55 protein-coding genes, 1 tRNA gene and 1 other RNA gene (1 of these 57 running past the window's edge) are annotated in these 57,671 nt (G+C 42.4%); 25 read left to right on the top strand and 32 right to left on the bottom strand.

What is annotated here, in order from left to right; all coding sequences use genetic code 11:
* The 16 genes from hypA to PSF16_RS03200 form a co-directional block, all read right to left on the bottom strand.
* Nucleotides 1-133: the beginning of a hydrogenase maturation nickel metallochaperone HypA gene (gene hypA, locus PSF16_RS03275; RefSeq protein ID WP_006659165.1), read on the bottom strand. It extends 209 nt beyond the left edge of the window; only the first 133 of its 342 coding nucleotides appear in the window; its start codon is at nt 131-133; its stop codon lies off the left edge, out of view.
* Nucleotides 133-618, bottom strand: a complete 486-nt coding sequence (hybE, locus tag PSF16_RS03270; RefSeq protein ID WP_006662938.1) for a hydrogenase-2 assembly chaperone — start codon at nt 616-618, stop codon at nt 133-135. The genes hypA and hybE overlap by 1 nt, the downstream gene beginning before the upstream one ends.
* Nucleotides 619-625: 7 nt before the next feature.
* Entirely contained in the window at nt 626-1,120 is a 495-nt protein-coding gene (locus PSF16_RS03265; protein WP_272688758.1) for a HyaD/HybD family hydrogenase maturation endopeptidase, read from the bottom strand.
* Nucleotides 1,120-2,823 carry a hydrogenase 2 large subunit gene (gene hybC, locus PSF16_RS03260; protein WP_006659162.1) on the bottom strand — a complete coding sequence of 568 codons (1,704 nt, stop codon included), beginning with the start codon at nt 2,821-2,823 and terminating at the stop codon, nt 1,120-1,122. Before hybC ends, PSF16_RS03265 begins: the two co-directional genes overlap by 1 nt.
* Nucleotides 2,820-4,007 (bottom strand): Ni/Fe-hydrogenase cytochrome b subunit, encoded by a 1,188-nt coding sequence (gene hybB, locus PSF16_RS03255; protein ID WP_006659161.1) that lies wholly within the window; start codon nt 4,005-4,007, stop codon nt 2,820-2,822. The genes hybC and hybB overlap by 4 nt, the downstream gene beginning before the upstream one ends.
* Entirely contained in the window at nt 3,994-5,058 is a 1,065-nt protein-coding gene (gene hybA / locus PSF16_RS03250) for a hydrogenase 2 operon protein HybA (RefSeq protein WP_006659160.1), read from the bottom strand. Before hybA ends, hybB begins: the two co-directional genes overlap by 14 nt.
* A 2-nt stretch (nt 5,059-5,060) precedes the next feature.
* The gene (hybO, locus tag PSF16_RS03245) at nt 5,061-6,179 is read right to left on the bottom strand and encodes a hydrogenase 2 small subunit (RefSeq protein WP_006659159.1); all 1,119 of its coding nucleotides are present in this window, start codon (nt 6,177-6,179) and stop codon (nt 5,061-5,063) included.
* Between the two features lie 609 nt (nt 6,180-6,788).
* Nucleotides 6,789-9,071 (bottom strand): carbamoyltransferase HypF, encoded by a 2,283-nt coding sequence (gene hypF / locus PSF16_RS03240; protein WP_272688757.1) that lies wholly within the window; start codon nt 9,069-9,071, stop codon nt 6,789-6,791.
* A gap of 136 nt (nt 9,072-9,207) precedes the next feature.
* The gene (locus PSF16_RS03235) at nt 9,208-10,062 is read right to left on the bottom strand and encodes an MrpH family fimbial adhesin (protein WP_272688756.1); all 855 of its coding nucleotides are present in this window, start codon (nt 10,060-10,062) and stop codon (nt 9,208-9,210) included.
* A 19-nt stretch (nt 10,063-10,081) separates the two neighbouring features.
* The gene (locus PSF16_RS03230; protein ID WP_006659155.1) at nt 10,082-10,594 is read right to left on the bottom strand and encodes a fimbrial protein; all 513 of its coding nucleotides are present in this window, start codon (nt 10,592-10,594) and stop codon (nt 10,082-10,084) included.
* Nucleotides 10,591-11,094: a fimbrial protein gene (locus tag PSF16_RS03225; protein WP_006659154.1), complete on the bottom strand. Its 504-nt coding sequence runs from the start codon at nt 11,092-11,094 to the stop codon at nt 10,591-10,593. The genes PSF16_RS03230 and PSF16_RS03225 overlap by 4 nt, the downstream gene beginning before the upstream one ends.
* 11 nt (nt 11,095-11,105) lie before the next feature.
* The gene (locus PSF16_RS03220) at nt 11,106-11,588 is read right to left on the bottom strand and encodes a fimbrial protein (RefSeq protein ID WP_272688755.1); all 483 of its coding nucleotides are present in this window, start codon (nt 11,586-11,588) and stop codon (nt 11,106-11,108) included.
* 34 nt (nt 11,589-11,622) lie between these two features.
* A complete protein-coding gene (locus PSF16_RS03215) occupies nt 11,623-12,363 on the bottom strand; it encodes a fimbria/pilus periplasmic chaperone (RefSeq protein WP_006662931.1) in 741 nt (246 codons plus the stop codon).
* A gap of 22 nt (nt 12,364-12,385) precedes the next feature.
* Nucleotides 12,386-14,857 carry a fimbria/pilus outer membrane usher protein gene (locus PSF16_RS03210; protein WP_272688754.1) on the bottom strand — a complete coding sequence of 824 codons (2,472 nt, stop codon included), beginning with the start codon at nt 14,855-14,857 and terminating at the stop codon, nt 12,386-12,388.
* Nucleotides 14,858-15,009: 152 nt separating this feature from the next.
* Nucleotides 15,010-15,576, bottom strand: coding sequence for a fimbrial protein (locus tag PSF16_RS03205; RefSeq protein WP_272688753.1), 567 nt, complete (start codon nt 15,574-15,576; stop codon nt 15,010-15,012).
* Between the two features lie 1,171 nt (nt 15,577-16,747).
* Nucleotides 16,748-16,824 (bottom strand) — tRNA-Ile (locus PSF16_RS03200).
* Nucleotides 16,825-17,178: 354 nt separating this feature from the next.
* Between PSF16_RS03200 and PSF16_RS03195 the strand changes: the two genes are divergently transcribed.
* Nucleotides 17,179-18,252, top strand: coding sequence for an NAD(P)H-dependent amine dehydrogenase family protein (locus PSF16_RS03195; RefSeq protein ID WP_006659149.1), 1,074 nt, complete (start codon nt 17,179-17,181; stop codon nt 18,250-18,252).
* Between the two features lie 59 nt (nt 18,253-18,311).
* Here PSF16_RS03195 and PSF16_RS03190 read toward each other — a convergent pair whose 3' ends face one another.
* On the bottom strand, nt 18,312-18,908 hold the full coding sequence (locus PSF16_RS03190; protein ID WP_006662929.1) for a GNAT family N-acetyltransferase: 597 nt from the start codon (nt 18,906-18,908) through the stop codon (nt 18,312-18,314).
* Nucleotides 18,909-19,160: 252 nt separating this feature from the next.
* Between PSF16_RS03190 and PSF16_RS03185 the strand changes: the two genes are divergently transcribed.
* Nucleotides 19,161-21,182, top strand: coding sequence for an NADPH-dependent 2,4-dienoyl-CoA reductase (locus PSF16_RS03185; RefSeq protein WP_272688752.1), 2,022 nt, complete (start codon nt 19,161-19,163; stop codon nt 21,180-21,182).
* Nucleotides 21,183-21,243: 61 nt separating this feature from the next.
* Here PSF16_RS03185 and sstT read toward each other — a convergent pair whose 3' ends face one another.
* The 3 genes from sstT to PSF16_RS03170 all read right to left on the bottom strand — a co-directional run bounded on the left by sstT (nt 21,244) and on the right by PSF16_RS03170 (nt 24,726).
* Nucleotides 21,244-22,500, bottom strand: coding sequence for a serine/threonine transporter SstT (gene sstT / locus PSF16_RS03180; protein ID WP_036959973.1), 1,257 nt, complete (start codon nt 22,498-22,500; stop codon nt 21,244-21,246).
* A 282-nt stretch (nt 22,501-22,782) separates the two neighbouring features.
* A complete protein-coding gene (locus tag PSF16_RS03175; RefSeq protein WP_230489292.1) occupies nt 22,783-23,652 on the bottom strand; it encodes a hypothetical protein in 870 nt (289 codons plus the stop codon).
* A 102-nt stretch (nt 23,653-23,754) separates the two neighbouring features.
* Entirely contained in the window at nt 23,755-24,726 is a 972-nt protein-coding gene (locus tag PSF16_RS03170) for a TerC family protein (RefSeq protein ID WP_272688751.1), read from the bottom strand.
* A gap of 608 nt (nt 24,727-25,334) precedes the next feature.
* On the opposite strand from PSF16_RS03170, the gene PSF16_RS03165 reads away from it, so the two are divergent.
* The 5 genes from PSF16_RS03165 to PSF16_RS03145 all read left to right on the top strand — a co-directional run bounded on the left by PSF16_RS03165 (nt 25,335) and on the right by PSF16_RS03145 (nt 27,827).
* Nucleotides 25,335-25,994, top strand: coding sequence for a DedA family protein (locus tag PSF16_RS03165; protein WP_006659142.1), 660 nt, complete (start codon nt 25,335-25,337; stop codon nt 25,992-25,994).
* Between the two features lie 162 nt (nt 25,995-26,156).
* Nucleotides 26,157-26,462 carry a DUF883 family protein gene (locus PSF16_RS03160; RefSeq protein ID WP_006659141.1) on the top strand — a complete coding sequence of 102 codons (306 nt, stop codon included), beginning with the start codon at nt 26,157-26,159 and terminating at the stop codon, nt 26,460-26,462.
* 9 nt (nt 26,463-26,471) lie between these two features.
* Nucleotides 26,472-26,879: a phage holin family protein gene (locus PSF16_RS03155; RefSeq protein ID WP_006659140.1), complete on the top strand. Its 408-nt coding sequence runs from the start codon at nt 26,472-26,474 to the stop codon at nt 26,877-26,879.
* Nucleotides 26,863-27,168 carry a YqjK-like family protein gene (locus tag PSF16_RS03150; RefSeq protein WP_272688750.1) on the top strand — a complete coding sequence of 102 codons (306 nt, stop codon included), beginning with the start codon at nt 26,863-26,865 and terminating at the stop codon, nt 27,166-27,168. The genes PSF16_RS03155 and PSF16_RS03150 overlap by 17 nt, the downstream gene beginning before the upstream one ends.
* Before the next feature lie 263 nt (nt 27,169-27,431).
* A complete protein-coding gene (locus tag PSF16_RS03145) occupies nt 27,432-27,827 on the top strand; it encodes a DoxX family protein (RefSeq protein ID WP_006659138.1) in 396 nt (131 codons plus the stop codon).
* Nucleotides 27,828-28,165: 338 nt separating this feature from the next.
* Here PSF16_RS03145 and PSF16_RS03140 read toward each other — a convergent pair whose 3' ends face one another.
* The gene (locus PSF16_RS03140; protein WP_006659137.1) at nt 28,166-29,059 is read right to left on the bottom strand and encodes a LysR family transcriptional regulator; all 894 of its coding nucleotides are present in this window, start codon (nt 29,057-29,059) and stop codon (nt 28,166-28,168) included.
* Nucleotides 29,060-29,181: 122 nt separating this feature from the next.
* Here PSF16_RS03140 and PSF16_RS03135 point away from each other — a divergent pair, with 122 nt between their 5' ends.
* The 10 genes from PSF16_RS03135 (at nt 29,182) to dagF (ending at nt 38,192) form a co-directional block, all read left to right on the top strand.
* Nucleotides 29,182-29,889: a pirin family protein gene (locus tag PSF16_RS03135; RefSeq protein WP_006659136.1), complete on the top strand. Its 708-nt coding sequence runs from the start codon at nt 29,182-29,184 to the stop codon at nt 29,887-29,889.
* Between the two features lie 188 nt (nt 29,890-30,077).
* Complete coding sequence (locus tag PSF16_RS03130) at nt 30,078-32,015, top strand: BglG family transcription antiterminator (RefSeq protein ID WP_006659135.1); 1,938 nt, start codon at nt 30,078-30,080, stop codon at nt 32,013-32,015.
* Between the two features lie 497 nt (nt 32,016-32,512).
* Entirely contained in the window at nt 32,513-32,851 is a 339-nt protein-coding gene (locus PSF16_RS03125) for a transcriptional antiterminator (protein WP_272688749.1), read from the top strand.
* Nucleotides 32,852-32,883: 32 nt separating this feature from the next.
* Complete coding sequence (locus tag PSF16_RS03120) at nt 32,884-33,249, top strand: SFCGS family glycine-rich protein (RefSeq protein ID WP_006659133.1); 366 nt, start codon at nt 32,884-32,886, stop codon at nt 33,247-33,249.
* Entirely contained in the window at nt 33,249-33,545 is a 297-nt protein-coding gene (locus PSF16_RS03115; protein ID WP_006659132.1) for a DUF4312 family protein, read from the top strand. The genes PSF16_RS03120 and PSF16_RS03115 overlap by 1 nt, the downstream gene beginning before the upstream one ends.
* A gap of 26 nt (nt 33,546-33,571) precedes the next feature.
* Nucleotides 33,572-34,363 carry a DUF4311 domain-containing protein gene (locus tag PSF16_RS03110; RefSeq protein WP_006659131.1) on the top strand — a complete coding sequence of 264 codons (792 nt, stop codon included), beginning with the start codon at nt 33,572-33,574 and terminating at the stop codon, nt 34,361-34,363.
* A gap of 2 nt (nt 34,364-34,365) precedes the next feature.
* The gene (locus tag PSF16_RS03105; protein ID WP_006659130.1) at nt 34,366-35,016 is read left to right on the top strand and encodes a DUF4310 family protein; all 651 of its coding nucleotides are present in this window, start codon (nt 34,366-34,368) and stop codon (nt 35,014-35,016) included.
* Nucleotides 35,017-35,214: 198 nt separating this feature from the next.
* Entirely contained in the window at nt 35,215-36,354 is a 1,140-nt protein-coding gene (locus PSF16_RS03100) for an amidohydrolase/deacetylase family metallohydrolase (RefSeq protein WP_036959968.1), read from the top strand.
* Entirely contained in the window at nt 36,338-37,450 is a 1,113-nt protein-coding gene (locus PSF16_RS03095; RefSeq protein WP_036959967.1) for a DgaE family pyridoxal phosphate-dependent ammonia lyase, read from the top strand. Before PSF16_RS03100 ends, PSF16_RS03095 begins: the two co-directional genes overlap by 17 nt.
* A gap of 1 nt (nt 37,451) precedes the next feature.
* On the top strand, nt 37,452-38,192 hold the full coding sequence (gene dagF, locus PSF16_RS03090) for a 2-dehydro-3-deoxy-phosphogluconate aldolase (RefSeq protein ID WP_006659127.1): 741 nt from the start codon (nt 37,452-37,454) through the stop codon (nt 38,190-38,192).
* A gap of 126 nt (nt 38,193-38,318) precedes the next feature.
* Here dagF and PSF16_RS03085 read toward each other — a convergent pair whose 3' ends face one another.
* The 3 genes from PSF16_RS03085 to rsmI all read right to left on the bottom strand — a co-directional run bounded on the left by PSF16_RS03085 (nt 38,319) and on the right by rsmI (nt 41,140).
* A complete protein-coding gene (locus PSF16_RS03085) occupies nt 38,319-39,389 on the bottom strand; it encodes a 4Fe-4S binding protein (RefSeq protein WP_006662919.1) in 1,071 nt (356 codons plus the stop codon).
* Between the two features lie 421 nt (nt 39,390-39,810).
* An RNA gene (gene rnpB, locus PSF16_RS03080) (RNase P RNA component class A) lies at nt 39,811-40,184 on the bottom strand.
* A gap of 83 nt (nt 40,185-40,267) precedes the next feature.
* On the bottom strand, nt 40,268-41,140 hold the full coding sequence (rsmI, locus tag PSF16_RS03075) for a 16S rRNA (cytidine(1402)-2'-O)-methyltransferase (RefSeq protein WP_006659125.1): 873 nt from the start codon (nt 41,138-41,140) through the stop codon (nt 40,268-40,270).
* 61 nt (nt 41,141-41,201) lie between these two features.
* Between rsmI and PSF16_RS03070 the strand changes: the two genes are divergently transcribed.
* From PSF16_RS03070 to dolP, 4 genes are read left to right on the top strand one after another with little or no spacing between them, the layout of a single operon-like run.
* Nucleotides 41,202-42,878 carry a penicillin-binding protein activator gene (locus PSF16_RS03070; protein WP_272688748.1) on the top strand — a complete coding sequence of 559 codons (1,677 nt, stop codon included), beginning with the start codon at nt 41,202-41,204 and terminating at the stop codon, nt 42,876-42,878.
* Nucleotides 42,879-42,926: 48 nt separating this feature from the next.
* A complete protein-coding gene (locus PSF16_RS03065; RefSeq protein ID WP_006659122.1) occupies nt 42,927-43,313 on the top strand; it encodes a YraN family protein in 387 nt (128 codons plus the stop codon).
* Nucleotides 43,314-43,904: a DnaA initiator-associating protein DiaA gene (gene diaA, locus PSF16_RS03060; protein ID WP_006659121.1), complete on the top strand. Its 591-nt coding sequence runs from the start codon at nt 43,314-43,316 to the stop codon at nt 43,902-43,904.
* A gap of 9 nt (nt 43,905-43,913) precedes the next feature.
* Nucleotides 43,914-44,489 carry a division/outer membrane stress-associated lipid-binding lipoprotein gene (dolP, locus tag PSF16_RS03055; RefSeq protein ID WP_006659120.1) on the top strand — a complete coding sequence of 192 codons (576 nt, stop codon included), beginning with the start codon at nt 43,914-43,916 and terminating at the stop codon, nt 44,487-44,489.
* A 63-nt stretch (nt 44,490-44,552) separates the two neighbouring features.
* On the opposite strand, the gene mtgA is transcribed toward dolP, so the two are convergent.
* The 3 genes from mtgA to arcB all read right to left on the bottom strand — a co-directional run bounded on the left by mtgA (nt 44,553) and on the right by arcB (nt 48,510).
* Nucleotides 44,553-45,275 carry a monofunctional biosynthetic peptidoglycan transglycosylase gene (gene mtgA, locus PSF16_RS03050; protein ID WP_272688747.1) on the bottom strand — a complete coding sequence of 241 codons (723 nt, stop codon included), beginning with the start codon at nt 45,273-45,275 and terminating at the stop codon, nt 44,553-44,555.
* Nucleotides 45,276-45,283: 8 nt separating this feature from the next.
* On the bottom strand, nt 45,284-45,934 hold the full coding sequence (gene elbB / locus PSF16_RS03045) for an isoprenoid biosynthesis glyoxalase ElbB (protein ID WP_036978833.1): 651 nt from the start codon (nt 45,932-45,934) through the stop codon (nt 45,284-45,286).
* Between the two features lie 230 nt (nt 45,935-46,164).
* Nucleotides 46,165-48,510, bottom strand: coding sequence for an aerobic respiration two-component sensor histidine kinase ArcB (gene arcB, locus PSF16_RS03040; RefSeq protein WP_154630842.1), 2,346 nt, complete (start codon nt 48,508-48,510; stop codon nt 46,165-46,167).
* A 225-nt stretch (nt 48,511-48,735) separates the two neighbouring features.
* On the opposite strand from arcB, the gene PSF16_RS03035 reads away from it, so the two are divergent.
* Nucleotides 48,736-50,112 carry an FAD-dependent oxidoreductase gene (locus PSF16_RS03035; RefSeq protein ID WP_272688746.1) on the top strand — a complete coding sequence of 459 codons (1,377 nt, stop codon included), beginning with the start codon at nt 48,736-48,738 and terminating at the stop codon, nt 50,110-50,112.
* 52 nt (nt 50,113-50,164) lie between these two features.
* Here the strand turns inward: PSF16_RS03035 and sspB are convergent, their stop codons facing one another.
* From sspB to zapE, 5 genes are all read right to left on the bottom strand, one after another.
* The gene (gene sspB / locus PSF16_RS03030; protein ID WP_006662914.1) at nt 50,165-50,656 is read right to left on the bottom strand and encodes a ClpXP protease specificity-enhancing factor; all 492 of its coding nucleotides are present in this window, start codon (nt 50,654-50,656) and stop codon (nt 50,165-50,167) included.
* An 8-nt stretch (nt 50,657-50,664) separates the two neighbouring features.
* On the bottom strand, nt 50,665-51,306 hold the full coding sequence (gene sspA, locus PSF16_RS03025; protein WP_006659114.1) for a stringent starvation protein SspA: 642 nt from the start codon (nt 51,304-51,306) through the stop codon (nt 50,665-50,667).
* A 504-nt stretch (nt 51,307-51,810) separates the two neighbouring features.
* Nucleotides 51,811-52,203 carry a 30S ribosomal protein S9 gene (gene rpsI, locus PSF16_RS03020; protein ID WP_004258235.1) on the bottom strand — a complete coding sequence of 131 codons (393 nt, stop codon included), beginning with the start codon at nt 52,201-52,203 and terminating at the stop codon, nt 51,811-51,813.
* Between the two features lie 14 nt (nt 52,204-52,217).
* Nucleotides 52,218-52,646, bottom strand: a complete 429-nt coding sequence (gene rplM, locus PSF16_RS03015; RefSeq protein ID WP_006659112.1) for a 50S ribosomal protein L13 — start codon at nt 52,644-52,646, stop codon at nt 52,218-52,220.
* Between the two features lie 315 nt (nt 52,647-52,961).
* Nucleotides 52,962-54,095: a cell division protein ZapE gene (gene zapE, locus PSF16_RS03010; protein ID WP_006662913.1), complete on the bottom strand. Its 1,134-nt coding sequence runs from the start codon at nt 54,093-54,095 to the stop codon at nt 52,962-52,964.
* Nucleotides 54,096-54,344: 249 nt separating this feature from the next.
* Here zapE and zapG point away from each other — a divergent pair, with 249 nt between their 5' ends.
* The 3 genes from zapG (at nt 54,345) to degS (ending at nt 57,655) form a co-directional block, all read left to right on the top strand.
* Entirely contained in the window at nt 54,345-54,743 is a 399-nt protein-coding gene (zapG, locus tag PSF16_RS03005; protein WP_006659109.1) for a Z-ring associated protein ZapG, read from the top strand.
* 321 nt (nt 54,744-55,064) lie between these two features.
* Nucleotides 55,065-56,459, top strand: a complete 1,395-nt coding sequence (locus PSF16_RS03000; protein ID WP_272688759.1) for a Do family serine endopeptidase — start codon at nt 55,065-55,067, stop codon at nt 56,457-56,459.
* Between the two features lie 131 nt (nt 56,460-56,590).
* Nucleotides 56,591-57,655, top strand: a complete 1,065-nt coding sequence (degS, locus tag PSF16_RS02995) for an outer membrane-stress sensor serine endopeptidase DegS (RefSeq protein ID WP_006659106.1) — start codon at nt 56,591-56,593, stop codon at nt 57,653-57,655.
* Nucleotides 57,656-57,671: the final 16 nt, after the last annotated feature.

Here is a 57,671-nt window from a genome sequence, read left to right as displayed (position 1 = left end):
GCAATGCACTCTCTTCAATACAAGAGAGTGCACCAATTTCCAACCAAACGCCTGTCACCTTCTTGACCTGATGCTGTCTTGCTTGCTGCTCAATAATCTCAACAGCACTTTGGCACAAAGAGACTTCATGCATTATTGGTCTCCCAAATAACGAGCGAAGACTGCGCGACGCTCCGGTGATTTAGGGACATTAGGGTCCGTCACAGGTAAAGAGAGCAACATCCGAGCACAATCATCCGTCAGATGCTGACCCTGTATTGCAGTCAGCTTTCTGTCTAATGGTGACATTAAAGAACACGCTAAATATTGCGTTAGCCCTTCCAGCTCCCCTACGGTGTAAGTCATTTCACCATAAGGGAGGATCAAACCTAGCTTCTCACCGACAGTACGGTACTCCCAATACTGGTCAGGACCCGGAAGAATAATCGCACTCAACATCCAAGGCGTGATCACCGCCCCAACCCACTGGTTTTCAAACAACGAGAATGAACTGGCATAGATACCCATCGTCGGATGCAAAAAAGACAAATCATGCATCGACTGCTCAGCAACTCGTTCAAAAGCAGCCTGAACTAAAGGCTGTGGGTTTTGTGAGTAACCTTGGATCTCTTTTGGCATGGATTCATTAGGCATGGAGACACGCTTCTTTTTCAGTAATCTCTAACCCTTCACTGCGCAGAACTTCAATCACTTTTTGCAGCGCAGGCTCTAACGCAGCTTGCCCTGTTGCCGTTAAACCGATATGAGGTTCTAAGGATTCAGGTACAATCCCCACTAGCGTCAACCGCTTCGGAAACTCATCGGTTAGATGCAGTGCCGATAGCACATCGGAAAGCCCTAACTGATGGGGGGAGATTTTACGGGTAAACAACGCGGGCACTTCCGCATCGCGTAGTATCAAAATGCTGCCAGGCTGCTGACTCGACAGCACGACATCCGCAATAATCAGATGGTCACGGTCTGCCATGGCGCCAATGAGCTCCATGCCCGCTGTACCGCCATCTAATACCTCAACACATTCAGGTAAGTGATAACGATCTTCGAGCGCTTCAACAATTCGCACCCCAATACCTTCATCACTCAACAGAATATTACCAACACCTAAGACTAATATACGCATTAGAGCACCTTCACCTTAGTGACTTCAGAGCCTTCGGTATCAACGATATGCACAGCACATGACATGCATGGGTCGAAGGAGTGGATAGTTCTGACCACTTCTAATGGTTTGGATGGATCGGCAACGGTTGTGCCTACCAACGCTTGTTCATATGGACCCGGTTCATCATTGAAATTACGCGGACCAGAGTTCCAAGTTGATGGTACAACAGCTTGATAGTTTTCGATTTTACCGTCTTTCACAACCACCCAGTGAGATAACAGACCACGAGGAACTTCACCAAAACCGACCCCTTTAATCACGGTATCTTGTGGGAAATTTGGCTTGATAAAGGTTGTGTGGTCGCCTTTAGCAATATTATCTACCAGTGCTTGCCATTGAATAGACAAGGTCTCATTTAGCACACAGCAACGAACAGTACGACCGATAATGCGTCCGAGTGTTGATTCGAGCTGATCTTTGGTGATCGTATTACCTGTTAAGGTTTGATACAGACCGACAACATCATTAAAGTGTTTTTCAGTTGGCTCATGTTTCGCGGCTAATTTACACAGCAAGTCAGCTAATGGTCCCACTTCGACGGTTTTATCGTAGAAAGTTGGAGCCTTAACCCAAGAATATTTACCGTCATCATCCCAGCCAGTGTAGTCAGGAATTGTGGTACCTTCCCAAGGTGCTTGAGGCTCATTATCTTTGTACCATGCGTGTTTACTGCTTTCTTTGATACCGTTAATCAGGTATTCATCCGTATGGCTAGTAATTGGGCGATAAGTACTGAAATCCCCATTTTCCAAATAACCACCCGGTAGCAAGAAACTGCCATTTTTGTTATCCATTGGCATTTCAGGCACGCACATATAGTGCTTCGCACCTTTACCCATTTCCAACCATTCTGGATAACCTGAAGCAATCACCGCCGCATCAATTTTGTACACTTGCTCAATGAAATCCCCTAAACGATCAATAAAGGATTTCACATACATTAAGCGTTCAAGGTTAAGCACACCTAAACCATCAAGGTTAATAGGGTTAGCAACACCACCTACTGCAAGGTTTTGAATGTGTGGCGTTTTACCACCAAGTAACGCAACAATACGGTTGGCATCACGTTGGCATTCCAGCGCTTGCAGGTAGTGAGCCACAGCAATTAAGTTCACTTCAGGCGACAGTTTCATCGCTGGGTGACCCCAATAACCATTAGCAAAAATACCTAGCTGACCACTTGCCACTAAATCTTTAATTTTGTTCTGAACGCGGGTGAACTCTTCCGGGCTATTTAACGACCATGTAGAGACCCCTTTCAGCATATTTGCCGCTTTCGTCGGGTCTGCATTTAATGCGGAGGTAATATCGACCCAATCTAGCGCAGACAGTTGATAGAAATGCACAATATGGTCTTGGATGGTATGTGCCGCCAAAATCATATTACGGATATATTGCGCGTTCACAGGCACTTCAAGATTAAGTGCGCTTTCAATTGTACGGACAGAAATAATTCCGTGAACCGTCGTACATACCCCACAAATACGCTGCATGATCATCCACGCATCACGAGCATCTTTCCCTTTAACGATTTCTTCCATACCACGCCACATGGTGCCGGATGCCCACGCTTTTGTGACTTTTCCATCTTCGATTTCGCAATCAATGCGTAAGTGACCTTCGATACGAGTTACCGGGTCGATTGTTATACGTTGGCTCATGCTTTACCTCGGGCCTGAGAAGGACTTGAATTAGATTTTTTTAACGCTGGAATAATTGGTAATAGGCGAACTAGCAAGATGTATGCACACACCTCAATGGCCACAAAACCAATAGAAATTAAGATCTCTTCTGCGGTTGGGAAATAGTCATATCCACCGCCAGGATTGAACGCAATCAGTGAATAGCTCATACGCCACAGCGCAGAACCTAGCAACATGCTTAATCCACTGAGATACAACCATCTTGAGTCAGTACGTAAAGATGGCATGCGGAAAATGATCAACGGGATGACCATTAACGCAGTCTCAATCCAGAACATCATGGCGTAGAAATCTAACGCCATTACATAGTGCATTTTGCCGCGGTAAATCAGTTCACCGAAGCGGCAAACCAAAAACAGCACTAAGAACACTTGAAGGATATTGGTTAGCTTAACAAACAGTGGTCGTTCATCTGCCCCTTGCCCTTTTAGCGCAGACTGAAGTAATGAGCCTTCAAAAATCACAATCGAGAAGCCCATAATAAAGGCCGTCAATAGCGATAATAGCGGCAACATTTCATAGCTTTGCCAGATAGGGTGCACCTTGTGCCCCGCCGCAATCATGAGCGAACCCATCGATGATTGGTGCATCATGGGTAGCAATGCTCCCAAGGCAATGATGAAAAACATCACTTTATTCAAGCGTTTTAATGACACTTTCCAATTGAAGCGCTCACAAATTGCAGGTGCAAATTCCAGTGCCATCACACCGATGTAGATAGTCATACACACCGCAGTTTCAAACAGCACGGAGTTGGTATTAAAGTACCCTGGAATATAGAAGTAAGGCAGGTTCCAGTAACGACCCACGTCGATGGTGATGGATAATCCCCCGAGGGAGTAACCAAATAAGCTAGCAAGTAGCGCAGGACGTACCAATGGGTGATATTCACCACGGTTAAATACGTATACCGCCCACGCTAATGCCCATCCACCACAGGCAAAACCGGTACCAATCAGTAAGTCGAAAGCAATCCAGATCCCCCATGGGAACCCACCGTTCAGGTCAGAAACTGACCCCAAACCGAACACTAAACGTTTTACAATCAAGATCAGGCACAGGATGACAAAGGGTCCGAAGACAATCACTGGCCAACTGACTAAACGCCCGCCTAGCGGCTGTTCTTTATCATGCGTCGCCATTAGAGTCGTCTCCCTTATCCTTATGAACCGAGTTCTTATGAGACTGATCGTCATGAGATTGCTCGTCATGGGATTTGTCGTCATGAGAATCATGATGATCCTGCTTCTTGGTATTGCGATACACTAAGAAACTGAGCCCCGCTAATGCAGCGAGAGGCAGAACCATACCTTTGTACAAGGTGTGCTGAACATTTTCAGAACGCGCACCGGTTGCCAGTTCATCTAACTCTGGCAGTCCAAGGTTTTGATATGGCACACCAGAAAGCACCATGACCTGAGTACCACCGCCTTCCAATTCACCGTAAATATGCTGCTGGTATTTCGGAGCTGGCATCACGTTCGGGTCATTGTGATGAACGGTTTGGCGAGGGAATCCATACTCTTCGCCCACTTTCAGCGATAAACGTTTTTTCGCTTCGGCGAGGAGCTCTTCACGAGTCCCGAAGATCACCGCACCCGTTGGGCACACTTCAACACAACCCGGTAAGCCACCTTTATCTAGGCGTTCTACACCTTTTTGGTTACACAGTTCGCATTTATGGATCGCCCCAAATTTGTCATCATAAGCATATTTAGGGATGTTAAATGGACAACCCACCATGCAATAACGGCAACCTGTACAGATATCGGGATCGTAATGGACGATGCCTGTTTTCGGATCTTTGGTTAATGCAGATACTGGGCAAACAGACACACAGTTCGGATCCACACAGTGCATACATTGCTTTTTAATGTAAGCGTAACCGTCTTTTTCCTGATCTTTATGTAAACCGGTTCCCTCACTCCATACTTGGATGACATTGTTGGTATAGGGCGTGAGTTTGTCATTGTTTGACCATGTTTGTGGTCCCACCGGATTGCGTTCAGGATGATTGATATCCTGACATTTGGTCACACACGCCTGACAACCGACACACAGCGTCGAGTCATACAACATACCTAATGCGTTTGGAATTGGCGGTCTATTTTCCGCTCCCGCCAAGCTTGGTGAAGTGGTGCTTGCCAGCAACGCTCCCCCAGCTGAGAGCTTAAGGAAATTTCGTCTATCCACGGTTATTCTCCCCGTGAGTTGCTATCATTGTGACGCTTTTGGCGCCCTAACTCACGCACAGCCATCACACTGACACCCGCTACAAGACCGACTACACCACCGATTAATCCCACTGCGGTTGCCGAAACCTGTCCACCTTCTTTGTTATTCAAATCTGGCTTTTCAGAACGTGGTGTTTGGTTTTCCACATTGGCTAATTGATGAATACCTTTGTGAAAACCCACGTTTTCTTCATTACAGCCGTAGCACGGGTGACCGATTGCGACAGGCCAAACACCCCCGACATCGCAAAATTGTAAGGTTGAACAGTTACCGTATGTTTCCGGTCCTTTACAACCCAAATGGTATAAACACCAACCTTCACGGTGACCAGCATCACCGAACTCTTTTGCGAAGCGCCCCGCATCAAAGTGTGGACGGCGTTCACAGTGTTCATGAATTAATCGACCGTATGCGAACATTGGACGATTTTTGCTATCCAATGCTGGTGGGCGATTAAAGGTGATGATATGCGCCACAGTCGCCAAGAAGTTATGTGGATTCGGTGGGCAGCCAGGAATATTAATGATGGTTTTGTCTTTAAGGACTTCGCTCAGACCAACCGCGCCGGTAGGATTACTCCCCGCAGCAGCAACTCCCCCCCAAGATGCACAAGAGCCGATAGCAATAATTGCCGCGGCACCTTCAGCAGCCAGACGAATATGTTCAACGATAGGTTTACCTGCAACCATGCAGTAAATACCGTCATCTTTGAGTGGAATCGAGCCATCAACGACTAAAACATATCTGCCTTTATATTTTTCAATCGCATTGTGTTTATTTTCTTCAACTTGTTCACCGAATGCGGCAGACAAGACTTCGTGGTATTCGAGAGAAATGGTATCGAGAATTAGGTTTTCGAGTGTTGGGTGAGTTGCACACAACAGTGATTCTGTACACCCTGTACACTCTTGGGCACCAATCCAAATGACTGGCGGACGTTCTGGATCACTAACCGCATCTGCCATTTGAGCAGCGGCTTTTCCACTTAACCCCATTGTCGCAGCAAGCGCTGTACATAACTTCATAAAGTCACGGCGATTAATGCCATGGGGAGAATGAATAGTGTTATCTCCTGCCATTTCTATTTCCTATTATGAGTGGCTTAGAGCCTATTTATTAGGCTATTTCTCTTTACAACCGTCGGTTCCAAAAAATAAATAAAATCCGTCACATATTAAAAATATGCATAGAGTTTTAGGTATTATTTGTATTCAAGGTCGCTTCAACAATTACACCGAATAAGCAACTTTCTTATTAGGCATTACCTGGTGTGTAAATATGAATGAGATCCTATTCCTACCGCTTTTTAATCACTTGATCTTCATCAAGAGCCAATAAGAAATTTGGTCTTTTTTAAATTTATGATAGAAAAATCGATTCAGCGTCGAGTTAAAAGATTATTTAACTTTTCATATTCGTCTCAATTTCTTTAAAAAAATGGGCGTTAAAATGTTAATTAAAATAACAAATCATCGCTATTTCATGATGTTAAAATAGAATCATTTCAAAGAGGCATTAATTAAACGAATTCCGAGCACCTTCTAAATTCGACCATTTCCTTTTGCCACAAAAATAAATAAGAATTAATATCAATTAAATGAAATAAGAATTAATATCAAAAATAAATAAAGTAAAATTTATTTCTTAATATAAATCTCATAAACTTGAATAATATCTGACTATTATTCTCAGTTATTTTTTTTCAATATTGCCGCTGCTATCGCAACTTGTCCTAATGCTAATCCTCCATCCCCCATCGGTAATTGACGAGCATGGAGCACCTCAAGTGGCTGTAATTTTTCGATTAATAAATGACGTAATAATTGGTTATGGAACACACCACCAGACAACACCACTTTTTGAATACAATGCAACTTCGCTTGTTGAATAGCCAAATCAGCAAATCCTTGAGCGAGTGCTTGGTGAAAAGCATGAGCACGCTCTGCTCTTGGGGCATGATACGCAAGCCATTCACGCCAAAAAGTCTGTAAGTCCAATTGATTCCCCACCAGCGGCATCGTGACAGGATGCTGTTGAATCCGACTTTCTAATGCAAGGGCTTCGAGTTGACAAGCCGCCTCCCCCTCCCAGCTGGTTTGTTCCGGGCAAATTCCTAACGCCGCTCCAACAGCATCAAATAACCTCCCTGCCGATGAGGCGGTAGGACTATTTAATCCTCGAAGAATCGCTTTTTGTAATACGGGATAAGGGAAAGGCGCTAGCACTGAAGCAATGGGCTGAGTTTGCCAATCAGGTAGATACTTTTCTAAATGAGCTAATAAATTTCGCCATGGCTGACGAGACGCTAAATCCCCGCCAGGCATGGCAACTGGCGGTAACCCACCAAGGTGTAAGCTAGAGTGATAATCGACCAGTAAACATTCACCACCCCATAACCGATTATCATCACCAAATCCCAATCCATCTAGCGCTAAACCAATGACTTTCTCATCGCCTAATGGAATACCATGTTCAATCATCGCGGCTGCAATATGAGCATGATGGTGCTGCACCTGAATCATCGGGATATGGAGCTGCTCACTCAACACCTTGCCATAACGGTGGCTGACGTAATTAGGGTGCATATCCCCCACGATGTACTCTGGTTTAAATCGGTAGATGGATTCAAAAAGTAAAATAGATTGCTGATATTGTTGGTAAATATCGACATCGTCCAAATCACCTAAATGCTGACTAAGAACCGCGCTTTTATCTCTGAGCAGACAAAAGGTATTTTTTAAGTCTGCACCCAATGCCAAGATAGAAGGAGAATGTTCAAATCCCGCAGGTAAATCGACGGCATCCGGCACATAGCCGCGTGCGCGACGCAGCATTTCGGCCTGAACTCCGTGATAACGCACTAAGGAATCATCAGCTCGCTGAACAATATCTCGGTTATGAGTCAACCACAGATCCGCGATGTTTGCCAAATCAAGGAAAGCAGCTTGTGCCGTTAATACTGGCGGTTTACCGGATGCATTTCCCGACGTCATGACTAACGGTTTATTCACCTGTTCCATCAATAAATGTTGCAATGGATTTGACGGCAACATGATGCCTATTTCTCGCAGATGTGGCGCAATATTTTCACTTAGTACGCTATTTTCCCATTTATGAATCAACACTATCGGCGCCGCAGCACTTTCAAGTAAAGCACATAGCCCTTCAGTTAACGTAACGCCTTGTTCTTTTAGCCAGTCAATGGATGGAACCATGACCGCTAAAGGTTTACTTGGGCGGTGCTTACGCTGACGTAATCGCTCAACCACGTGAGTATGGGTTGCATCACAAGCCAGATGAAATCCACCAAGCCCTTTGATTGCAACGATTTTTCCATTGAGCAAGTGGCTTGCAGTTTGCTCTAGCGCTTGGTGATGAGTGGCTAATATATTGCCATTTTTGTCACATAACTGAATATCAGGACCACAGGTTGCACATGCATTGGGTTGAGCATGAAATCGACGATCCGCAGGGTTTTCATACTCTTTTTGACATTCAGGGCACAACGGAAATGCCGCCATAGAGGTATTCGGGCGGTCATAGGGCATTTGGCGAATAATCGTAAAACGAGGTCCACAATGCGTACAGTTCACAAATGGGTAATGGTAACGGCGGTTTGTCGAGTCAAATAATTCGTCACGACACGCCTTACAGGTTGCGGCATCAGGGATCACTTGGGTATCCATCCGCCCTGCCCCACTGTGACGAATAGTGAATTTTTCAGGAATTTCATCCCATTCAAAAGGTTGGGCTTGCACTGATTCAATATGGGCAAGCGGTGGACAATGTTGATATAAAAGTTGGGTAAATAAATCGATATCAGCGGTATTTAACAGGCGCACCAGAACACCTTCGCCATCATTACAGACATCGCCATTCAAGGCATATTGATGAGCAAGCTGCCAGACGTAAGGTCGGAATCCAACCCCTTGAACTTTGCCTTTGATCCGTAATTGTGTTCCGTTTTTCACTCGAATGTCCTCTGGTGATAGAGACTCTATTCTCGCGCTTCTACGTACAAATAACCTAAGTTCAGATCAAAAAATGGCAGGTTTCAGTCACGATGAATTGACTCAAAACCTGCCATTTTATTTTATGCTTTGTCAATTAAGGCAATTCTGCGGATAGTAAAAAGATCCCCGAATATTCGTTGGGTGTGAGATCTTTGGTTTTTCTCAATGTACTGGTGACGTTAAATGTTTGCTTCACGAACGAATCGACCGAAAGAACTGTGGATGGGCGTCCATTAACATTAATTTCTGACTCCAGTCCATCCGCCATAAAGATAAAATTATCATTATCTAAACCGGCAACTGCTGAAATTTTTACATCGGTAGGATTGGTACAACTGACAGTAAAGTTTTCGCTAACCGTATGACCATTCATCGAACTATTCGACAATGTTCCGTGATCAATATAATCCGGACCCTCAATATCACAATTTGAGATCGCAGGGTCTAACGGTGAGCAAAGAATAATGGGATTATTTGCCGTTTGCTCTCTTTGCATCACGCCAGTGTAGTGAATTCCAAGATTGAAACAATAACCCACACCAGGGCGTCTTGGGTAAAATTGCCAGCGGCCTTGAATGTTTTTATTCAATACGCCATCTTTTTGTAATGCTCTTGCGACTTCACTAAATGTTACTGGTTTTTCTTCCCAAGAACTTCTTTCCGTTAATTTCACCGTCTGGGTATCGAAGCTCACAATATGTTGAGTTCCGGCGCCGTACTGACCATCTTCCCATGTCCCCCATGAGCCAAGAAAAATGTTACATGGACAAGCACCAGATGCTTGTATCGCTAATGGACGGTTATCATGTTCTAAATCCCCACGCAGCACATATGTGGTATCCATCCAAGCACCATAGTCTGTGCGTAATTCCCCTTGCGCCGCAAATTCAGCACGTGAGAATTGAAAAGGGGCGACCACTAATAAACAGATAAGAATAAGTCTTTTCATAATATCCTTAACAGCCGAGTTATTCGTAATAGATATTAAATGTCGTTGTAGCGCTAAACTCCCCGAGTTTAATGCTTTTATTTTTGATAGCGTCTTCTTCACCTAAAATAGAGGCTTTAAGCGGAATGACTTGAGGAAATTTATTACCGTTCATTCCTGTAATAGGATACTGGCGATTAATATCCATATTTCCCTTATCGCTAGTTAACATAATAGCGTAGCCAAGATCACCGGGATCACCATCAATCCGTAATGACCCTTTAATTTTCGAGTTACTGACCCCCGTGAATGCCATCGAAAATGAGAAATCAGGTAAGAATTCGCAATCTGAAAGTGTAATTTCAAAAGTTTCTGTAATATCTCTTTGACGGTAAAGATCTTTATCATTGACCTCGTAAAATGGCACCACCAGCTCTTCGCCACCATTTACCACGCAAGGGATTGCATGCCTCAGTACTCCAGAAAAGTTCACTTCATCTGCGAGCACATTCCCAGTGAAATAAAGTAATAGAGTAAAGAAAATAATCCTCATTGATATGCAACCGTTAATGTCGCGCTGGCAGTAAACTCACCCGGCTGTACATTGGCAGTACTTGAACTATTTTTTACTAAAGCTGCTTTTAAATCAGGAATTTGAGAGTCAGAACGATAGGTATATACAAAATCATCATTCACTCTCAGTGTCTTTGAATCGTAATAAATTTGTAGCGCGATATCTTTTTGCTCATTGATCTTCAGCAAATCATTATCAAAGGAAGCGCGGGAGCCTTCAAAACTAAAGACCACATCGGTTCCCGATGAAATGTTGTCACATTCCCATTCGAAATCGATATCTTCGATGTATTTTTTACCATCTTTCGTCGGAACTAACGAAACCACTAAGTCATCACCAAAATCCACTTCAATCGGACGGTTATTATTGATGACACACGGTGTTCCCTCTATCAAGTTTCCTCTGAAGTTCACTTTGACAGCCTGTGCGGTACTCGCATATGTCAGGAATAAAACAACCGATAATAAGAGTTTGTTCATAAGATAATACCTTAATGATATCCTACAGTTAGTATTGCAGCAGTAGAAAACTCACCCCCAATAGGTCTTATCCCATTAGCCAGTGCCAGTTCTGCGGTTAAAGAAGGTAAATATTGGATGTTATCAATCTCATATTGAGAACCGATATTCATTGGCTTGTTATCAATATAAAGTTTGATATTCAAACCCGGTGTATCCGCGACTTTCAGGCTGTTAGAGGTTTCTCCTTTAACGCCTTCAAACACAATGTACAGCTCGTCAAACTGAGCATCACACGTCAGATCATAAGGAACCGTTTCGGTGTATTTGCCTGAGTCAATTTGTCCAATAACAATGTCATCACCAAAATCAACGTAGATATCTTCGTTATTATTCAACACGCATCCACCGGATAAAACATTCACTCTGACCGTTACAAACTTCCCATCCGCAAATGCATTCACCGATAAAAAAAACAGTAAACTAAGACAAAACAAACTCTTAAATTTAAACATTAGATTTACCCGTTTCCATCATTTGCTTATGAGATTATTTGGCATCTTTTGCGTGACACTCTGTCGCAGAACACACAAACGGTAAATCAACCTGACCGCCGTAGTCATTGATATAATTAATTACGGGTGATGAACCTAACTGCTCTGCGGTAATAGCAATCTTTTGCTCGGAAAATGGAGCAATATCTGTTGCCACAAACCCCTTATTTTTCTCAGCCGCTGCATTCTTTTTAATATTATTGAGTACCACGTAATAAGCCGTTGGGTTTTTCGCATAAACCTCACTGCCTTTTTTCACTAACACTAATTTATTCTGCCACGGTGAATTTTTCATTTGTGTGGAATCAACCACTAAAGAGGCTGGTCGATAGAAAAATTTCACTCGAGTTTGCAATGCAATTTGCAATACGTTGGATTTTTTACTGGTAGGTGGAATCTCTCTTAAATTAAAAAAGAACTGACTTTCTCTATCTTGTGGTAATTTCACAACGTCGGGTAAAGCTTCAATACGTAATTGGCTAGTTTGTCCTGCATTAATTCTTTGGATTGGCGGCAAAATAGTAAAATACGACGTTAACTTTTCACCTTTATCATCTTGAAACCAACCTTGAGCTAAATAAGGCAGCTGGGTATTCTTATTACTAACCGTTAATGAAACAGAGTTACTATCACCATTATAAATAATACGCGTTCTGTCCATTGAAATTGCCGAATAAGCATTCGCCGTAACGAAGCAGCCAAGTAATAATACGGATAATTTTTTCATCATAAACATTAGCCTTCTTTTAAGATTTTTATTAATTACATGGTAAGAGCAATTTGTCATAAATATTATGCTCTTCGATATTTTGTGGGAATGTTATTTTACATTCTGAACCTTGCCATGATACTTTCATTTCTTCGCCAGGTCTGATTCCACCAATATAAGCTTCACCTTGGTCCCCAACAATTCCTGTTGTTTTCCCAGAATCATTTTTAATATCGGCAGCAAATGGTGGATAACTACCATCTTGTAATCTCAGCGTTACCATCATTTTTATTCCTGAAATAACGTCAAAGCTACGATAACCAATGGCGCCTTCAGTTAATGTGGTTTGGGTTACTGAATCAGCAATTTCCACATCTTTAGGTAACTTGTTAATATCAACAACTACATCGGTCTTGTAGTAACTGTTAATATCTGGAACAACGACTTTTCCAAAACTGCTTGAGCGTAAGTGCGAGCCATTGTATTTCACCGGAACATCACCTACGCCATTCATATCAACAAATACACGCGTTCCACCTGTTGATGTAACGGGATGCATACTCACACCGTACCCCGTCATCGTCACACCACCTTGAATATTGGCAGACAGCGACATTGAGTTATTGCTCATATAGTTATAACTAGTATTAAAGTCATTCATATTGCCTTTATGGCTATAATAACTACTCAATATTCCGCTATGTCGATTGTTACCCACAGACAGTGATAGATTATCTTTATTTTCAAGGCGTTTATTCATTGTCACTTTATTCGTATTATCATTTTTTCCGTTATACGTTGAATAATTGACATAGGTTCCTGATGCTAATGGAACGGAAAGGCTGACATAAACTCCGTTATCCTGATAACCCTGCATTTTGCTATTAAACATATTGATAGACAGACCGACATTATGAAACATGCTCGTATCAAAATACTTCGAGAAAGTCATGTTATAGCGATAACTATTTGGTCTATTCCAATATGTTTGATGCGTGTAATTTAAATTTATGGAAGAACGCCAATCCGTAAAGTTTTTACTTATCGATGCTGAATACAAACCTTTATTGTGTCCCGCATACGTAATATTGTTTTGGTCATTATAGATGAGAAAATCACTCATCGTCATGAACTCACGATCCATAAAACGATACGCCGATAATTGCAGTTGGCTATTACTGCCTTCAAAGCTTTTATAATAATCAACTTTAAATGCTTTACCTTTTAAAGTCGGTCCGTCAGTCAATGCCGCAATTGAATGATTAAATGAAAATGAAATGGCACCAAATTTAAATAAGTCGCGCCCAACACCGGCAGCAAAAGAATTGAATCGACTACTATTAAGTGCTCCACCAAAAATTGACCAGCCGTTATTTATACCCCATGAAACTTCACTTTGAGCAAAGGCATCGCCCATGACATGTCGATCCATATCCGTGGGTTTACCCGCGCTCACTTTATAACGTACAGAGCCTGGGCGAGATAAAAATGGAATATTTCCCGCGTCCACTTCAAATTCAGAAACACGCCCATCACTCTCTTCAACTCTAACTTGTAATGTACCTGAAATGCCGCTATTTAAATTTTGAATTCTAAACGGACCGGCAGGGACTAAACTTTCATAAATCACCCGACCATCTTGGCTTATTTTAACCACAGCGTTAGTTTCTGCAAAACCAGTGACCTCTGGCGCATAAGAACGTAAGCTTGGTGGCAGCATATTGTCGTCAGAACGTAATGAAACTCCTACAAACTTAAAGCTATCAAATAAATCAGTTTGCAGAAAATCCTCACCGAGCGTTAATTTAGATTTTAAGCTGCGAATGGCCCGATAAGCATAGATATTGGTCCACTTAATATCATGGGTATCATCAGCTCGGCTATTTTGAGTATGGTTATATGAACCTTGCCAAAAACCCCGTAAACGCCAGCTATCAAAATTAGCTCCCACGGCACCTAAACCTGACAAGAAAAAGGTATCACTCGCAGTGTTGCTGCCTAAGCTGCGGTTATATTGTGAAGTCAGATTATAATCAAAAATAATGCCTTTAATGCCATCTTCCCAGCGCGAAGCCGATTCCCAATCATTCGCAGAATATTCTTGGTACGTTTTAGGAATATTAATAATTAATGTTCCAGTAGATAAATTGGGTGTCACTGACATGCCATCTAAACTAGCTATATCTAAACATTCTAAGCCATCAATAGCATTCCAGTGCAATTTACTTTCTGCATTCTGGTTTAAATCAAATTTCTCGACAATTTCATCCGTTAAACAAGCTTGAGATTTATCCTCATAACTCACAACGGTAATTTTTTGTTCAGGAATATAGGCATTATTTATGCTTAGCTTAAAGGGGTAAACACCCGGAACAATATAAAGATCCTGAGAAAAAACGGCCAAGTTAATATTTTCTCTATCTTCTGCATTCAATATATTAATATTGAAATCCACCGCCTCTTCAGCAAAAGAAACTAATGAATTCAACAGTAATAAAGAAGCCGTGATACGCTTTTTCATGACTTTATTTTTTATTAAAATTTAAAAACACGGAACACATAATTTTATTATTGAATTTTTTCATTACAATGCCCTTAAATTTTAATAAATCTTCTAAGCTGAAGTAATGATTAGTCTCATTACTTCAGCTTACCGTTACAATAATTTTTAAATTAGTTGTACGACAATACGAAATCTGTTACTGCTTGGAATTCACCTGCTACAATTTCAACTGGAGCTTCTGGTTTACCTTGGCTTCCTAAACCTTTAATGTAAGCCGCAAATTGCAAAGTGTTTGTTGTGCCTTGTAATTTGTGAATTGATTTAGTTTGCTCATTTAAAACGATTGGCGCATTGTTGCTATCCACGATTTGAATACCTGCACCCGCAGCTGTACCTGTAATAGCTAATAGTGATTTAAGATCATTTGTAGCGGCCGCTCCTGAAAATGTGATGTTCACGGTTTCTTCCGTTTCCAAAGTGCAGTCAATTAATTTAATATCAAACATAACTGGGGATGACTGACCATCTGAAGTACCGCCGTTTTTTAAGACAACATCACCTACTTGACCTAAATCTACTGTTTGATCAACAGAAGATGGGTCAATAGAACAAGGTGCAGTAATAATGCTACCAGTAAATGTTACTTTACCATTACCGTGATTAACTGGCGCTGCATTTGCACCAAAACCAATTAATGTTGTTGCTGCGATAGCCATAAATGTCTTATTGAATTTCATTAGGTACGTCCTCAATCAAATAATAATTTTAAAAAAATAAAATTAGCCTCTGTAATTAAACATTAATCACAATATAAACTTGAATTTCAGAGACAAGGAATAGATAAATATACTTAAGTAAAAACCACTAATATATTTATATATATGGTAATTAAATCTTTTCGCCTTTTGAGCTTTGGTTCACATAAATACTATAATTACACCTAAAAGCTGTAAAGTCGCCATCACCTATTAAAATCAATGGATTTAATAGGCAGTTATTTTTTGATACATTTACTCATATTACGATTATTTCGCACCTAATAAAATCAATAAGTTACAAATAATGTGTCATGAATTCATACTTAACAACATTTCTTTCACATATATCGGACATTACTTTATTGCAATTAGTTACATTTTTAATGTGTATTATAGTTACAAATAAATAAATCACCGCTATTTAGCGTAATAGTTTTTCCATTTTTTATCTTAAATTTATATTTTCAATAAAGAAAAATCCTATTTTTAATTTAACCCCACTCGCTAATACATAGATTTTCGATTAAAAATAAGAGAACAGTCTCATTTTTTATATCTAATGATAATTATTCAATATGTATAAAACACATTCTTTGTCTAATCAGTGTTTTATTTCCTCCTGAATACAAAAAATTAAGCTTATAGCAATGAACATGAGAGATAAGTATTTACTAATATAAGTGATGCGTTTAAGTAAAAATACTATTTGGATAGAAAATGAGGTTAAAACAGCAAGTCACGTTTAACTGAAAATATAAAGTCCCAAATTGATACATTAAACCTTCACGTGAATCATCATCAGTTTTTTATATTTGTCTCAATTTCTTCAGACATTCAAATTTCTTTGGGTGCTCTACTCGCTTAATCGCTCGTAGATCACGAATATTCTTTTACCGATAACGTCCCACGACTTGGCATCGATAAAGCCCATGAACGGGCTAACATATGGGGAAACCAATTCATGCAGATTAAAGATGGAAGATATTTAAATATCGATGCGGGATATGGTAAAAAACATGAAGGGGAGCGATTAATTCAAGAATTCACGGGAAAAACAATTAGTTAAGCGATAATTTGGTTTCAAGATTTTAGATACAAAAAAGCCACTTCTTTCGAAGTGGCTTAATGCGCTGATTTAACAGCTAAAATTTGGTGGCCCCTACTGGACTTGAACCAGTGACCAAGCGATTATGAGTCGCCTGCTCTAACCAACTGAGCTAAGGGGCCAAAGTGGTGCGATTATACGTGCTGTTTTGGTGAAGGTCTAGTATTTCAATTCTATATGGTGAATTTGTATCCAAGGCATAGTATCGCCCTATAATTCAATGCCATGGCATCATCAAAAACTATTATTCCTCTCTTAATTATCGGATTTTATTCTAGGGTTCCATTCTTTATTGGGACATCATTGACGAACAAACCTGCGTGAACAGCTATCCTATAGTAAATAATTGGCGGTAAAGAGTGAGTTTTCGTATTCTCATTTATTGAGCATTATTTATTCAATTGATTGATATAAAACAATAATTTTATACTCTAGATAGAACATGATAATTAAAGATAAATAGAAACAGGGCAACAATGATGAAAAAAGTACGTGCAGTTCAATATGGTTGTGGAAAGATGGGCAAATTTCTCATCCGTTACCTACAAGAACATGATGCTGAAGTTGTGGCGGCTTTTGATATCAATCCAGCCGTGATCGGTAAAGATATTGGCGAAATTGCAGGAACAGCCCTCACAGGCGTAAAAATTCAGCCGCTTAATGAAGCCGATAAAGCACTCGAAACCTTAAAACCTGATGTTGGGATCATTGCGACTCTCAGCACAATGGCAGACTTAGAAGATGCCTTCTCCCTATTTGCTCGCCATGGTGTCAATGCAATCTCAACCGGTGAGGAAGCGCTATATCCGTGGAATTCCTCCCCTGAAATCACACAAAAATTGGATGCTTTAGCCAAAGCGAATAACTGCACCTTAGCCGGTAGTGGCTACCCAGATATGTTCTGGGGTGTGCTCATCGACACGTTAGCTGGCTCTATGCATAAATTGGTGAAAATCAAAGGGTCTAGCTGCTATAACGTGGAAGATTACGGTATCGCACTAGCGAAAGGTCACGGTGCAGGCTTAACCGTCGACGAGTTCAATCAGCAAATTGGTAACTATAACGACCTGCCATACGCAGTTATCGCTGAGAAAATTGAGAGCGGCGAGTATGCGCCACCGTACATGTGGACGCAAAATGGGTGGCTATGTAGCCGCTTGGGGCTGACTATTACCAATCAAACTCAGCGCTGCGTACCGCAAATTGCCAAAGAAGATATCTATTCTGATACCTTAAAAATGACGGTGAAAAAAGGCGATGTTTTAGGGTTATCTGCGCTGGTGATCACTGAAACAGCAGAAGGCGTCACCTTAGAAACGGAATGTATTGGTAAAATTCTAACCGCTGATGAGTGTGACAAAAACAGTTGGCAGCTGATTGGTGAGCCGGATACAGCAATTGAAGTGAATAATCCAGCAACCGTAGAATTAACCTGTGCAAACTTGGTTAACCGTATTCCTGCGCTAATCAACAGCCCTGCGGGTTATACCACTACGGAAAAAATGCCAAATAACGTGTATATGACTAAACCTATGCACGAATATTTGTAATCAACTGATTTAGCTAAACATTAACTATATAGCCCACATTATGTGGGCTATTTTGTGACTTATCGAGGCTTTGTCATCTGCCACTCTAAATGGCGACGTACTGCTGGCCATTCATGATTTAAAATGCTGTAAATGCAGGTATCTCGCAATTCGCCAGTACGTGTCAGCATATGGCTACGTAAAATTCCATCGAGTTTTGCGCCTAAACGCTCAATCGCTTTACGGCTTTGATGATTTAAAAAGTGCGTTCTTAACTCCACCGCAACACAGTCTAATTCTTCAAATGCATGTTTTAATAACAGATACTTAGCTTCTGTGTTAATCGGAGTACGCTGCGCTTCGGCCCCATACCACGTCGCCCCAATTTCAACACGTCGTACGCTTTGGTCGATCCGCATATAAGAGGTCATTCCAACCGCCCTGCCTGTGCGCTTATCGATAATGGCAAATGGCACCATCTCTTTCTGGTCGAAACGCGCTAAACGACCATCGACATCTTTCGCCACATTTTCCGGCTCAGGTACCGAGGTATACCACAGGTGATGCAGCTTATCTCGTTCAATAATGTCTGCATAAATCGCATCATGCTGATGAGTCAGCAACTCTAATCGCACATGGTTGCCTTCTAAGGTCACAGCTTGGCAAATCTCTTTCATCGACGTATTTCCTGAATAACTCAGTTGTGTGAAGTCAAAGCCCATCAAATTATGATGATAACAGTCTGTTGTTGTAATCCTTTTTTATGACAGAAAAATAAACCAAAAGAAATAGTCCTGTGAATTTATTAATTCCTACGTAAAACATATGATAAAAATCACAATTTTTTAACATTATTTTTAATTCAATTGCCCATTAGGCTACAGTTAACTCATCTGACCTGTTATTGACAGCCCCAAATGGGAGCCATTATGAGCAATTTTCCACATCTTTTTACCCCACTTGATTTGGGGCATACCATACTTAAAAACCGCATTTTGATGGGTTCAATGCACACCGGCTTAGAAGAACATCCTCAAGGAAGCCAACGTCTTGCCCATTTTTATCGCCTGCGTGCAGAAAATGGCGTGAGTCTCATTATCACCGGAGGGATTGCCCCGAATCCTGAAGGTGTTTTGGCGCCTCACGGTGCCATTTTAAACCACCAAGACCAACTGCCTTTTCATCAGCAAATCACCGAAGCAGTACATCAAGCTGATGGAAAAATCGCCTTACAAATTTTGCATGCGGGTCGCTATGCTATGCATCCTGCATTAGTGGCTCCTAGTCCAATTAAATCAGAAATTACCCCCTTTCCGCCTCGCGAATTAAGTCGCGATGAAATACAGAAAACCATAGATGATTTCGTGAATACCGCAAAACTGGCTCAGCAGGCAGGCTATGATGGTGTCGAAGTGATGGGTTCCGAAGGGTATCTTATCAACCAATTTATTACATCGCGTACCAATCACAGAACCGATGAATGGGGCGGTAGCTATCAAAATCGGATTCGTTTCCCCATTGAAATAGTTAAGCGCATTCGCCAGACCGTTGGAGAAAAATTCATCATTATCTACCGGCTATCGATGCTAGATCTTGTGGAGGGAGGTTCTACGTGGGATGAAATAGAGCAACTTGCAAAAGAGATAGAAAATGCAGGTGCCACGATGATCAATACCGGGATAGGCTGGCATGAAGCACGCGTGCCAACCATTGCCACGTTGGTGCCCCGCAAAGCATTCAGTTGGGTGACTGAAAAATTAATGGGCAAAGTAAATATCCCCCTCATCACGACCAATCGTATCAATGACCCCTTTGTCGCAGAGCAAATTATTGCTAGCGGCCAAGCTGATATGGTGTCGATGGCTCGTCCTTTTCTTGCTGATGAAGCCTTTGTTTCAAAAGCTCAAGAAGGTCGAGCTGATGAGATAAACACCTGTATTGGTTGCAACCAAGCCTGTCTCGACCAAATTTTTAATGGGAAATTAGCCGGATGCTTAGTCAATCCACAAGCCGTGCGAGAGATGGATTATCCCAATGAATTAGCTGACAAACCCAAAAAAGTGGCGATTGTGGGAGCAGGTCCTGCGGGGCTGTCTTGCGCCATTTATGCCGCGAAACGCGGTCATCAAGTCACGCTATTTGAGCGTAGCAACCAAATTGGCGGACAATTTAATCTTGCTAAACAGATTCCAGGCAAAGAAGAGTTTTACGAAACCTTGCGGTATTTTTCACGCCAATTACAACGGCTCAATGTTGATGTTCGATTAGAACAGCTTGCTCAAGCAAATGATTTAATCAAATTTGATGAAGTTATCATTGCAACAGGCGTTGTCCCTCGTGCTATTCATCTCGCGGGAGCCGACCACCGCAAAGTCATGTCGTATATCGATGCCTTAAAACAGCTCGATAGTGTTGGTAAAAACGTCGCGATTATTGGTGCGGGTGGTATTGGATTTGATGTGGCAGAGCTGCTTACCCAACAAGGGATCAGCAGCAGTTTAGACGACGATAAATTCAATCATGAATGGAATATTGATACATCTATCACAACCCGAGGTGGCGTTTTCTCACCCAAAAAACAGCTTGAACCCACACCTCGACACCTCTATTTATTACAGCGAAAAAATAGCAAAGTCGGCGCTGGTCTTGGAAAAACGACGGGTTGGGTACATCGTTTATCATTAATGAAACGTGGCGTTGAAATGTTCAATGGCGTGGAATATATGAATGTCGATGATGATGGGCTACACATTCGTTATCAAGATGAAAACTTATGTCTTGCCGTTGATAATATCATCTTATGCGCGGGACAAGAGCCGTATCGCCCATTGAAGCAACAGCTGGAAGAAATTGGGATACACCCCTATGTGATTGGGGGTGCGGATGTGGCAGCAGAATTAGATGCACGCCGAGCCATAGAGCAAGGCATGAAAGTTGCTTATCAGCTGTAAATTATCTCTCACATAAAAAACCCGCTAAATCAGCGGGTTTTCGTTTTAATCGACAACAAACTTAATCTTGAGTTTGGGATAACTCAGCGTCGTCCTGCGCCAGTCTATCATCTTCCGATAAACACACTGCCGCAGTGAATAACACGTCAGTTGAGGAATTCAATGCGGTTTCTGCGGAATCTTGCAGAACACCAATCATCACACCCACGGCAACCACTTGCATCGCCACTTCATTAGAAATACCAAACATATTACACGCCAGCGGGATCAGCAGTAATGACCCACCCGCAACACCTGATGCTCCACACGCACACACCGCAGCCACCACACTTAATAACAGCGCAGTAGGAATATCAACAGGAATGCCCAGTGTATGTACAGCGGCCAGCGTCAACACCGTAATAGTAACCGCTGCGCCACCCATGTTAATTGTTGCCCCTAATGGGATAGAGACAGAATACGTATCTTCATGCAAATTCATTCGGCGGCACATGCCCATATTCACAGGGATGTTCGCTGCGGAACTACGGGTAAAGAACGCCGTCACGCCACTTTCACGTAAACAAGCAAAGACTAATGGATATGGGTTACGTCTGATTTTCCAATAAACAATCAATGGGTTAACCACTAATGCCACGATAATCATACAGCCCAGTAATACTGCGAGTACGTGGAAATAGCCTTTTAACGTTTCAAAACCTGTGGTGGCGATAGTTGAAGACACTAAGCCGAAAATACCTAATGGCGCTAAACGAATAACCACACGAACCAGTTGAGTCACGCTTAAAGAGAAGTCGTGGATCATCGTTTTGGTCGATTCATTCGCATGACGCAGTGCAATACCTAAACCAATCGCCCATGCTAAGATGCCGATATAGTTACCTTTGATTAATGCATCAACGGGGTTAGCAAAGATATTAATTAATAACCCCTTTAAAACTTCAGCAATGTTCCCCGGAGGAGTCAGTTGAGTGTCCCCCATCGCTAAAATCAAGTTTGATGGGAACATGAACGAACCGATTACCGCAACAACCGCCGCGAAAAAAGTTCCTAAAATATACAGCACGAGAATAGGACGAATACTGGTTTTTTGCCCTTGGCGATGGTTAGCTATCGATGCCATGACTAACACCCAAACCAACACCGGTGCAACCGCTTTTAATGCGCTCACGAACAAGTCACCCAATAAGCCAACATTTTTTGCTGCGGATGGCCATAACCATGCCAATAAGATACCCGCAATCAAGCCCACTAGGATTTGTTTGACCAAACTACCTTGACTAATTACTCGCCATAACCCTGTTTTATTTGTATCCATAATAGACCTTTATGATTTATCTTTTTTAGGAATTAAATGTGTTTGCCGAGCCAGTATAAGGAATATTAATCTCCTGAAAAGGCTATTATTCAAAATATACACAATGATTGAGCATGATTAACATTAATTTTACATATCTGTGATCACAATAGAATTTTGTTTCTTATAGTAAACACAGAGCATTAAAAATGATTTAGTCTTTTCAGTCAGTTAAAATAAAAAAACACCTTAGAGGCTCTCTAAGGTGTTTTCCTAAATTTCATAAAATCTTACTAATAAGATTTAACCTTTGGTCAAATAGTCACCAAAATAATGCACTGCTTTTTCTTCATCTATTTTCAAACTGCCTTTCCATCCCGCCCAAGGCATCTCCATATCAGAACGCCCTTTTGTATTATTAAGCTGATTTTCTGCGCCAGTAATATCACCGAAGTCATGCCAACTATCGAGAGACAGTGAAATAAAAGTATTAGGAATAACGCCAATCAATGCGAGTGAATGTAATATACCTCGCAATGTATATTTATCGCCTTTAACTATTTTTGCCTGAGATAAACGCTTTTCAAATTTCCCAGGAGTCTCATCTTCAGGTGCATTACGTAAGAAATCTAACAGCTGGTTAAAGACTTTCTTATCGTCATCGGTGGGTTTAATCGCCTCTATCTTCATTAAATGTCGGAGATTTAAATACGCATAGCTCGGATTTCCTGTATAGGAATTTCCGTAATATAAACAGTATTGGAAGTAGCTATCATTAATATAAATACGTTTGTTATAGCCACTACAGATCCAGCAACACGCATATTGCGGTTTTTCTACATATACGTGATCCGGTAAAGCGTTCAGTTTATGGTAAGCACCTAAAACTGAACGTCCTCGCAAATAACTTCCGCCCACACCCGCGACAAAAGCATCCAAGCAACGTTGGCGAGTCAGTACACTTACTTGCTTTAGGCTGTGCAGCTTATTAACCATATCTTGATGGTCTGCAAACTCTTCAATTGTATTAGCTTGCCACTGAAAATCCTCTAATACATTACGCTCTTTATCAGATAAACAATCTACCGAATAAATAGAAACGGCTCGTTCTCCGTCATATTGGCTATTTTCATATTTATAGAGTTTCCGCAAAACCCGCATGATTTGCTGCACAGAGCATCCTTTTATTCGTTGAACAATCAATAAATCATTAGATATAAAAAAGCTCCCAAAGTCATGGCTAACTTATGGGAGCTTTTCAATTTAAGAAAAAGATTATTCGTTAATTAGTTTTTTCGCTTCATTGCGCTTATTCACAATAGTATTAATCACTAAAGTCAGAACTAAAATCGCAGCAACGGCACCTAACGAAACCGCAGTTGGGATATGGAAAATATCCATCAACAGCATTTTCACACCGATAAAGCTTAAAATCACAGCCAAACCATACTTCAGCATTGAGAACTTCTCAGCAACGCCAGCTAATAAGAAGTACATGGCGCGTAACCCTAGAATCGCAAACAGGTTAGAGGTTAATACGATAAACGGGTCAGTGGTCACAGCAAAGATAGCGGGAATACTGTCTACCGCAAAGATAACATCGCTGATTTCCACTAAGATCAGAACCAAAATTAATGGTGTAGCAAATAGTAATCCATTCTTTTTAATAAAGAACTTTTCACCATGCAGCTCATCAGTCATACGTAAATGTGAACGTACCCATTTTACTAACGGTTTTTCATTTATGGGTGAATCATCTTCTTTAGCGAACGCCATTTTGATTCCCGTAAACAGCAAGAATGCGCCGAAAACATACAGGATCCAACTAAATTGAGTGACTAACCAGCTACCCGCAAAAATCATAATGGTACGTAAAACGATAGCCCCAAGCACACCATAAACTAGCACACGACGCTGTAAGTTTGCTGGAATAGCAAAGTAACCAAATAGCATTAACCAGACAAACACGTTATCAACAGCAAGCGCTTTTTCTAAGAGATAACCCGTGAGGAATGCCATAGTTTGCGTGTTAGCGACTTCAGGTCCAACGGTATCATTAAAGTACCACCAGAGACCGCCCGCAAAAATCAGTGATAGCGTAACCCACAAGATGCTCCAGCCCGCAGCTTGTTTCATCGACATCGCCTGACCTTTATGTTTTCCTTGCCAAAACATATCGATGAGTAACATCACGAGTATCATGACAGCAAAGCTGCCCCATAAAACTGGATTACCGACAGAGTTCATTTAGATTCCTTAAAAACAAAAAACGACTGATATCCAGAAGACATCAGCCGCTTAAACTGTTTTCACCTTATGTTATCACTACACGGTTGTAAACAATGAGCAAACCTCGCCTTCTGGCAAGGTCTCACTTACAACACAGATAACCTAAGATAAGGAAATTGTGGTGCTCGGTTACCGGGTGCAATGTGTGCACCGTAATGACGATAATCCGACAGAAGAAGTTACTCCCCTTTGCTATGCGCCTACAATAAGGTAATTAGTCTTAAAAAGCAATGATTAGCTATCAATATGTTCGTGAGATTTTTTATTCACTAAACGTAAATTTACTGCCAAATAATGAGGTTTGAGCGCCACATCCAGCGCCATTCACGCTTTTAATGAAGCGAAACAGCGCATCACAGAGATACGTAAATGTAAAAATCAGCCGTAATTTAAATAAATCCTAAAAATAAGCTCAAAATTTACTGTTTAGTTATTTTCTGTTTTGTTAAAGTGGACGGGTTTTACACTAACAGCCCGAAGAAACAGCGTTTTCCTTCCGGCATTTACTTAATCCATTTCTGCCCAACAACATGTTTGTTGCTGTTATTGCCGTTTAGGAAACATTAATGGAATTAGTTAGAGAACTTTTTTTCGCCCTTTGGCATCAAGATTACGAAACCTTATCCAACCCATCGTTGATATGGTCCATTTATTTCATGCTGTTCATGATCCTTTTATTGGAGAACGGCGTGCTTCCTGCTGCATTCTTACCTGGTGATAGCTTACTGATCCTTGTTGGTGTCCTCATCGCAAAAGATGCGCTTAGCTATCCGTTAACGTTAGTCATTTTAACCGCTGGAGCCAGTATTGGTTGCTGGGTGGGTTATATTCAAGGGCGTTGGCTGGGTAACACTGCAATTGTCAAAGGTTGGTTATCACACCTTCCCGAACACTATCACCAACGGGCTCATGGGTTATTCCATCGCCATGGCTTAGCCGCCTTACTGATTGGTCGATTTCTTGCATTTGTTCGAACCCTATTACCCACCATTGCAGGTCTTGCAGGCTTGCAAAACGGGCGTTTTCAAGTGTTCAACTGGTTGAGTGGATTCCTCTGGGTATTTATTTTAACCGCTATCGGCTATGGATTCGGTAAAAGCCCTATTTTCCAGCAATACGAGCATCAAATTATGAACGTTCTGATGCTAATTCCTGTTGGTCTACTCATTTTGGGTCTTATCGGTAGCATCGGTGTTGTCATTAAGAAAAAATTTACGCGTAAATAGATAACTGTTTCTCAATTAAATCAATAGCGGGAGTAACTCACTATTCCCGCTTCTCGCCTTTATCAATTCTCAATCTATTCTAATTAGTGATTGCACTTAAGCTAAAAAAAGCTATTGTAGTAGTATTCAAACGATCTTTTTCTATTGATAGGAGGTTCTACTATGTCATCCAATCATTCTTCTGAAGATCTACGTGCTGAACTTAAATCACTCGCAGACTCTCTCGAATCCATTCTGAATAGTACTCAAGATAAATCAAAAGAAGAGATTGAAAGTTTAAAGGCTAAAGCCCGTGAAGCTCTCTCCTCTTCAAAAGCAAAACTTGGTCAAGCAAGTGATAAAATCACTGAGCAAACCAAAGAAATTGCAGGTCAAGCTGATTGCTATGTACGTGAAAATCCATGGAAAAGTGTAGGCATTGGCGCAGCAGTCGGTGTGGTTTTAGGCATGCTGCTCACGAAACGCTAATCACCGCTTATGGAACAATCACCACGTCAAGGACCCGCTAAGCGGGTTCTAGATTCACTGCAAAGAATTACGGGTATCGCCGTGAATATGGTAGAAACCCGTATTCAACTTATTGCGGTGGAATTAGAAGAAGAGAAACTCAACCTTGTTCAATTATTATTATTAGCAGGGCTGACTCTCTTGTTTTCTGCATTTGGTCTGATGTGCCTTATTGGGCTTATCTTCTGGTCTGTTGATCCCATTTATCGTTATCAAGCTTTCGCGATCACCACCGGTACTTTGATTTTACTTGCTATTATTTTTGCTATTTGGACATTAAAAAAAGCGAAACAATCCACACTATTAACTGCAACACGTGAACAGCTTCGTAATGATGCCAAAGCACTTGCAGGAACAGATAATGATGAGCAAAAGTAAACGCCTATTACTTGCAGAGAGAAAACAACGTTTAGTTGCTGATATCGAGCAGCAACGCATTATGCTATCCGCCAGCAAAGAAGAGTGGCTACAAGCGACTGCCCCTTATGACCGAGCATGGCAAACCATCATGACCTTTCGCCCAATCTTTATTGCCGCGACGGGTCTTATCTCTATATTGACGTTAAAACACCCCAACCGATTTATTTCCCTCAGTAAGAAAGCGATTGCAGCATGGGGCTTAGTCCGCACGCTGAGAAATAGCCTAAATAGCGCCAATCAAAAGTAACCTATCTCACTAAGATAAAAATAGTCTTTACCCGTCAATTAGATAGATAAGCCCTCCCTTTTTCATTTTTTTTCACACCCAATTACACATATTCAATTTTTTTGTCTATCTTTGTTAATAAGCTTAGCTTTTTATTGAATGAGCTAAGTAATAAGATACGCACATCAAAGATTTCTAGCCTTTTCGTGCTGAAACTTAGCTTACAACGCGATAGACATCGCACTTTATTTATATTTAATGACCGTTTTATCTGGAGAGACTCAATGAAAAATTTAGAAAGTGGAGCTATTTTATTAGCACGTATTATGATGCCAGTTCTGTTTATCGTCGCAGGTTACGGTAAATTAGGTGGTGCTTATGAAGGCACTCAGCAATATATGCAAGCCATGGGCGTCCCAGGCTTTTTACTGCCATTGACTATTTTACTTGAGTTAGGTGGTGGCTTAGCGGTGTTATTTGGTCTGTTAACACGTACAACCGCTATTTTTACAGCAGTATTCACATTCTTAACTGCGATGCTGTTCCATACGAATTTCAGCGTTGAGCCAAACAGCTTAATGTTCATGAAAAATATGACCATTGCAGGTGGCTACATTCTGTTGGCTGTTACTGGTCCAGGTAAATTCAGTATCGACCATTTATTAAATAAAAAATGGTAATTAGACCCAACTTCCTCGCCTATACCTACCTATAGGCAGGGAGTCAGCAGTATCTTTATGTCAGAAGTACCCTCAAGTCCAACATCCTTATCCATAAGTTAAATGCCTTTGCACCTCTTGTCCGAGGTGCTTTTTTTTGCTTTTATCTCTACTTTCTTATTTATTCTCTTTTTCGCTTTTCGCTTAAAAAAAGAATTCAAAAATAGGTCACGAGTGATCTCTAAATAATTCGAGTTGTAGCAAGGCGGCAAGTGAAGTTATCCCTAGGAGCATACATAAGTATGTAACTAGGGTAACTTTATGAAGCCAACACAGCTACAGCTTGAAGTATGACGAGATCAAGATCTAAATAATTTGGGAATTTCTCGGAGGCACCACGACTTAGCCTCCCCCATGCTATCGCGTCGCCACGCCATAATCATATTCGACTCATGACTAAATTCTGCCGCTACAACTTTCAGGCGCCCTTCCTTAATATCTTGCTCCACCAGCGGATATGGCATTGTTGCCACCCCTAGTCCTGCAATCAGCGCTTTACGTTTGTCTTCAATGCTCGATACCGTCAACCGTTGTTGTTTATCTAGCAATTGCACTGTGATCACCGGACGTTCGCGCGCCGTATCTGCCACCGCTATTCCACGGTATTTCACTCGAGTGGTTTCAGACAATGGCTCTGGCTCTTTATGAATCGGATGCGAAGGGCTCGCGACATAAATATGATTCAGGGTATATAACACTTTGGAGTTAATTTCCGAGGATGAGCGGAAATGCATATCGGGGGCAATCACAATATCCGCACGCCCAGATTCGAGCCGCTCCCATGCCCCGGCTAATACCTCCGTGATTAAAGAGAGCTGAGTGTCGGATTTTTCAGCCAGTTTATCGACCAATGGAAATAGCGATTCAGCTGGAACCAGCGCTTCACACACAATGGTCAGATGCGTTTCCCAACCTTTCGCTAATGCCTCTGCATCGGATGTCAGTTTATCTGCTGCTTCAAGTAACACTCGACCACGCTCTAATAGCATGCGCCCGACATTGGTAAACTTTGTTCGATGTCCTGAACGGTCAAACAAAATGACATCCAGTTCCTCTTCTAACTTCTGCATGGTATAGCTTAATGCTGAAGGCACACGACCTAATTCCTCTGCCGCTGCTGCGAAACTGCCACGCCGATCGATTGCATCCATCACCCTTAACGACTCAAGTGTTAATGCTCTCTCTTTGCTCATGATGTATCTCTTTCAGGAAATTTGAATAATGGAAACAGATTAACTGGCTAACAATTCAACGTCCAGATATTTATTATAACAATATATTACTGGCTATATATTTTGAGTGAGGGTTAACCATTATGATGAATTTGAGATCAGTTAACCATTGTGGGAAAGCAGACTACGGTTGGTTACAAGCTCGCTATACCTTTTCGTTTGGACACTATTTTGATCCAGACTTAATGGGATTCAAAACGTTGAAAGTGCTAAATCAAGAAGTGCTTGCGCCCAATAGCGCGTTTCAACCAAGAGTTTATCCTCACGTTGATATTGTGAATATTATCCTGCAAGGACAAGCTGAATACCGTGATAATTTAGGCAACACCGTCAGCGCAAAAGCGGGAGAATGTGTGAGTTTCTCTCCTCGCCCTGACCTCAGTTACAGTGAGCATAATATCAGTGAGACGACGCCATTAACACGGCTTCAACTGTGGTTAAATGCCTGTCCTCAGCAGGAATCTATGCCACCACAAAAATTGATGTTAGCGGAGAAAGATTCCAAACTGATTGCTTCACCAGAGGGAGATGAAGATAGCTTACAGCTTCGCCAAAAAATTTGGATAAGCCAGATTTATCTTGAACCTCATGAATCAAAAACTATCCTATTACGGGGTAAAAACGCCTATTTGCAATCTATTCATGGCGGTTTACTGGTAAAAGGAAAAGAGGGGCAATCTCTTTCGATGAATTGCAATGATGGGCTGTTTATTCAGGATGAAAATATTCTGACCTTTACCGCTGAGAAACCATTTAGAGGTTTATTGATCGACTTGGGAGAGTCCCTTTAAGGAATTTTTAGGCAGGAAAAAAAGAGTTTATGACTAAAATGGTCCAAAATTTGCGAATAGATTCGCAAAATTCATCATTTATATTTCCGCTATCCTAATACCACTGTGATAGAGTCCAGCCATAAGAGAGTTAAAAGACCATCCGTTTTCTAACTCCGAACTTTATTTTTGATTTTAAAGGGGTTCTTGTGGCTTTGTTCATTTTGCAGCGACACAATCAAATTTTCTCTCGGATCCTCAATGAGGTTGTCCCTCAAGATGAATTAGCGAAAAACTTTTCGGTTTCTACACGAACCATTCGTTCTGATATCAATGAAATCAACGAATTAATTAAAGATTATAGTGCCCATATTGTGTATGAGCGCGGTCGTGGCTATCAATTAAAAATCGAAAATGCAGAGGCTTTTGCCGCCTTTACCAAGCAAAATGATAAACATGGTCAGATCCCCCGTACGAGCAAAGAGCGCATTGATGCGCTCTTACTCAAGCTCTTAATGCTATCACTCCCCGTCAAGCTCGATGATATCGCGGAAGAGTGGTTTGTCAGCCGCAGCACTATCCAACAAGATATGGGCGCAGTAAGAGAGCATCTTCACCGCTATCAGGTTCAACTGGAAAGTATTCCACACCAAGGAATTCGTCTCAATGGAAGTGAGTGGGCAATTAGGGCCTGCATGACTGAAGCATTATGGCGGCAATTCAGCGAACAAATCACCCCCGACCTCGCGACCTTCTATCCTGAAAGTCTTGATAATCTGGATTTAACCTACATTAATAAAGTGGTTCATAACAGTTTGAATCGCTTTGATATCCGCATCAGCAATGAGGGTCATCTTTACCTTGTCTTTAACTGTGCAGTGACTATTTTGCGCATTACCCGAGGTCATGAACTCAATAGCAGCGTGAAAAATGAAGAATCCGAAGAGGTCATCAACCAAGCCTGCGATGAAATTTCCAAAGGGCTGATTTATTTTCTGGGTAATGATTTATCTTCCGCTGAGCTGAGTTTTTTACATGATCAAATTATCGCGCAGCGCATCAGTAACCAACATACATCTTCGCAGAAACACAGCCAGCACAACGAACTATCTGAGTATATTTTAAATTATATCAATGACTTGTATAACTACGATCTGCGTAATGATGAAAAGCTGAAAAAAGATTTAAATACCCACCTTGCCGCCTTAATTACTCGGCTCCAATACCATATATCTACCCCAAATCCGCTCCTGTCAGATATCAAGCAGTATTATCCGTTTGCCTATGATGTCACGTTGAGTGCGTTAACCAGTGCAAGCAAACAGTTGCTTCCACACCCAATCAATGAAGATGAGTTGGGCTACTTGGCGGTGCATATCGGCGTTAGTCTTGAACGCAATTATGGGGCAGGATCTGCACGCCAAACGGAAGTGCTCGTAGTGACCGATGCGGGTAACTCCACATTTCGTGTCGTGGAATCTAAAATCATGCGGGAATTTCCGCAGCTGAAATTTAGCCGTGGACTCACCTTGCAAGAGTACGAATCTCTGGATGAGATAACGGAAGACTTTGTGATCACCACCGTACGGATTTCCGAGAAAAATAAACCCGTTATTAAAATTGCGCCATTCCCGACACCTTACCAGCTTGAACAAGTGGGCCGCTTAGCGATGGTGGATCAGACCCGTCCCTATATTATTGAGCGCTTCTTCGATGAACGTTTCTTTATGGTTATCAATGAAAAAATTAGCCAAGAAGAGTTATTCCAAACGGTCTGCCATAAATTACAACAAGACGGCTATGTCACTGCCGATTTTTATCCGTCATTGCAGGAGCGAGAATCCATTGTCTCTACGCTACTCGGTGAAGGCATTGCGCTACCTCACTCTTTAGGGTTACTTGCCAATAAAACGGTTGTGACAACCATCCTTGCCCCAAAAGGCATCGAGTGGAACAAAGAAACCAAAGAAAACGCCTATGTCATTTTCTTACTGGCAATCAGTAAAACGGACTATGAAGAAGCCATGGCAATTTATGACCTATTTGTTACTTTCGTCAAAGAAAAAACAACACGACGCCTCATTAATGTTAAAAACTTCAATGAGTTCCAAGCGATAGCCAAAGACAGCCTGGCTCGAATTGTGTGATTTCAATGAGTTTCCACTTCCTTGCGGAAAAAGGGAAGTGGGCACTGTTTACGTGATCCTAACCACAACTCCATCAAATGATTTTTAGTCTAATTCATCCATTTCATGCATAAAATAGGTAAGTGGAAGTGAAAATTTCCACTCTACGTATGTTTCCATTTATTCATTTCCACTTTTATTACACCCTCCAAACATCATTTCCAGATTTCAAAAAATCAATCTAATTTATTGAATTTAAATATCTTTAATCATTTAATCATTTAATCATTTAATCATAATTAGCCCCTACTTTTTGTCCCTCATAATGCATAACATTTTCCAGTTAACTTCCTTTTAGACCAAAAAATAGCCTCAAATCGTCCGTTTATGCTTCCGAATTATTTCCACTTAGAACTGGAAATTCCCTGTCTGCAAAAACAATAAAGAAGCGACTAAGGTATTAGCATGAATAAATGAAGTTACATGATTTGAAATATTATCTTGGATTTTAAATAGTTATGAATGAATCAGTTGTAGTTTTCAAAATGTTAGAGGACGACCTTGATGTTCAACAGGTCACACACAAACTGCTAGCAGTGATTACTGACTGGCTCAAACAGGAGGGTTGCTACACCACAGATGTACAGCAGCAGATGTTGGAGCCTCATCTACGTGCCATGGTTGATAGAGCCAAAACTGGCGAAGCCTTACCGGAAGTGGATATTAGCTTGTTTGATGAAATCTCGGCACATTCGATTGCATTAGCACAACGAGTCGTCGATACACTTCCGGGACTTGCACCAGAAGAGACTTACTTGCTTTCAGTCCACTTTGAAGTTGCCCGTTCTAATGATTAATTTTTAGCATTAAATTTTTTGGAGAATATTTTATGAAACAGATAGTTATTGTTATTGGCGATCGTTTAGGTAAAGGGCAAAAAGTGGCTGCTGGCGTTGAAACCGCGGGTGGAAAAGCCATTGTCGTACCCGGCGTCGCTGCCGATATGAAACTCGGGGATGTGATGAACCAAGAGCAAGCAGACCTGGGCATTTCATTCTGTGGAAGCGGTGGCGCAGGCGCTATCACCGCTCAAACTAAATATGGCTATAAAGCACGTTATGGTATGCGTTCGATTGAAGAAGGAGAAACCGCAATTGCAGAGGGCTGCAATGTATTAGGTTTCGGTTTTATGGACAAGGAAGAGTTAGGCGAGCGCTTAGTCAAAGCTTTTAATAAAAAATACGGCAACGCTTAATGAAAAAATCTATCGAAACGACAGTACGGGTGACAGGGCAAGGCGACACAAAGCAAAAAGCGATTGCTGACGCCTTAAATTCGATTCAAAAAACCGTACTTAAGAACAGTACCGACATCATTCTGCGGATAGAACCCAAGGATGTTGAGGTTGTTAGTGCTCACTCTCATTCGCGGACAGAAAAGTTTCTTTTTCTCTTTTTGCCACGCAAACGTGAACATTTCCGAGTTGTTCTCGACGTTTCGCTGGATGTTACCTTACTTTCTGTCAACGAAATTCCATTTACAGAACAATAAAAGCAATCAGGTCTGGAGTAAATTCCATGAGTGAAACTGCATCTTTCTTAGAAATATTGGGCATGTCCCTCATTATCGGCGGTCTCTGCGGCTTTGGTTTAGGCGCAGGGGCAGCACGTATGTTCCACGCGCCAACCATACAAGGTATGGGTGCATTCCGTACCCTTGGTGAATTAAACGCATGTGAAGGCGACCCTGCATCACACTTCTCGTTCGGCTTAGGCTTCTTCTTCAACGCATGGGCATCTTCTGTCGCTGCGGGTGCCTTCACCCAAGATGTTGACCATCGTATTATTCCTAACTGGGGCGCCGCAGCGCTACTGACCAAAAATCGCAGTGTGGCAGATACCCTGCATAACCCGAAAAAAATGGCGATTGCCTGTGCCATTATTGGGGCATTGGTGGTCGCCTTCTTAAATACCACAGCATCTGCGGTACCCGCAGCACTGCAAACTACCGCGATTAACGTACTTGTACCGGCAGCTAACTTACTGGTTAACACCGTGATGCCTGTCATTTTCTGGTTAGCCGCAATGGATGCTGGTCGTCGCTCTGGTTTCTGGGCAACCTTATTCGGCGGTTGTGCTCAATTAATCATGGGTAACGCAATCCCTGGTTTAGTGTTAGGGATCTTGATTGGTAAAGGCGTGGATGACAATGGCTGGAACCGTATCACGCGTACCATGATGATCACCGTTGTTCTGCTGTTCGTTCTCAGTGGCTTCTTCCGCGAGTTTGACCTGAAGATGATCACCTCTTTCAACTTAGACAAACCACTGTGGCTTGAATATGTCCACGGACTGCTGAGCGGGAAATAATCATGACAACTGAAATTAATAAACAAGACTTTTGGTACGCGGAATGGTCTTTCCCTATCTTTGTTGGCTTGTTATCTGCTGGGATCTTCGCAGGTACGCACATGTATGTGGTGTACGGCTTCGGTGCTTTTAACGAAGTGGCTTTTGTCGCCATGTTACGCGCCGGGCTAGATACTGGAGTTTACGGGGCGGTTGCCGCCTTTGGTGCCAGTTTCCTGTTTGCTCGGATCATAGAAGGGTCATTAGTGGGGATTTTAGATATCGGTGGTGCACTGCAAACCGGTATTGGCTTAGGTGTTCCAGCCCTCTTTTTAGCGGCTGGCTGGGATATCTTAGTCACTAACTTTTGGATCTCCCTGCTCACGGGCTTATTCCTCGGTGTACTTATCGGCTTAATTATTGTTTTTGCTCGTAAGTTTACCATTGCCCAAGCTAACTCCACATTTGGCGCAGACGTCATGATGGGCGCGGGTAACACCTCCGGTCGTTTCTTAGGTCCATTGATTATATTGGCAGCGATGGCGGCATCGATTCCAATTGGTATTGGTGCACTGATTGGCTCACTGATTTTCTATGTATGGCAAAAACCTGTCGCCGGTGGCGCTATCTTAGGCGCGATGTTATTTGGGTATTTCTTCCCACTCGCAGCTTAATAGCATTTAGAACAAATGCGACGGTTTGCATCACTTAGAACAAACACTTGAGCATACTCTAAATAATTCAAGCTGCAGCTAGGCGGCAAGCGACGATATCCCTAGGAGCATACATAAGTATGTGACTAGGGTAGCGGAAGAGCAGCCAACAACGCTGCGGTTTGAAGTATGACGAGTATGACTATAAAGAAGGTAATCATGTATTCTCTAATCATCAAACAGGGCAAGCGTATCGATGGTTCAATCATCGATATTCTAATCAAAGACGGAAAAATCGAAGCTGCGGGCCCTGAGCTTTCCCACAATCAGCAAGCTGAGAAAATTATTGATCTTGAAGGAAAGCGATATGTTAGCGCTGGATGGATAGATTCTCACGCCCACTGTTTTGCAGAGTCACCGATTTACTTCGATGAACCTGATCTCGCCGGTGCTGCTGGCGGTGTCACTTCACTGGTTGATGCGGGCAGTGTGGGAGCTGATGATATTGATCGGTTTTATCGGTTAACCACTCAATCCAAAACCAACGTCTTCTCACTGCTGAATATTTCGCGCATTGGCATTATTGCTCAGAATGAGCTGTCCAATATGGACAATATCGATGATGCGAGTTTCCAAGCCGCACTTGAGCGCCACCCAGGCTTTGTGGTTGGTATGAAAGCAAGAATGAGTAAAAGTGTGGTAGGCGAAAATGGTATAGCGCCGCTGATTAAAGCCAAAGAAATGCAGAAGAAACACGCGCTTCCGCTAATGGTACATATTGGAAACAACCCACCTAATATTGATGACGTGGCTGACCTACTCACTCGTGGCGATATCATCACCCACTGTTTTAATGGCAAACCTAATAAAATTTTAGGGGATGATGGCTATCTGAAACCGTCCATTGCCCGCGCATTAGCCCGTGGCGTGATCCTCGATGTCGGTCACGGTGGCGAAAGTTTTAGCTTTAAAGTGGCAGAACAAGCCATGCGCATCGGGACTTACCCCGACATTATTAGTTCCGATATTTATCACCGCAACCGAGTGAATGGTCCCGTGTATAGCCTCGCTTTTGTGATGACTAAATTCCTGTGTATGGGATTCAGCGCGGAACAAGTTTTACGCTGCGTAACCGAAAAAGCCGCTGATTTACTGTCTCTTCCAGCCAAAGGTTATTTAAGACCGGGCTTTGATGCAGACATTACCTTATTTGACCTGAAAGAAGAACCCACTGAGCTGACAGATGCAGAAGGGGAACACCGTATCGGAACACATCGTTTTGTGCCGGTTGCTGCCATCGTCGGTGGAAAACATATTATTCCTGCGCAAGGTGAAACCGAACATGCAATCAATCTATGAAAAATATCAATTAAAACACGTCATCAATGCATCGGGTCGAATGACTATTCTGGGCGTTTCGACTCCGACACCAGAAGTGGTAGAACGCGTCACTTATGGATTGAATCACTATTTTGAAATTAAAGATTTAGTGAACAAAACTGGGGAATACATCGCTCAGCTATTAAATGTTGAGTCGGCTGTCGTCGTTTCCTGTGCATCCGCAGGTATTGCCCAAGCCGTCGCCGCTGTTATTGTTCAAGATGATGATGACCTCCTTTTGAACTTACACTCCTCAAGCAAATCAGTTCCTCGCGAAATTATACTGCCTAAAGGACATAACGTGAATTTTGGTGCCCCCGTAGACACCATGGTCACCTTAGGCGGCGGTAAAGTCATTGAAGCTGGCTTTGCTAATGAGTGCAGCGCGGCACAACTCGCGGCAAAAATCACCCCCCAAACCGCCGCAATTTTGTATATCAAATCCCACCATACTGTGCAAAAGAGCATGTTAACGGTTGCTGAAGCCGCCAAAGTGGCCCATGCCCACCAGCTTCCATTGATTGTCGATGCAGCAGCAGAGGAAGACTTAACGACATATTACCAAGCCGGTGCCGACCTCGTTATTTATAGCGGTGCCAAGGCAATTGAAGGTCCGACGAGTGGCTTGGTAATCGGTAAAAAACAGTATGTTGAATGGGTTAAACGCCAATCTCAAGGGATTGGTCGAGCCATGAAAGTGGGTAAAGAAGGTATTCTCGGATTAACGCTAGCTATCGAACAATATCTCACTGCGACCAAAGAAACCGGCGCAGAGATGGTTAGCCGTATGAATAAATTCCTTGACGATTTAAATGGAATTTCAGGAATTTCAGCACGCATCGTTTGGGATTCCGCTGGACGCGATATCGCCAGAGCCGAGATCAGTTTTGATGAAAAAGCGATTGGCAAAACGACCTATCAAATTATGGCTGATTTAAAGCAAGGCGATACGGCAATTTATTTCCGTGAATATAAAGCGAATGAAGGCAAAGTTGAAGCTGATATTCGTAGCGTTAGCACCGAACAACTCGATGTTATTTCGCAAAAAATTCGTCGATTAGTAGAAGGAATTTAACATGAAGTTGTCACCTAATTTTTACCATGACCGTGTGTGCTTAAACGTCTTAGCAGGGAGTCATCAAAACGCCAAAGATATCTATACCGCTGCGGAAAGCTTTGTGGTTGTTGGCGTGTTATCCAAAAATTACCCTGATCTTGAAAGCGCTATTGCGGATATGAAAATTTACGCCAAAGAAGTGGATAATGCCTTGTCTGTGGGATTAGGCGCGGGCGATCCGAATCAATCCACCATGGTGTCTCTGATTTCAAAAGAAATTCAACCACAACATGTGAATCAAGTGTTTACGGGAGCCCCCATTAGCCGTGCGTTATTGGGACAAAATGAAACTTTTGTGAATGCGTTGATTTCCCCAACTGGCACTGTTGGTATGGTAAAAATTTCAACGGGACCATTAAGTTCCCAAGCGCCGGATGGCATCGTCCCGATTGAAACAGCCATCATGATGCTCAAAGATATGGGCGCAGATTCTGTGAAGTTCTTTAATATGCAGGGCTTAAAACATATCGAGGAATATAAAGCGATCGCTAAAGCATGTGCCGAGTTTGATTTTTCTTTAGAACCAACGGGCGGTATTGATTTGGATAATTTTGCTGAAATTTTACAGATTGCTCTTGATGCTGGCGTGAAGAAGATTATTCCCCATATTTATAGCTCTATCATCGATAAAGCTACCGGCAATACTCGCCCTGAAGATGTACGCCAGTTATTGCAAATGGTTAAACAAGCCGTTAACTAATACGGCAGCAAGCTGCAAATAAGAAAATAAATCTAAGCGAGAGATTAAAGTCTAGGCCATTACCACAATAAAAAAGCAACAATGCCCCACTCATTTTTCATGCTGTGGGGCATTTTTTATTTTGAATTAATGACTTATCATTTTAGCGTTCGGTATAATGTGAAACCAATAGCTATCGGGTACTGGGCTATCCCAAACGCCCATGTAAACTGCAACACCAATCATCAAAAATAATATGCTGAGCGTCAAAACAGCCATTAACACTCCTGATAATGAACGTTGATGTTTTTGAGTCGGAGTGTGTAGTGAAAAAGTCAATGTTGATGCAACAGGGCATGATTCAACGCATGTCATGCATCCCGTACACTCGACCGTTCTGACCTTAATTAATTGATCAACAGGGATCCGTGATGGGCAATTTTTGGCACATTTCCCACAATCAATACAACTTTCCGCATTGCGGTGAATTTTAAACGGTGAGAATAAAGAGAATAGCCCCAATAATGCGCCGTAAGGGCATAGATAACGGCACCAAGCATTACGAATAAATAAGCTAATCACCACAAGAACGCAAACAGTGATAAGGGAAGCACTACTAATATAACGAAAGAAATCGAGCATTTTGACATCAATAATGATCCCGTAAGGTGACATCATAAAGTATTGGATCATCTGTGCAGGCATTGATAGCGAGATATAGAGGAAGAAGACTAATAATAGGTATTTTAATCCTCTTAGGGGAATATCGAGCCATTTAGGGACTTTGATTTGAAAACGAAAAAGTTTCTGCCCTATTTTCCCCGTGTATTCCGATATCGTGCCTATTGGACACATCCATGAACAGAATGCTTTTTTCAGTAATAAGCTAATGATAATAAAAGAAGCCAAAAGAAACATCGATGCGGCATGAATTGGCGGTAATCCCCCCATTTCGATAGTGTATTTTAAGTTCATTAATCCCGCGATAGGCAGCCAACCTTCAATACCGCCTGGGCGAGGAAGGTAAAATGTCATTCCTCCGGTTTCGTAATAACGCACCCAATAATAGAACGTGATGCCAATATAAATATTGATCGCCAATAGCGTGATTTGCACAGCTTTCCGCCACGTCGACGCATTACGCCAATCATTCCAAGGGAGTTTTCCGCCAACGGTACCAGAACGACGTGGATATCGTATTGATGTTTTTTTTATCATTTCCGCCCAGCTCTTTAACATGCATTTTAAATACCATTATTGTATTTAAGTCCCCAGCACACATATTGATTTGTATCACTGCCTTGCGATGTTGACGGTGGATATGGCGTATTGATTAAGAAATCAGTAAATAGAAGATAGTAAACGGAGGTTTTTTCTAAATAGTTAGTGTAGTAACAAGGCAGCAAAATGAAGACAACGCGGGGAGCATACACAAGTATGTGACCCGTGTGGCTGAATGAAGCTAACGCCGTTACAACACTCAATATGACGAAAAAATTTTTTCTAAATAATTCGAGTTGTACCAAGGCGGCAAAATGAGCCATTTTCACACAAAGATAGCCCCTAGGAGCATACACAAGTATGTGACTTGGGTTGACGAGTGAAGCCAACGCAGTCACAACTTGAAGTATGACGAAAAAATGGGAGTTGGTCGGTAAGCCGGGTTCTGTCGTGGACAACCATTCATCTAGGCCAGCACTTGCGCACTGGCTCCAGCAACCTACCCGAGTTCAATGCGGGCCGCACCATATGAACCCCTATTTGGTCTTGCTCCGGGTGGAGTTTACCATGCCACGAACTGTTGCCAGTCGCGCGGTGCGCTCTTACCGCACCCTTTCACCCTTACCTGATCCTGTAAACAGGCCATCGGCGGTTTGCTCTCTGTTGCACTTGTCGTAGGCTCGCGCCTCCCAGACGTTATCTGGCACCCTGCCCTATGGAGCCCGGACTTTCCTCCCCTCTACCCGTCTCCCGAAGGGACTACGATAAAGCAGCGGTTGTCTGACCAACTCCGCGGCGAATTATAGGCACTTTGTGATAGCTTGTACAGACTCTATAGCAGGCAATTTACGTCAAAACCTACACTTGAATAAAATTTACTCGTCGTCTTGCTGGTCAAGCATCAATTTGTATAACTGGTTTTTCTTCAGACCGTAAATTTCTGCGGTAATTGCCGCTGCTTTTTTCGGTGGTAACTCTTTTTGTAGCAAACCTAAAGTACGAAGAACATCTGGCGTAATCGCTGATTCATCATTTTGGGGCTTATACCCTTCTACTATCAGCACCATCTCACCGCGATGGCGATTTTCATCTTCTTTGACCCATGCAAGTAACTCCCCAACAGGTCGCCCTTCAATAGACTCCCATGTTTTGGTCAATTCTCGCGCTAAAACCACGCGACGCTCTGGTCCCCATACTTCCACCATGTCTGCTAAACTGTCTAATAAACGGTGAGTGGATTCATAAAAAATCAGCGTGCGAGTTTCTTGCTCTAAAGATTGCAGAACGTCTTTACGTCCCTTGGTTTTGGCGGGCAAGAAACCTTCATAGCAAAAACGATCTGAAGGTAAACCTGCGGCTGACAACGCCGTAATTGCCGCACACGCCCCCGGTAGAGGGACAACTCGAATACCAGCTTCACGGCAGCGGTTGACTAAATGATAGCCAGGATCATTAATTAAAGGTGTACCTGCATCCGAGACTAATGCGATACTATCTCCTTGTTGAAGCTTACTAATTAATTGATCTGCTTTTTGCTGCTCGTTATGATCGTGTAGCGCAAACATGCGCGCATTGATGGCAAAATTCTGTAATAGAATGCCTGAATGCCTTGTGTCTTCCGCAGCAATTAGGTCAACATGTTTAAGCACATCCAACGCACGTTGCGTGATATCTCCCATGTTACCAATTGGGGTAGGCACAATGTAAAGCGTGGATGCCATAACCACTGCTTGATTAGGTTGATTCATTGTTTCATCCGAATAGCCGGTTTAAAATTAAGCAATTGAAAAATACACCATTGGATACAGTATGCGTCCTTCAATTTTTTTGCATTTGAAAAAAAGATTACTCTGCACTGCGATGTTGTCCACTTTGGCATTAACTGGATGCCAAATCGAATCCTCGACAACCACGACCGCAACTCAGCAGCCTAGTGTTTCTGACGCCAGCCATTACCAGTCCATTATCGATGCTGCTCAAGGCAAACCATCAATGGATGTCCTGCGCGTTTATATTAGCCAAGAGCCTTTATTAACCGATCCGGCACAGCATCAAGCGAATATTGATTCTCTGTGGCTGATGTTAACACAAATGAAGCCAGAACAGATTCAAGGAATCGAAGCTGACGAAAATATTCTACTGGGTTGGGTCGACCTGCTGGATATCTACCAAAATAATAAAGATGACCCAGAAGCACTACGCACTGGCATCGACGATTGGAAAACCCGTTACCCACATAACCCTGGGGCAAAAAATCTCCCGACAGCATTAGTGCAAGGTACTATTACTAAAGTCGGCGCCAATCCACGTATTGCACTATTTTTGCCAATGAGCGGACAAGGGCAAGTTTTTGGTCAAGCTATCATGCAAGGCTTCCTTGATGCACAAAAAGGCCTGCCGTCATCCCCAGTCTCTCAAGCGTCTACTGCACCTGCCGCATCACAAGGCTCAGGGAATGATGTGCTTGATCAGATTTACCAAGAAGTTGCCGCTACGGTGAATGAAAATGCGAATACTGAAGTTGCTTCATCAACCGTCAGTATTGACGCAGTTCCGACCAATACTCAAAGCGTTAAAGTCTTTGATACTCAAGGTAAGGCTATGCCGCAGTTAGTCGCTCAAGCGACCTCTGAAGGTTATAACTTAATTGTTGGTCCATTACTGAAATCAGACGTTCAAGCTATTGCTCAAATGAACGCGCCAGTAAATATTTTGGCACTGAATGAATTAGACGCAAACCAATTACAGCCTCGTGCCAATCTCTGTTATTTCTCTTTATCCCCTGAAGATGAAGCGAAAAATGCCGCTAACCAAATGAGATTAGAGGGTAAACAAATGCCTTTAGTCTTAGTGCCCGCGTCACCATTTGGTGACCGTATCGCAAAAGCCTTTGCCGAAGAGTGGCAAGCAAAAGGTGGCGGGACTGCATTAATGCAAACATTTGGTTCTACCGCATCTTTAAAAGAATCGATCAACCGAGGTCAAGGGATCCGCATGACGGGAACCCCAATTAATGTTGCTACGCAAGGCGTGGAACAAGCAAACGGTAGCATTGATGCGGTCTATATCGTGGCAACACGCGATGAGTTAACCCTTGTCAAACCGATGATAGAAATGGCAATTAGCTCTCGCCAGCGCCCGGCTTTATATGCAAGTTCACGCAGTAACCAAGGAAATTCGAACGCGGATTACCGCTTTGAGATGGAAGGTGTGAAATTCAGTGAAGTGCCATTACTCGCAGGTGCAAACAACAATCTACGCAAACAAGCACAAGGTAAAGTGAATAATGACTATTCTCTATTCCGCCTGTATGCAATGGGGATTGATGCATGGTCACTGGCAAATAACTACGATAACCTACAAAACAATGGTCAGTTCCGTGTTAATGGGGCATCAGGTATGTTAAGTGTGCACGAAAACTGTGTGATTTACCGCGAATTACCTTGGTTGCAATTCAAGCAAGGACAAGTTAAGCCGGCACAATAACATGAACTAGGCAGCCTTATCGCTGCCTAATTTTCAGACAAGGATGTCATGAAAACAGTAGAAAAATCATTAAAATGGTTAACTGGTAAATACTACGAAAACCAAGCGCTCTCCTATTTAAAACAGCAAGGACTGACCTTTGTAGCACGTAATGTCCGAAATCGTGCAGGCGAAATCGATTTAATCATGCGAGATAAATCGAGCTGGGTATTCGTAGAAGTCCGTTTTCGCAAGAATAGTCATTACGGAGATGCACTTTTATCAGTAAACTGGCACAAACGCAGAAAAATATTGGCAACCGCGCAATATTGGCTTGCTCAACAACAACAAAGTTTTGAAACAACACCTTGCCGCTTTGATATCTGTGCGATCACCGGCAAACAGTTTCAGTGGATTCAAAACGCATTTAATCTCAGTGAACAGGAATATAAGTAAGTGCTAGATAGAATAAAAGTTTGCTTTACTGAAAGCATTCAAACTCAGATTGCTGCTGCAGAAGCCCTGCCTGATGCTATTTCTCGAGCTGCGATGATGATGGTGCAGTCACTGCTTAATGGTAATAAAATTTTGTGTTGTGGTAATGGCGCATCCGCAGCAACAGCACAGCGTTTTGCTGCCAGTATGATCCACCGTTTTGAAACTGAGCGCCCAAGCTTGCCCGCACTCGCGCTAAATACAGACAATACGGTACTGACTGCAATTTCAGGCAGTAAACAGCCCACCGAGATCTATGCGAAACAAGTAAGAGCTCTGGGGCAGCATGGTGATGTGCTAATGGCTATCTCAACCCACGGTAACAGCGCCGATATTATTAAAGCCGTAGAAGCCGCAGTGACTCGCGATATGACTATCGTGGCGCTAACAGGCTATGATGGTGGTGAGCTTGCTGGTCTTTTAGGACCACAAGATGTTGAAATTCGTATTCCATCCCAGCATAGTGTCAGAATTCAAGAGGTGCACTTACTCACTGTCAATTGTCTGTGTGACCTTATCGATAACACGCTCTTTCCTCATCAGAACGACTAAGGAGACAAAATGCGATTACTCCCGATTTTTGCCATAATGTTTAGTGCAGTTCTTTTACAAGGTTGTATTGGTGCAGCCGTCGTAGGTACGGCAGCAGTTGCGACCAAAAGCGCGACAGACCCGCGCTCTGTTGGTCAACAAGTTGATGATGGTACGTTAGAAGCGCGTGTCAGTGGTCAGCTCAATAAAAATAAAGATATCACCAATAATTCCCGCATCATCGCAACAGCCTATAAAGGCAATGTGTTGTTGACGGGTCAATCTCCCGATATGTCATTGGCAGACAAAGCCAAACAAATCGCCAGCAACGTTGATGGTACTGAAAAAGTCTATAACGAGGTACGTCAAGGTCAGCCTGTTGACTTAGGTACAGCGTCTAAAGACACATGGTTAACCACAAAGGTGAAATCCAAGATTTTAGCCAGTGATGAGGTGAAATCTGGCAGCGTTAAAGTGATTACTGAGAATGGGGAAGTCTTCTTATTAGGCGTACTCACTCAACAAGAAGGTGCTGCAGCGGCAAAAATTGCAAGTGAAACAGATGGCGTTCGTCGAGTAACGACAGCATTTACTTATCTCAATTGATTATAATTAGTAACCTATTGTGACAAAAAGCCAAGCCATGAAGTCAAATTCATGGCTTTTTTCTTATTCCTCACCGATATCGTTATTTTTCAGATAATTCCTATCTCCTAATAAGCTCATCTGATTCAGTATCCACGCCTGCCTTCTCAAAACATACGAAGATGGATTTTTTACATGGAATCTATGAGGATTAGGTAAAACGGCAGCTAAAAGTGCAGCTTCCTGCCGAGAAAGCTTACTAGCAGGCTTATTGAAGAATTTATTTGCAGCCTCTTCCACACCAAAAACACCCTCACCAAACTCTGCAATATTAAGATAAACAGTCAGTATTCTGGTTTTTGACCACATCAACTCCATAATAGGTGTCATAGCTGTCTCAATCCCTTTTCTTAACCAGCTCCTTCCATCCCATAACCATAGGTTTTTCACTGTTTGCTGAGAGATTGTAGAAGCCCCTCTAACTGTCTGTTTATTACTCGAATTATGCTTATATGCACGTTCAATCGCATTCAAATCAAATCCCCAATGATGTGGAAAATTTTGATCTTCTGAGGCAATGACAGCGAGATAAATATAGGGAGATATCTGTTTCTCACCAACCCAAGTCGAATGAGAAACATAAGAAAAATTAAAGTTTAGCCATGCAGAAAGTTGTCTTTCGACCATCACTGCAGAAAAGGGGACGGGTATAAATTTGAAGATCACAACAGAGACTAACCAGAGGGCAAGTAATGAAAGTGTGATCTTCTTTAACCGATACCACAAGCGAGAAACAAACTTTTGCATTGGATTAACTACGCCATTTCTAATACTTTCTCAACCAGCTTATTGATACCGACATTTGCCTCAGCAATAGATTGAGCCAGCATATAAGCAGGTGTTGTAACAACTTTGTTATTTTCATCTACCACAATGTTATCAACGGTACACTCCACATGCAGCCCCCCCATCTTTTCAATTTGGGCAATCGTTTCAGTATCATTGCCAATTGTCAGTTTCACTGATGTATTTAACATCTTCGGTAGCATGACAGGAGCAATACACATCAGCCCTAGCGGCTTTTTCTGTTGGTGCATGACCTGCACTAAACTTAATAGTTGTTTATTAATTTCACATTCACTGCCTTTGGTCGCAAAATTACATAAATTTTTCGCCACACCAAAACCACCAGGAATTATAAGGGCATCCAGCTTAGAGGGGTCAGCTGATGATAAAGGCGCTATTTTCCCACGAGAAATACGCGCAGACTCTTCCATTTGGTTACGAGTTTCTGTTTTTAACTCACCATTAATATGATTGATTACAGTAGCTTGATCTTCATCTGGTGCAAAAAAGTGAACTTCCGCATTATTTTTACTTAAAGCAAGCATAGTTAGCACTGATTCATGAATCTCACTTCCATCAAAAACACCACAGCCACTTAAAATTACCGCAATTGATTTCATATCTTCGTCCTTTTGTAGTAAATTACTCCCCAGAGCGAAAGCAGACAAACATCAATCTTCATCACAGATTTTAATGAATCTTGTAACAGGTTCGCTAAATTTTGGTATCTTGATAACGTCTGAGTCGTGACAAATAGATTTTAATGATTCGCCTAAGATAAAAATTATAAGCGAATCAATGATTTCCCTGGTGTTGGCGCAGTATTCGCGCACCCCAACTTAGGTTGGGGTTATTTTTTTGTACGACCATCCACCCAGTTTCTTAATGTTTCTATATCTGACTTCCAATCCTGTTTTAACTCATCCACCCACTCTTGCACGTTGTCCCACCACGCTGGTAATTCAGGGGATTGAATCTGCTGAGCGAGTTTCTGTAAATTTTTGAGTCCAACCGAACCTGCCGCGCCTTTAATTTTGTGAGCTTCCTCAACAATTCCCTTCTGATCCTTAGCCACCATATTAGAATCGAGAATGGCTAAATATCCCGGCAGCATTTTTTCAAACACTTCTAAGCCGTCATAAATCAGTTTTGGTCCCACTAATTCAATGTATTGCTCTAACATTTCGCAATCTAGAATAGATTCATCAACCTCTGCCATATCCACTTGCTCCTCATGCGGATGATTTGAAGATGCATTTTCACCCCAGAACTGCTCAATCACGTGAGTCAGTGCAGGTACTGATAATGGTTTGCTCAGAACGCCATCCATTCCTGCGTCAAAGTACTCTTTTTTGTCTTTGAGTACGTTAGCTGTCAACGCAATTAATGGCGGTAAATCTTCCTTATCATATTGTTGTTTAAGCTGTTTAGAGATATCGAATCCAGTCATATCTGGGAGTTGAATATCTAATAGGACTAAATCATATTCTCCAGGTGCGAACATCTCTAAGGCATCTTTACCTGTCATTGCAACATCAACCGTATTGCCAAGATTCTCTAGCACAGAACACGCCACAACCACATTTAGTTCAATATCTTCTACTAGTAAGATATGAAGGGCTGGTAACGGATAATCATCGTCATCCTGTTGCTGCTCTTCGATTTCAGCCTCAACTTCAGGGGCGATAATCGACAGTGTGAATGTGGAACCTTGCCCTATGTCACTTTCTACGCGAATATCGCCCCCCATACTTTGTGCTAACCTACGGGATACAGAAAGTCCAATCCCCGTTCCCGTTGCTGGACGTCCGCCAGCAGAATCACGCACTTGATAGTACATCGCAAAGATTTTATCTAATTCATCTTTTGGAATACCAATGCCACTGTCTTTCACTTGGAAAATCAGTTTATTGTCAGCTTCTCGCCAAATGCTCAGTTTCACTTCACCTTTTTGAGTGAATTTCACCGCATTGCCGATCAAATTCCACAAGATTTGGCGTAAACGAGTGCCATCAGTCAGAATTGTTTTAGGCAGACCGTGCGCGACATCCATGACAAACTTCAGACCTTTCGGCTGAACCAGTAATCCACTGAGATTTTCTAAATCATTGACAAATTCAGGCAGCATCACAGGTTGGTTATCCAATTGAACTTTGCGACGCTCGATTTTATCCATCTCAATCACGTCATTAAAAATATTCCCTAACGTCACCGCACTGACATGAATTGTTTTTAAGTAGCTTGATTGTTCTTTGGTTAGTTTGGTATCTAATAAAATACGGCTAAGCCCTACAATGCCATTAAGCGGCGTACGAAGCTCGTGGCTGATCGTTGAGATAAAGGTAGTCTTCTCTCTACTGGCGTTCTCTAACGCCTCCTGATAGCGCTTACGCTCGGTAATATCCCGTCCAAAGCCCATCAGCCCGTGACGTTTACCCACTCGGTCATAAAATGGAACCTTGCGTAGTTCAAAACACGCTTTACGCCCATCAGGGTAAACCAACCACTGTTCATAAGTTAGCGCGACATTGTGTCTGAAAACTTTCTCATCCGTTTCCATCACTTTAGCCGCAATTTCTTCATCATAAATATCTAATGGCGTTAAGCCGACCAGCTGTTTTTCACTTTTACCCGTGAGTAGCTCCATTGCACGGTTACAACCGGAAAATTCATTATTTTCATTACGATAATAAACAAGATCAGGGGAAGCATCGAGAAATGAGCGTAGTAAAACGGACTGCTGCTCAAATTCAATTTGTGTTTGTTCGCGGTATTTCATTTCTTGTTTGAGTTGCTCTAACAACTCAAGATGGGCACTTTCGGCTTTTTCACGCTCTAAAATTTCGAGATTCAGTTGCTCAATATTGCCCTGTAATTGAGTATTGAGTTCTGAATCGCGCTTTCTCATAACCTCGAGTTTGTCCACCATCCGAGTTAAACGCTGGCGAGACTCCTCCAATTGCTCAACCACCACCGAAAGAAAATAAACCGCTAATGGCGTTATAATTAACCCAAAGAAAATCGAACCGACCATATCGAGGCTATCAACTTGCCCACGAAGAAAAATCGCTACCGCCATTTGCATTATCATGGCGAGCACAACTAACGCTGATGCGAGAAGCAAAGAGAAACGCACTAAGCCCAGTTTCATCATCAGGTCAACATAGTATTGTGCTAGACCGCGAAGTACTTTCATAACCACCCCTTAGTTAAATTCTCACTGAATCATATATCAAACAGGGCTGTTTCGGATGGGGTTTCATACAAAATATCGATCCTGCTCATTAAATCGCCGGTCACAATGAGATATTCATCCCTGTATTAGCAACTTTATTACGATAATCACTATTTATATCAATGCTATCAAAGTAAACTTCAATTTGTGTCATTCCCATAAAAGAATTTGGCTGAAAAGGTGACTATGTCCTCTTCAAATAGAGGTTCGCCCCGTCGTGAGCCCAATAAAAAAGCGCTAACTATTCGCAAAATTGAATTTGTGGAAATTTATCAGCCAATGAGTGGCCTCGAAGCGCAGCATCAAGCTCAACGCTGCTTGTCTTGCGGAAGCCCATATTGTGAGTGGAAATGCCCATTACACAATCCTATTCCCAACTGGTTAAAACTTGCAGGTGAAGGGCGAATTCTCGAAGCTGCAGAGCTTTGTCATCATACCAATAGCCTGCCTGAAATTTGTGGGCGAATTTGCCCTCAGGAAAGATTATGTGAAGCTGCATGTGTCCTAGATGAAACGTTTGGCTCCGTCACTATTGGTCATTTGGAGCGTTATATTACAGACAGTGCCTTTGAACAAGGCTGGCGCCCTGACCTTTCCCATGTTCGCAGTACAGGCAAGCGTGTAGCCATCATTGGAGCAGGTCCAGCGGGGCTTTCTTGTGCCGATATTTTGGCTCGTCATGGTGTTCAAGCCACGGTTTTTGATAAATTCCCTGAAATTGGTGGGTTACTCACTTTTGGCATCCCTGCGTTTAAGTTGGAAAAACAGATAATGCAGCGTCGTCGACATATTTTCGAAGAGATGGGCATTACGTTTAAATTGAATACCGAGGTTGGGAAAGATATCCCATTAGAAACGCTGGTCAATGAGTTTGATGCGATTTTTGTGGGTACAGGCACCCATAAGCCCGTCTCTGGTTGCCTACCCAACGAGAGCGCTATAGGCGCTTATCAGGCGCTCCCTTATTTAATGGGTAATACGCACCATTTACTAGGCTACCCTGATGATCCGCAGTTTCCTTATATTTCGCTTGCTCATAAAAATGTTGTGGTGTTGGGTGCTGGGGATACCGCGATGGATTGTGTACGTAGCGCTATTCGTCAAGGTGCGAACCAAGTTCATTGTATCTACCGTGGTAGCATGAATGAAATGTCAGCGACAACAAGGGAAGTTATCCATGCGCAAGAAGAAGGCGCACGATTCCACTTTCATTTACAGCCCGTTAGCATCAATACCAATTCTGAAAATCACGTGATTAGCATCAGTTTTGTTAATACTGAGAATAACGCGATAGCCACGAAAAAAGTCCTATACCCTGCCGATGTGGTTATTATGGCGTTCGGTTTTGAATCAGAGGCACTACCTTGGCTTAAAGAGCATGCCGTTCAATATGATAAGGATGGAAGAATTATTGCGCCACGCCATCATCGCTATGCTTATCAAACCTCAAACCCGAAAATTTTTGCCGGAGGAGATGTTGTGCATGGTTCTGATTTAGTCGTCACGGCGATTGCCGAAGGACGAGGTGCTGCAGAGGGAATACTGACGTTTCTTCAGATATAAAAAAAGAGGAATTTCTTCCTCTTTTTATTCAATTACCTACTAGGTCTCACGCTTATTTTACGACGCGTAACGCAGGACGACCTTTCGGGGGTCTTGGTGGTTCATCATCTGGAGATGAAGGATCTTCAGTTTGAGGTACCTCATCGTGAACCAACACGATGTTGTCCGACAGTGTTTCATCAGCTGCATCATCTTCACCATCAAAGTGCTCATCATAAGCCGCTTCAGGTTCAAACATCATGCCCGCGCCATTTTCGCGAGCATACACCGCCATGATGGCAGCCATTGGCACATATACCTGGCGAGGTACGCCGCCAAATCGTGCATTGAATCGCACTTCTTCATTGGTAATTTCAAAGTTACCCACTGCACGAGGGGCAACATTTAAAACAATTTGCCCATCACGAGCAAATTCCATCGGAACATTCACCGCTGGAAGAGTGACATCAACCACCAAATGCGGAGTCATATCATTATCCAGCAACCACTCATAGTGGGCGCGCAGCAGATAAGGGCGACGTGGTGTCATTGGTGCCATTTCCATCATCCGACTTAGCCTCGTGCTGATAGGCGCATTTCACGCTCTAATTCAGTTAATGACGCTAAGAATGCATCACGTTCAAATACACGCTGCATATACATCTGTAAGTGCTTGCTGCTAGATGGTTTTAATTCGATACCTAATACAGGTAAACGCCATAAGAGTGGTGCTAAGTAGCAGTCTACTAAGCTAAATTCATCACTCATGAAGAATGGCATCTCAGCAAATACTGGAGAAACTGCGATCAACTCTTCGGCTAATTGACGGCGAGCGGTTTCTGCTTCTTGTGCAGTCCCTTTCTCGATTTTAGTCATCAGTGAATACCAGTCTCTCTGAATGCGGTGCATCAGCTGACGGCTTGTACCACGAGCCACTGGATAAACTGGCATTAATGGTGGATGCGGGAAACGCTCATCGAGATATTCCATAATGATGTGTGGGTCATACAGAGTCAGGTCACGATCCACCAGCGTTGGTACGCTTTGATACGGGTTAAGATCAATAAGGTCTTGAGGCATATGACCTGGCTCGACATGTTCAATTTCAACACTAACACCTTTTTCAGCGAGTACGATACGTACTTGATGGCTAAAAATATCAGTTGGGCCTGAAAACAATGTCATTACCGAACGTTTATTAGGAGCAACAGCCATTAAAACCTCCAAATGATAAAAATAATGATCCCTAATTAAAGGATTAATTCATTATTTTCATTTTTAAAATCCCATGTACTTAACCTTCCAAATCCATTTTGAAAGTCAGCACAACCCTCTCGCTTCATGAAAGCGAGAAATAATCAAATAAAAAACTGGGGCATAGTCTAACAGATTTTGTACAGCTTAGGGGGCTAACCCTGAGAAAATCATCGGTTAATTTTATTAGAGGCGGTATCGGACAGCAACAATCAGAATAATTCACTATAAATTATTATTTATTAAGATTAAAAAGCTTAAAGCCAACTCCATACTTAACTTGATTATATTTTTACCAGATTTGCCATATAGCGCAAAAAGAGGGAGAAATAGTAAAATAATTCCTTTCACCTATCTTTATTTTAATTAAATCACGATGAATCAATATTTTGTTTATTGCCTGTAATAAAAAACCCGCCATAAAGGCGGGTTTTTTCATCAATTTTATGCCCAGAGGGCAATAAATTAACGTTTTGAGAACTGTGGACGACGACGTGCTTTGCGCAGACCCACTTTTTTACGTTCAACAGAACGCGCATCACGGGTAACGAAACCAGCTTTACGCAGATCAGAACGAAGAGTCTCATCATAAGCCATCAGTGCACGAGTAATACCGTGACGGATTGCGCCTGCCTGACCAGAGATACCACCACCTTTAACAGTGATGTACAGGTCCAGTTTTTCTAACATTTCAACCAGTTCTAACGGCTGACGAACTACCATGCGCGCAGTTTCGCGACCAAAGTATTGTTCCAGTGTACGTTGATTGATTGTGATGTTACCGCTACCCGGCTTAATAAAGACACGAGCAGATGAGCTTTTGCGGCGACCAGTGCCGTAGTATTGATTTTCAGCCATTGCTATAATCCCGATTAAATGTCAAGAACTTGCGGTTGTTGTGCCGCGTGGTTGTGCTCATTACCTGCGTAAACTTTCAGTTTACGGTACATTGCACGACCCAGAGGTCCTTTTGGCAACATGCCTTTAACCGCGATTTCAAGCACACGCTCAGGACTACGAGCAATCATCTCTTCGAAAGTTGCTTGCTTGATTCCACCAATATGGCCTGTGTGGCGATAGTAGATTTTGTCTTCGCGTTTTTTGCCGGTAACAGCAATTTTTTCTGCATTCAGAACGATGATGTAATCACCAGTATCCACATGCGGAGTATATTCCGCTTTATGCTTACCGCGCAGACGGCTAGCAATTTCAGTTGCAAGACGGCCTAAAGTTTTGCCATCTGCATCAACAACATACCAGTCGCGTTTTACGGTCTCTGGTTTAGCTGTAAAAGTTTTCATTAAAACTTACCCAATATTGAAGTTACACGTTGTGTGAACACTCATGTTCGTAAAATATAGCGAGGTTCACGCGACTCATTGTCCAGCAAACCCACCCCTTCGAGCAGCCTAGCTGGCATTAATGCGTTATTTTTTGGGAAATAAAAAACAACGCCGTAACGTGGGGTCGCAAGATTATAGAGAAGTCAGCAACAAAAATCGACCCCAAATGCATTTTTTTTACGTTCAAATAAACAATTAGTACCGCATGTTCAAAAAGCACGCATAAATCTGGAGAGAAAATGACGTCCTTGAGACTCATTTCCTCTTTGGCTTCTATGATAAATGCGGGATTTTCAAATATTCTTCACTTTGCATTTCTTGCAAGCGAGAAAGGCAGCGCTGATATTCAAACGCCAAAAGTTGCCCTTGATAAAGTGAATCCATCGACACCTGTGCATTGATCATCAATTTTACCTTACGTTCATAGAACTCATCAATAAGCGCGAGAAAACGTCTGGCTGGGTTTTCGTCTTTCAGCCCCATCACAGGCACATCGTAAAGAAGCACTGTGTGATAACAATTTGAGAGGTAAATATAATCATTTTGGCTGCGAGGCTCTTCACACAATACTTTGAAGCTAATCGCTAATACACCTTCCGCGGAGCGAATTGCCTGCATTTTCCGATGGTTAACTTCCAATACTGGATTTTGCTGCCCTTCTTTGCCAGCGAGTTTCACAAATACTTCATCTAGATGATGGCGATTTTGCTCATTAATCGGTGATAAAAATAGGTGAGCTTGTGTCAGTGTTCTCAAGCGGTAGTCAATACCCGCATCCACATTCATCACATCGCAATAGGTTTTAATTTGTTCTATTGCGGGTAAGAATCGAGCACGTTGTAACCCGTTGCGGTAAAGATTGTCAGGGATGATGTTGGAGGTGGCAACTAACGTAATTCCGCGAGCAAACAGTCCTTCTAATAAGGTTCCTAGAATCATCGCATCAGTAATATCTGAAACAAAAAACTCATCGAAACACAAAACATCCGTCTGTTTTTTGAATTCATCAGCGATGATATCCAGTGGATTTTCTTGTCCTTGCAGTGACATTAAATCTTCCTGTACTTTCTTCATAAAACGGTGAAAGTGCAGACGCAGTTTTCGCTCACCCGGTAGGCTATCGTAAAACATATCCATCAACCACGTTTTACCTCGCCCAACGCCCCCCCACATATATAGACCTTGAACAGGGCGGCAATTTTTTACTGCTGGTTTATTGCCCAATAAGCGTCCAAAGCGTTGTTTAAGTCCGGTCGGTTTTTCATTTGGGAAGCAAGGTGTCGCGCTGCAAAGTTGCTGATAAATCTTATCTAATCGCTCTACGGCTTGTTTTTGTACGTCATCAGGCTGGTAATTGCCTTGCTCTAGAGCTTGTTGGTAACGCATAGTAGGGGTCATCGGCGACATCAACTGAGTAATCCTTAAAATTTTCGGTTTTTTTTACCGTTATATGATATACACTGCCTTTATTATAACCAGATTCTGTTAGCATTTAACTTTCGATTAACTATTCAACATAGAGTAAGGAATTTCGCTTTATTATTCCACTCTTTAGCATTAACAGACGTGCTATTAACAGGTATAGTTAGGGTAATCGAGCTAAATTTTGGCAACCATTTTCTGTGAATTTTGATTGAAGTAAACGAAGGAGTTAGCATGACTTGGGAGTATGCACTAATAGGATTAGTTGTTGGCTTTATCATCGGCGCATTGGTTGTGCGTTATGGCAATCCAAAACTTCGTCAACAAAAAACGGCACAAGCTGAATTAGATAAAAAAAGCACTGAGCTAGAAGAGTATCGTAAAGAACTCGTTAGCCATTTTGCTCGCAGCGCAGAGTTATTAGATAAAATGGCACGCGATTATCGCCAACTGTACCAACATATGGCACAAAGCTCTTCTGAGTTAATGCCTGATATGCAAGATAATCCATTCCATTATCGTTTGACTGAGTCTGAAGCTGATAATGACCAAGCTCCGGTTAAAATGCCACCGAGAGATTACTCCGAGGGTGCTTCAGGATTATTCCGCCCTCTCGAAGAAAAAGAAAAATAATTCGTTGATTCTGCCACCAGTAGCATCCGTTACTGGTGGTGTTATTCATCCTACCAAAACATTCTAATTCCGAATAAAATCTTAGAGTTAGTTTAGCTACTGTATAGAAGTGAATACTTCATCTCAACATCATGTAAATGGATGTAAAATTGTGGATAAGTACTATCCGCATCGGGAACTTTTCCGCATAATCCATGGTCATAGTCATCAGTAAATCATTATTTGAGACCAACAAATACCTCAGCTCATGTGTCCTTAATGCTCCATTGATAAGTCCATCCACATGAGTTGATATTTTCTATTGAGAGAATCTACGGAATGATGAAAAGAAAAAATTTCTTTCTGACAGCAGTTGCAATGAGTTTAGGTTTAACACTATCCACGATCCCTACAATTAGTAGCGCCGCACTACCCGCGACATTACCGGTGACAGCGCAAAGCCAAAACATGCCAAGCTTAGCGCCAATGCTAGAAAAAGTGCTGCCTGCGGTCGTGAATATCCATGTTTCAGGCACTCGAGTACAAAATCAACAAATTCCAGAAGAACTGAAATTCTTCTTTGGTCCTAATGCGCCATCACAGCAACAAAGCGTGCGCCCTTTTGAGGGCTTAGGTTCTGGTGTCATCATTGATGCGACACAAGGTTATGTTTTAACCAACAACCACGTTATTGATGGCGCGGATAAAATCCAAATTCAGCTGAATGATGGCCGTGAAATTGACGTCAAGCTGATTGGTAAAGATCCTCAAACTGACATTGCGTTATTAAAAATCAGCAATGCTAAAGATATTAAGAACTTAACTGCAGTTTCTATTGCTGACTCAGACAAACTGCGCGTTGGTGATTTTGCGGTCGCTGTTGGTAACCCATTCGGTTTAGGACAAACAGCGACATCGGGAATTATCTCTGCGCTTGGTCGTAGTAGATTAAATCTGGAAGGATTAGAGAACTTTATCCAAACAGATGCGTCCATCAACCGTGGTAACTCAGGGGGCGCCCTGGTTAACTTAAATGGTGAGCTAATCGGGATTAACACCGCGATTTTAGCGCCGGGTGGCGGAAATATCGGTATCGGATTTGCTATCCCAAGTAATATGGCGAAAAGCCTGAGTGAACAGCTGATCAAACACGGTGAAGTTAAGCGCGGTATCTTAGGAATTAAAGGCACAGAGATGAACTCTGACATTGCCAAAGCCTTTAACATTGATGCACAACGTGGCGCCTTTGTCAGTGAAGTCATTCCAAAATCTTCAGCGGCAAAAGCGGGCATCAAATCCGGTGACGTTTTAGTCTCTGTTGATGGTAAACGTATTAATAGTTTTGCTGAATTAAGAGCCAAAATTGGGACTAGCCAATTAGGCAAAGAAATCACTCTTGGTCTTATCCGTTCAGGCAAGCCAATGGAAGTGAAAGTCGTTTTAGAAAGTGATGAGGGTTCTGCCACTAACGCTGAAAAACTGACTGAATCTTTGTTAGGTGCAACTATCTCTAATGCGGTTGTGAGCAACACGAAAGGGGTTCAAGTAGACAGCGTCGCGCCTAAATCTCCTGCTGCGGCAGTCGGTTTAGCGAAAGGTGACTTGATCTTTGGCGTGAACGATACACGCGTTGAAAGTATCGATCAGTTCCGTAAAATTATCGAGAGCAAGCCACCGGTATTGGCAATGAAAGTCCTGCGTGGCGGTGAAACACTCTACTTATTAATGAAAAACTAATTCATTAATTCAGCATAGATAAATCAATAAAACAGGTACAGTATCACTCTGCTGTACCTGTTTTTTTATGGTATGCTCAAAACATCTTTCTGTCTGTCATATCCATCATAGCGAACTTGGTAACCTTTAATATGGTCAAAAAGCTGCTTGTGTCTGTCCTGCTAGGATTGGTCACTGCCTCAATTATTATTGTGGCTGTCCCCTCGTTGCGCCCTCAGGGACTTGCTGACTTACTGTATGGAAAAACCAATAGTGAACCTGTGAGCTATAACAAAGCTGTACGCCGTGCTGCCCCCGCCGTCGTCTATGTTTACAGTAGTTCCAAAGGCAGTTTCTCGCAGTCAGGTCGTGAGCTCCAATCCCTCGGTTCTGGTGTAATCTTAAGCGCCAACGGCTACATTCTCACGAATAAACATGTGGTGGATAATCCAGACCAAATTCTTGTGGCTTTACAAGATGGTGCGATTTTCGACGCACTGTTAGTGGGCTCAGATCCGCTGACTGATCTTGCCGTTTTAAAAATCGATGCTGAAAATCTCCCCGTGATCCCAATTAATACAAAGCGCGTGACTCATGTTGGAGACGTTGTTCTGGCTATTGGAAATCCCTATAACCTCGGGCAAACCGTCACTCAAGGAATTATTAGCGCCACAGGGCGCGTAGGGCTAAGTTCGACACGACGCCAAAATTTCCTCCAGACCGATGCCTCAATTAACTCCGGTAACTCTGGTGGTGCGCTGATTAATACAGAAGGTGAACTGGTTGGCATTAACACACTTTCGTTCAGTGCGGGCCAAGGCGTCAGCTCCGAAGGACTCAGCTTTGCAATTCCAACCCCTCTTGCAACCAAAATTATGGAAAAACTCATCCGTGATGGTCGAGTTGTTCGTGGTTACATTGGTATTACCGCTCGTGAATTACCTCAGATTCGCACAAACAATAATAATATCAATCAAATGCAAGGATTACGGATTTTCCAAGTATCACCTAATGGACCTGCTGCAAAATCAGGCATTGAGCAAGGGGATATTGTGTTGTCCTTAGATGGCAAGCCCGCTATCTCCGCGGCAGAGACGATGGACTATGTCGCTGAAATTCGCCCTGGAACTAAAATTCCGGTGCAAATTTTACGTGATGGGGACGTGAAAAATATGGATGTAGTTATTGAAGAGCTTCCTGAAGGGCAAGCTAACTAAGTCCAATCATTACCCA

The organism is Providencia sp. PROV033 (assembly GCF_028484855.1).
GTDB lineage: Bacteria > Pseudomonadota > Gammaproteobacteria > Enterobacterales > Enterobacteriaceae > Providencia > Providencia alcalifaciens.
Note: the sequence above shows the minus strand (reverse complement) of the source record. Positions and strands in the feature narration are given on the sequence as shown.

Excerpts from the sequence above, each read along its gene's own strand:
- hybE (WP_006662938.1), bottom strand. The coding sequence starts at position 618 with ATGCCAAAAGAGATCCAAGGTTACTCACAAAACCCACAGCCTTTAGTT.
- PSF16_RS03265 (WP_272688758.1), bottom strand. The coding sequence starts at position 1,120 with ATGCGTATATTAGTCTTAGGTGTTGGTAATATTCTGTTGAGTGATGAA.
- hybC (WP_006659162.1), bottom strand. The coding sequence starts at position 2,823 with ATGAGCCAACGTATAACAATCGACCCGGTAACTCGTATCGAAGGTCAC.
- hybB (WP_006659161.1), bottom strand. The coding sequence starts at position 4,007 with ATGGCGACGCATGATAAAGAACAGCCGCTAGGCGGGCGTTTAGTCAGT.
- hybO (WP_006659159.1), bottom strand. The coding sequence starts at position 6,179 with ATGGCAGGAGATAACACTATTCATTCTCCCCATGGCATTAATCGCCGT.
- PSF16_RS03235 (WP_272688756.1), bottom strand. The coding sequence starts at position 10,062 with ATGAAAAGACTTATTCTTATCTGTTTATTAGTGGTCGCCCCTTTTCAA.
- PSF16_RS03230 (WP_006659155.1), bottom strand. The coding sequence starts at position 10,594 with ATGAGGATTATTTTCTTTACTCTATTACTTTATTTCACTGGGAATGTG.
- PSF16_RS03225 (WP_006659154.1), bottom strand. The coding sequence starts at position 11,094 with ATGAACAAACTCTTATTATCGGTTGTTTTATTCCTGACATATGCGAGT.
- PSF16_RS03220 (WP_272688755.1), bottom strand. The coding sequence starts at position 11,588 with ATGTTTAAATTTAAGAGTTTGTTTTGTCTTAGTTTACTGTTTTTTTTA.
- PSF16_RS03215 (WP_006662931.1), bottom strand. The coding sequence starts at position 12,363 with ATGTTTATGATGAAAAAATTATCCGTATTATTACTTGGCTGCTTCGTT.
- PSF16_RS03210 (WP_272688754.1), bottom strand. The coding sequence starts at position 14,857 with ATGAAAAAGCGTATCACGGCTTCTTTATTACTGTTGAATTCATTAGTT.
- PSF16_RS03205 (WP_272688753.1), bottom strand. The coding sequence starts at position 15,576 with ATGAAATTCAATAAGACATTTATGGCTATCGCAGCAACAACATTAATT.
- PSF16_RS03195 (WP_006659149.1), top strand. The coding sequence starts at position 17,179 with ATGATGAAAAAAGTACGTGCAGTTCAATATGGTTGTGGAAAGATGGGC.
- PSF16_RS03190 (WP_006662929.1), bottom strand. The coding sequence starts at position 18,908 with ATGAAAGAGATTTGCCAAGCTGTGACCTTAGAAGGCAACCATGTGCGA.
- PSF16_RS03185 (WP_272688752.1), top strand. The coding sequence starts at position 19,161 with ATGAGCAATTTTCCACATCTTTTTACCCCACTTGATTTGGGGCATACC.
- sstT (WP_036959973.1), bottom strand. The coding sequence starts at position 22,500 with ATGGATACAAATAAAACAGGGTTATGGCGAGTAATTAGTCAAGGTAGT.
- PSF16_RS03170 (WP_272688751.1), bottom strand. The coding sequence starts at position 24,726 with ATGAACTCTGTCGGTAATCCAGTTTTATGGGGCAGCTTTGCTGTCATG.
- PSF16_RS03165 (WP_006659142.1), top strand. The coding sequence starts at position 25,335 with ATGGAATTAGTTAGAGAACTTTTTTTCGCCCTTTGGCATCAAGATTAC.
- PSF16_RS03160 (WP_006659141.1), top strand. The coding sequence starts at position 26,157 with ATGTCATCCAATCATTCTTCTGAAGATCTACGTGCTGAACTTAAATCA.
- PSF16_RS03155 (WP_006659140.1), top strand. The coding sequence starts at position 26,472 with ATGGAACAATCACCACGTCAAGGACCCGCTAAGCGGGTTCTAGATTCA.
- PSF16_RS03150 (WP_272688750.1), top strand. The coding sequence starts at position 26,863 with ATGATGAGCAAAAGTAAACGCCTATTACTTGCAGAGAGAAAACAACGT.
- PSF16_RS03145 (WP_006659138.1), top strand. The coding sequence starts at position 27,432 with ATGAAAAATTTAGAAAGTGGAGCTATTTTATTAGCACGTATTATGATG.
- PSF16_RS03140 (WP_006659137.1), bottom strand. The coding sequence starts at position 29,059 with ATGAGCAAAGAGAGAGCATTAACACTTGAGTCGTTAAGGGTGATGGAT.
- PSF16_RS03135 (WP_006659136.1), top strand. The coding sequence starts at position 29,182 with ATGATGAATTTGAGATCAGTTAACCATTGTGGGAAAGCAGACTACGGT.
- PSF16_RS03125 (WP_272688749.1), top strand. The coding sequence starts at position 32,513 with ATGAATGAATCAGTTGTAGTTTTCAAAATGTTAGAGGACGACCTTGAT.
- PSF16_RS03120 (WP_006659133.1), top strand. The coding sequence starts at position 32,884 with ATGAAACAGATAGTTATTGTTATTGGCGATCGTTTAGGTAAAGGGCAA.
- PSF16_RS03115 (WP_006659132.1), top strand. The coding sequence starts at position 33,249 with ATGAAAAAATCTATCGAAACGACAGTACGGGTGACAGGGCAAGGCGAC.
- PSF16_RS03110 (WP_006659131.1), top strand. The coding sequence starts at position 33,572 with ATGAGTGAAACTGCATCTTTCTTAGAAATATTGGGCATGTCCCTCATT.
- PSF16_RS03105 (WP_006659130.1), top strand. The coding sequence starts at position 34,366 with ATGACAACTGAAATTAATAAACAAGACTTTTGGTACGCGGAATGGTCT.
- PSF16_RS03100 (WP_036959968.1), top strand. The coding sequence starts at position 35,215 with ATGTATTCTCTAATCATCAAACAGGGCAAGCGTATCGATGGTTCAATC.
- PSF16_RS03095 (WP_036959967.1), top strand. The coding sequence starts at position 36,338 with ATGCAATCAATCTATGAAAAATATCAATTAAAACACGTCATCAATGCA.
- dagF (WP_006659127.1), top strand. The coding sequence starts at position 37,452 with ATGAAGTTGTCACCTAATTTTTACCATGACCGTGTGTGCTTAAACGTC.
- PSF16_RS03085 (WP_006662919.1), bottom strand. The coding sequence starts at position 39,389 with ATGATAAAAAAAACATCAATACGATATCCACGTCGTTCTGGTACCGTT.
- rsmI (WP_006659125.1), bottom strand. The coding sequence starts at position 41,140 with ATGAATCAACCTAATCAAGCAGTGGTTATGGCATCCACGCTTTACATT.
- PSF16_RS03070 (WP_272688748.1), top strand. The coding sequence starts at position 41,202 with ATGCGTCCTTCAATTTTTTTGCATTTGAAAAAAAGATTACTCTGCACT.
- PSF16_RS03065 (WP_006659122.1), top strand. The coding sequence starts at position 42,927 with ATGAAAACAGTAGAAAAATCATTAAAATGGTTAACTGGTAAATACTAC.
- dolP (WP_006659120.1), top strand. The coding sequence starts at position 43,914 with ATGCGATTACTCCCGATTTTTGCCATAATGTTTAGTGCAGTTCTTTTA.
- mtgA (WP_272688747.1), bottom strand. The coding sequence starts at position 45,275 with ATGCAAAAGTTTGTTTCTCGCTTGTGGTATCGGTTAAAGAAGATCACA.
- elbB (WP_036978833.1), bottom strand. The coding sequence starts at position 45,934 with ATGAAATCAATTGCGGTAATTTTAAGTGGCTGTGGTGTTTTTGATGGA.
- arcB (WP_154630842.1), bottom strand. The coding sequence starts at position 48,510 with ATGAAAGTACTTCGCGGTCTAGCACAATACTATGTTGACCTGATGATG.
- PSF16_RS03035 (WP_272688746.1), top strand. The coding sequence starts at position 48,736 with ATGTCCTCTTCAAATAGAGGTTCGCCCCGTCGTGAGCCCAATAAAAAA.
- sspB (WP_006662914.1), bottom strand. The coding sequence starts at position 50,656 with ATGGAAATGGCACCAATGACACCACGTCGCCCTTATCTGCTGCGCGCC.
- sspA (WP_006659114.1), bottom strand. The coding sequence starts at position 51,306 with ATGGCTGTTGCTCCTAATAAACGTTCGGTAATGACATTGTTTTCAGGC.
- rpsI (WP_004258235.1), bottom strand. The coding sequence starts at position 52,203 with ATGGCTGAAAATCAATACTACGGCACTGGTCGCCGCAAAAGCTCATCT.
- rplM (WP_006659112.1), bottom strand. The coding sequence starts at position 52,646 with ATGAAAACTTTTACAGCTAAACCAGAGACCGTAAAACGCGACTGGTAT.
- zapE (WP_006662913.1), bottom strand. The coding sequence starts at position 54,095 with ATGTCGCCGATGACCCCTACTATGCGTTACCAACAAGCTCTAGAGCAA.
- zapG (WP_006659109.1), top strand. The coding sequence starts at position 54,345 with ATGACTTGGGAGTATGCACTAATAGGATTAGTTGTTGGCTTTATCATC.
- PSF16_RS03000 (WP_272688759.1), top strand. The coding sequence starts at position 55,065 with ATGAAAAGAAAAAATTTCTTTCTGACAGCAGTTGCAATGAGTTTAGGT.
- degS (WP_006659106.1), top strand. The coding sequence starts at position 56,591 with ATGGTCAAAAAGCTGCTTGTGTCTGTCCTGCTAGGATTGGTCACTGCC.